42 protein-coding genes and 1 pseudogene are annotated in these 48,967 nt (G+C 68.3%); 24 read left to right on the forward strand and 19 right to left on the reverse strand.

The genetic code is table 11. The annotated features are described in order from the left end of the window. Window positions 1-571 precede the first annotated feature (571 nt). The 10 genes and pseudogenes from ACFYPN_RS31850 to ACFYPN_RS31895 all read left to right on the forward strand — a co-directional run bounded on the left by ACFYPN_RS31850 (window position 572) and on the right by ACFYPN_RS31895 (window position 12,320). Window positions 572-2,974: a Helicase associated domain protein gene (locus ACFYPN_RS31850; RefSeq protein ID WP_389303132.1), complete on the forward strand. Its 2,403-nt coding sequence runs from the start codon at window positions 572-574 to the stop codon at window positions 2,972-2,974. Next, complete coding sequence (locus tag ACFYPN_RS31855; RefSeq protein ID WP_389303136.1) at window positions 2,971-3,111, forward strand: hypothetical protein; 141 nt, start codon at window positions 2,971-2,973, stop codon at window positions 3,109-3,111. The genes ACFYPN_RS31850 and ACFYPN_RS31855 overlap by 4 nt, the downstream gene beginning before the upstream one ends. Window positions 3,112-3,373: 262 nt before the next feature. Continuing rightward, window positions 3,374-4,147 carry a TnsA-like heteromeric transposase endonuclease subunit gene (locus ACFYPN_RS31860; protein WP_389303139.1) on the forward strand — a complete coding sequence of 258 codons (774 nt, stop codon included), beginning with the start codon at window positions 3,374-3,376 and terminating at the stop codon, window positions 4,145-4,147. After that, on the forward strand, window positions 4,144-6,396 hold the full coding sequence (locus ACFYPN_RS31865) for a transposase (protein ID WP_389303142.1): 2,253 nt from the start codon (window positions 4,144-4,146) through the stop codon (window positions 6,394-6,396). The genes ACFYPN_RS31860 and ACFYPN_RS31865 overlap by 4 nt, the downstream gene beginning before the upstream one ends. After that, the gene (locus tag ACFYPN_RS31870; RefSeq protein ID WP_358766220.1) at window positions 6,390-7,418 is read left to right on the forward strand and encodes a TniB family NTP-binding protein; all 1,029 of its coding nucleotides are present in this window, start codon (window positions 6,390-6,392) and stop codon (window positions 7,416-7,418) included. The genes ACFYPN_RS31865 and ACFYPN_RS31870 overlap by 7 nt, the downstream gene beginning before the upstream one ends. Window positions 7,419-7,592: 174 nt before the next feature. Next, window positions 7,593-10,745, forward strand: coding sequence for a helicase associated domain-containing protein (locus tag ACFYPN_RS31875; RefSeq protein WP_358766222.1), 3,153 nt, complete (start codon window positions 7,593-7,595; stop codon window positions 10,743-10,745). 174 nt (window positions 10,746-10,919) lie between these two features. Next, window positions 10,920-11,168 (forward strand): hypothetical protein, encoded by a 249-nt coding sequence (locus ACFYPN_RS31880; protein ID WP_389303145.1) that lies wholly within the window; start codon window positions 10,920-10,922, stop codon window positions 11,166-11,168. Beyond that, window positions 11,149-11,442, forward strand: a pseudogene (locus tag ACFYPN_RS31885) (WhiB family transcriptional regulator); the annotation flags it as partial. The gene ACFYPN_RS31880 and the pseudogene ACFYPN_RS31885, both read left to right, overlap by 20 nt. Beyond that, window positions 11,437-11,976 carry an RNA polymerase sigma factor gene (locus tag ACFYPN_RS31890; RefSeq protein ID WP_389303185.1) on the forward strand — a complete coding sequence of 180 codons (540 nt, stop codon included), beginning with the start codon at window positions 11,437-11,439 and terminating at the stop codon, window positions 11,974-11,976. The pseudogene ACFYPN_RS31885 and the gene ACFYPN_RS31890, both read left to right, overlap by 6 nt. Next, complete coding sequence (locus ACFYPN_RS31895; protein WP_389303148.1) at window positions 11,973-12,320, forward strand: hypothetical protein; 348 nt, start codon at window positions 11,973-11,975, stop codon at window positions 12,318-12,320. The genes ACFYPN_RS31890 and ACFYPN_RS31895 overlap by 4 nt, the downstream gene beginning before the upstream one ends. A 132-nt stretch (window positions 12,321-12,452) precedes the next feature. Here the strand turns inward: ACFYPN_RS31895 and ACFYPN_RS31900 are convergent, their stop codons facing one another. Both ACFYPN_RS31900 and ACFYPN_RS31905 read right to left on the reverse strand, forming a co-directional pair. Beyond that, on the reverse strand, window positions 12,453-12,893 hold the full coding sequence (locus ACFYPN_RS31900; protein WP_358766249.1) for a hypothetical protein: 441 nt from the start codon (window positions 12,891-12,893) through the stop codon (window positions 12,453-12,455). A 4-nt stretch (window positions 12,894-12,897) separates the two neighbouring features. Beyond that, window positions 12,898-13,548, reverse strand: coding sequence for an HAD family hydrolase (locus ACFYPN_RS31905; RefSeq protein WP_358766251.1), 651 nt, complete (start codon window positions 13,546-13,548; stop codon window positions 12,898-12,900). Between the two features lie 102 nt (window positions 13,549-13,650). On the opposite strand from ACFYPN_RS31905, the gene ACFYPN_RS31910 reads away from it, so the two are divergent. From ACFYPN_RS31910 to ACFYPN_RS31925, 4 genes are all read left to right on the forward strand, one after another. Next, entirely contained in the window at window positions 13,651-13,950 is a 300-nt protein-coding gene (locus ACFYPN_RS31910) for a helix-turn-helix transcriptional regulator (RefSeq protein ID WP_358766253.1), read from the forward strand. Window positions 13,951-14,945: 995 nt separating this feature from the next. After that, the gene (locus ACFYPN_RS31915) at window positions 14,946-17,411 is read left to right on the forward strand and encodes a hypothetical protein (RefSeq protein ID WP_389303152.1); all 2,466 of its coding nucleotides are present in this window, start codon (window positions 14,946-14,948) and stop codon (window positions 17,409-17,411) included. Further along, on the forward strand, window positions 17,408-18,247 hold the full coding sequence (locus ACFYPN_RS31920; RefSeq protein ID WP_389303154.1) for a DUF721 domain-containing protein: 840 nt from the start codon (window positions 17,408-17,410) through the stop codon (window positions 18,245-18,247). The genes ACFYPN_RS31915 and ACFYPN_RS31920 overlap by 4 nt, the downstream gene beginning before the upstream one ends. A 34-nt stretch (window positions 18,248-18,281) precedes the next feature. Beyond that, window positions 18,282-18,539: a hypothetical protein gene (locus tag ACFYPN_RS31925; protein ID WP_389303157.1), complete on the forward strand. Its 258-nt coding sequence runs from the start codon at window positions 18,282-18,284 to the stop codon at window positions 18,537-18,539. A 48-nt stretch (window positions 18,540-18,587) separates the two neighbouring features. Here the strand turns inward: ACFYPN_RS31925 and ACFYPN_RS31930 are convergent, their stop codons facing one another. The 7 genes from ACFYPN_RS31930 to ACFYPN_RS31960 all read right to left on the reverse strand — a co-directional run bounded on the left by ACFYPN_RS31930 (window position 18,588) and on the right by ACFYPN_RS31960 (window position 24,040). After that, window positions 18,588-19,064, reverse strand: a complete 477-nt coding sequence (locus ACFYPN_RS31930; protein ID WP_389303160.1) for a hypothetical protein — start codon at window positions 19,062-19,064, stop codon at window positions 18,588-18,590. A 284-nt stretch (window positions 19,065-19,348) separates the two neighbouring features. After that, window positions 19,349-19,765 (reverse strand): hypothetical protein, encoded by a 417-nt coding sequence (locus ACFYPN_RS31935; protein ID WP_358766064.1) that lies wholly within the window; start codon window positions 19,763-19,765, stop codon window positions 19,349-19,351. Then, window positions 19,762-20,529 (reverse strand): hypothetical protein, encoded by a 768-nt coding sequence (locus tag ACFYPN_RS31940; protein WP_358766062.1) that lies wholly within the window; start codon window positions 20,527-20,529, stop codon window positions 19,762-19,764. The genes ACFYPN_RS31935 and ACFYPN_RS31940 overlap by 4 nt, the downstream gene beginning before the upstream one ends. A gap of 276 nt (window positions 20,530-20,805) precedes the next feature. Further along, window positions 20,806-21,990 (reverse strand): hypothetical protein, encoded by a 1,185-nt coding sequence (locus ACFYPN_RS31945; RefSeq protein ID WP_358766060.1) that lies wholly within the window; start codon window positions 21,988-21,990, stop codon window positions 20,806-20,808. After that, window positions 21,915-22,229: a hypothetical protein gene (locus ACFYPN_RS31950; protein ID WP_358766058.1), complete on the reverse strand. Its 315-nt coding sequence runs from the start codon at window positions 22,227-22,229 to the stop codon at window positions 21,915-21,917. Before ACFYPN_RS31950 ends, ACFYPN_RS31945 begins: the two co-directional genes overlap by 76 nt. Window positions 22,230-22,402: 173 nt before the next feature. Continuing rightward, entirely contained in the window at window positions 22,403-23,455 is a 1,053-nt protein-coding gene (locus ACFYPN_RS31955; protein ID WP_358766056.1) for a hypothetical protein, read from the reverse strand. Between the two features lie 345 nt (window positions 23,456-23,800). Next, window positions 23,801-24,040, reverse strand: coding sequence for a hypothetical protein (locus tag ACFYPN_RS31960; protein WP_358766054.1), 240 nt, complete (start codon window positions 24,038-24,040; stop codon window positions 23,801-23,803). Window positions 24,041-24,204: 164 nt separating this feature from the next. Here ACFYPN_RS31960 and ACFYPN_RS31965 point away from each other — a divergent pair, with 164 nt between their 5' ends. The 3 genes from ACFYPN_RS31965 (at window position 24,205) to ACFYPN_RS31975 (ending at window position 26,036) form a co-directional block, all read left to right on the forward strand. Continuing rightward, on the forward strand, window positions 24,205-24,414 hold the full coding sequence (locus tag ACFYPN_RS31965) for a hypothetical protein (RefSeq protein WP_358766052.1): 210 nt from the start codon (window positions 24,205-24,207) through the stop codon (window positions 24,412-24,414). Between the two features lie 16 nt (window positions 24,415-24,430). Further along, a complete protein-coding gene (locus tag ACFYPN_RS31970; protein ID WP_358766050.1) occupies window positions 24,431-25,162 on the forward strand; it encodes a restriction endonuclease in 732 nt (243 codons plus the stop codon). A gap of 361 nt (window positions 25,163-25,523) precedes the next feature. After that, on the forward strand, window positions 25,524-26,036 hold the full coding sequence (locus tag ACFYPN_RS31975) for a hypothetical protein (RefSeq protein WP_358766048.1): 513 nt from the start codon (window positions 25,524-25,526) through the stop codon (window positions 26,034-26,036). Window positions 26,037-26,205: 169 nt separating this feature from the next. On the opposite strand, the gene ACFYPN_RS31980 is transcribed toward ACFYPN_RS31975, so the two are convergent. From ACFYPN_RS31980 to ACFYPN_RS31990, 3 genes are all read right to left on the reverse strand, one after another. Beyond that, window positions 26,206-26,556 carry a hypothetical protein gene (locus ACFYPN_RS31980; RefSeq protein WP_358766046.1) on the reverse strand — a complete coding sequence of 117 codons (351 nt, stop codon included), beginning with the start codon at window positions 26,554-26,556 and terminating at the stop codon, window positions 26,206-26,208. Window positions 26,557-26,603: 47 nt separating this feature from the next. After that, a complete protein-coding gene (locus ACFYPN_RS31985) occupies window positions 26,604-27,419 on the reverse strand; it encodes a hypothetical protein (protein ID WP_358766044.1) in 816 nt (271 codons plus the stop codon). 253 nt (window positions 27,420-27,672) lie between these two features. Then, window positions 27,673-27,921, reverse strand: coding sequence for a DUF6300 family protein (locus tag ACFYPN_RS31990; protein WP_389303167.1), 249 nt, complete (start codon window positions 27,919-27,921; stop codon window positions 27,673-27,675). 233 nt (window positions 27,922-28,154) lie between these two features. On the opposite strand from ACFYPN_RS31990, the gene ACFYPN_RS31995 reads away from it, so the two are divergent. Further along, entirely contained in the window at window positions 28,155-28,721 is a 567-nt protein-coding gene (locus ACFYPN_RS31995; RefSeq protein WP_389303170.1) for a hypothetical protein, read from the forward strand. A 62-nt stretch (window positions 28,722-28,783) separates the two neighbouring features. Here the strand turns inward: ACFYPN_RS31995 and ACFYPN_RS32000 are convergent, their stop codons facing one another. Together ACFYPN_RS32000 and ACFYPN_RS32005 are read right to left on the reverse strand one after the other, a co-directional pair. Further along, window positions 28,784-28,948 (reverse strand): hypothetical protein, encoded by a 165-nt coding sequence (locus ACFYPN_RS32000; protein ID WP_358766038.1) that lies wholly within the window; start codon window positions 28,946-28,948, stop codon window positions 28,784-28,786. A 58-nt stretch (window positions 28,949-29,006) separates the two neighbouring features. Continuing rightward, window positions 29,007-29,459: a hypothetical protein gene (locus tag ACFYPN_RS32005; RefSeq protein ID WP_358766037.1), complete on the reverse strand. Its 453-nt coding sequence runs from the start codon at window positions 29,457-29,459 to the stop codon at window positions 29,007-29,009. 292 nt (window positions 29,460-29,751) lie between these two features. Between ACFYPN_RS32005 and ACFYPN_RS32010 the strand changes: the two genes are divergently transcribed. Then, window positions 29,752-30,542 (forward strand): IS5 family transposase gene (locus tag ACFYPN_RS32010; protein WP_389303188.1). Its coding sequence is split into 2 segments (ribosomal slippage): window positions 29,752-30,066 and window positions 30,069-30,542, totalling 789 coding nucleotides; the frame shifts between segments, so codons are not numbered across the junction. Window positions 30,543-30,651: 109 nt separating this feature from the next. Here the strand turns inward: ACFYPN_RS32010 and ACFYPN_RS32015 are convergent. From ACFYPN_RS32015 to ACFYPN_RS32030, 4 genes are all read right to left on the reverse strand, one after another. Then, window positions 30,652-31,170: an SUKH-3 domain-containing protein gene (locus ACFYPN_RS32015; RefSeq protein WP_358765974.1), complete on the reverse strand. Its 519-nt coding sequence runs from the start codon at window positions 31,168-31,170 to the stop codon at window positions 30,652-30,654. Further along, a complete protein-coding gene (locus ACFYPN_RS32020) occupies window positions 31,170-38,129 on the reverse strand; it encodes an RHS repeat-associated core domain-containing protein (protein ID WP_389303174.1) in 6,960 nt (2,319 codons plus the stop codon). The genes ACFYPN_RS32015 and ACFYPN_RS32020 overlap by 1 nt, the downstream gene beginning before the upstream one ends. Before the next feature lie 362 nt (window positions 38,130-38,491). Beyond that, on the reverse strand, window positions 38,492-42,175 hold the full coding sequence (locus ACFYPN_RS32025; RefSeq protein WP_358765970.1) for a LamG domain-containing protein: 3,684 nt from the start codon (window positions 42,173-42,175) through the stop codon (window positions 38,492-38,494). 914 nt (window positions 42,176-43,089) lie between these two features. Further along, on the reverse strand, window positions 43,090-43,398 hold the full coding sequence (locus tag ACFYPN_RS32030) for a hypothetical protein (protein ID WP_358765968.1): 309 nt from the start codon (window positions 43,396-43,398) through the stop codon (window positions 43,090-43,092). 200 nt (window positions 43,399-43,598) lie between these two features. Here ACFYPN_RS32030 and ACFYPN_RS32035 point away from each other — a divergent pair, with 200 nt between their 5' ends. From ACFYPN_RS32035 to ACFYPN_RS32050, 4 genes are all read left to right on the forward strand, one after another. Beyond that, window positions 43,599-44,258 carry a hypothetical protein gene (locus tag ACFYPN_RS32035; RefSeq protein ID WP_389303176.1) on the forward strand — a complete coding sequence of 220 codons (660 nt, stop codon included), beginning with the start codon at window positions 43,599-43,601 and terminating at the stop codon, window positions 44,256-44,258. Then, a complete protein-coding gene (locus tag ACFYPN_RS32040) occupies window positions 44,255-45,100 on the forward strand; it encodes a DUF721 domain-containing protein (protein WP_389303179.1) in 846 nt (281 codons plus the stop codon). The genes ACFYPN_RS32035 and ACFYPN_RS32040 overlap by 4 nt, the downstream gene beginning before the upstream one ends. An 86-nt stretch (window positions 45,101-45,186) precedes the next feature. Continuing rightward, window positions 45,187-45,429 (forward strand): helix-turn-helix domain-containing protein, encoded by a 243-nt coding sequence (locus tag ACFYPN_RS32045; protein ID WP_358766269.1) that lies wholly within the window; start codon window positions 45,187-45,189, stop codon window positions 45,427-45,429. Between the two features lie 151 nt (window positions 45,430-45,580). Beyond that, window positions 45,581-46,681, forward strand: coding sequence for a hypothetical protein (locus ACFYPN_RS32050; protein ID WP_358766271.1), 1,101 nt, complete (start codon window positions 45,581-45,583; stop codon window positions 46,679-46,681). 141 nt (window positions 46,682-46,822) lie between these two features. On the opposite strand, the gene ACFYPN_RS32055 is transcribed toward ACFYPN_RS32050, so the two are convergent. Next, window positions 46,823-47,809: a hypothetical protein gene (locus ACFYPN_RS32055; RefSeq protein ID WP_389303182.1), complete on the reverse strand. Its 987-nt coding sequence runs from the start codon at window positions 47,807-47,809 to the stop codon at window positions 46,823-46,825. Window positions 47,810-48,052: 243 nt separating this feature from the next. Between ACFYPN_RS32055 and ACFYPN_RS32060 the strand changes: the two genes are divergently transcribed. Further along, entirely contained in the window at window positions 48,053-48,553 is a 501-nt protein-coding gene (locus ACFYPN_RS32060; RefSeq protein WP_358766274.1) for a hypothetical protein, read from the forward strand. Window positions 48,554-48,967: the final 414 nt, after the last annotated feature.

Consider the following 48,967-nt stretch of genomic DNA (forward strand, 5'->3'; position numbering starts at 1 on the left):
CCCGCGGAGCGGGATATGCAGCGCTGGCGCGCTGCATAGTGATGGAATTGCGCAAGCGCAATTCGAATTCCGGCGCAAGCGCCGGAATAGAATTCCGTAAACGGAATTCTTGGGGGGGGTGCAATTCGCGCAAGCGCTCATTGCGGGGCACCCGCGCAAGCGCGGTCGCCTTGGCTGGCTGCGAGGGGAGGTGCATCATGTGCGGCCCTGTGTGGGGCTTGGATTTCCTGGCCACTACCCCCGAACGGATGTGACTGGCCGTCGGTCCGGTCGGGTGCCGGCCTCACCGCAGTGACGGGTTCCGCTGCGCTCCACCCTGACCACTCCCTCACCTTCGAAACCGCTCCGCCGCTACTCGGCACCACACCATCAGCATACACTGTTAATTGCTGCCATGGGGGAGAATCGGCCAAGTATCAGCCCTAAGGACGAACCGGCCGCATGGTTGATGCATCACGGATCAGCACTGTGTAGTGTCTGGGTATAGACATGAGCACCCCCGGCCCCTCGCGCCGCGCCGGAATTTCTTTTCTGATTGCGCGCCGAATTCCGCGAAAAGGAGAACACGGGAATGGCCAGGAAACTGTTTCCTCACCAGATTGAGGCCGTGGCCGCCATCGTGCGCGGTCTCGATATCCCGCCGGGCGGTATCCCCGCCAATGGCCTGCGCGGGCAGGTGCACGCCGCGTGCGGAACGGGAAAGACCATTATTGCGGCGGCGTCGGCAAAGCGCCTTGTTCCCACGGGTCGCATTCTCGTCCTGGTGCCGACGCTGGACCTTCTGACCCAGACGGTGCGGGAGTGGCGCGCGGCCGGGCACACGGGGCCGGCCGTCGCGGTGTGCAGCCTCACCGACGACGTGGAGCTGTGGAGCCTCAAGGTCCGCTCCACCACCAACCCGGTGCAGCTGGCCCTGCGGCACGGCGAGGGCCCCATCACCATCTTCGGGACGTACGCATCGCTGGGCGTGCTGGCGGAGGCGTTCGAGGGCCTCTACGGGCAGCAGCTCGCGCCGATGGACCTCGCGGTGGTCGATGAGGCCCACCGGACGTCCGGTTCGATGGGTAAGGCGTGGGCGGACATCCACGACCAGCGGATCATCCCGGCGCACCGCCGGCTGTATCTGACGGCTACGCCGCGGATCTGGCAGGAGCGGCCGAACTGGGAGGTGGCGGAGGGAGTGCGGGAGGCGCTGCCGAAGGAGATGGCGGCCTCGATGGATGATGAGCGGGTTTTTGGGCCGGTTCTGTACAAGCTCTCGTTGGCGTCGGCGGTGTCCCGCGGTTTGCTGGCGCGGTATCAGATCATCGTGTTGGAGCTCCAGGACCCGGTGGTCACTCCGGAGCGGCTGATGGGCGAGGAGCGGCGGGGCGAGGAGGTGCGGGGGCAGCGGCTCGGGGCGCTCCAGGCGGCGCTGTTGCACACGATGGAGGAGCACCGGCTCCAGACGTGCATCACGTTCCATCACCGGACGATAGAGGCGCAGGCGTACGCGGAGGGTCTGGAGCGGGTGGCGAAGCGGCTGCACGCGGACCAGCCCAAGCGGTACCCGTCCGAGGTGTGGGCGGACTGGCTGTGCGGCGAGCACGTTCCCGAGCGCCGGCGGGAGGTCCTGGGCGAGTTTGGATCCACCGCGCGGCGCGCGGTCCTCTCGAACTGTCGTGTCCTGGGTGAGGGTGTCGACATCCGGGCGGTGGACTCGGTGGCCCTCCTGGACCCCAAGGGCGCCCCGCACGACATCGTCCAGGCCATCGGCCGGGCGCTCCGTCAGAAGCCGGGACAAGGGAAACTGGCCTCTCTGATCGTGCCGGTATTTCTCCGGCCCGGAGAGCAGCCGGAAGATATGTTCACGTCGGGTTCGTACCGGCCATTGGTGAAGGTATTGGAAGGTCTGCGGGCTCACGATGAAGAGGCCGTCGAATTGCTGGCAATTCCGCAGGAGCCTCAGAAAAACGTTGTGCAGCCGTCCGAGCACATCGGCTCTGCGCCCGACGATGATGAGGATGAATCACGTCTTCTGCTCCGTTTCGCGGCTCCGCGTGATCCGGTGATGGTCGCGGAGTGGATTTCCTTCAACGTGATCGACACCGAGCGTCAAGACTGGGCCAGAGGCTACGCAGCGCTACGTCGCTATACGGAGCGTGAGAAGAACGCTCGAGTGCCCTATGGACACCGCGAGGGTGCGGCTCCCTTGGGCCAATGGGTCGCAGAACAGCGACGGGCGTACGGCGCGGGGCAGATGACTGGGCAGCGCGCGGCGCGGCTGGAGAAGCTCGGCATGGTCTGGTCCCTGGTGGACGAGCGGTTCCAGGAGAACCTGGAGGCGGCCAAGGCGTACTACGAGCAGCACTGGACCCTCTGCGCTCCGCGGTCCGCCGTGGCCCTGGACAGGCCGGTAGGACAGTGGTTGAGCAACCTCCGCCGCCCCGGAGCGCTGGAGGACCACCCCGAGTGGAAGGCCGCGCTGGAGACCGTGGATGAGCACTGGAACCCCGCGTGGCCGGCGGAGTGGCAGCGGCACTACGCCGCGCTCCGCGAACTCGTGCGCGACGAAGAGGGCCAGGACGTCCTGCCTGGGTTCACCGTGCACGGCATGGACATCGGGAAGTGGCTGTCCAAGCAGCGGCGGCCCGAGGTCTGGCAGGCCCTGACCGAAGGTCAGCGCGAGCGCCTGGAGCAGCTCGGCATCACACCGCAGGCCCCGGCGCGGACTCTGGAGCGGGGGGCGTCTGCGAAGCCGTCCACAACGCCCCTGAGCGCCTTCGACAGGGGTGTGGCGGCCCTGGCGCAGTACAAGGCCCGCACGGGCTCCCTGACTGTACCCAGAGCCCACGAAGAGCGGATCGTGGTCGACGGCCAGGAATACCTCGTGAAACTCGGGGTGTTCCTGTCCAATAGCAAGAGCCGCCGGGCCAAGCTCACCGCCGACAAGCTCGCTGCGCTCGCCGGCCTCGGTCTGGAGTGGGCGGCATGAGCGTCGAGCGGTACGACGGGGACGCGTACGGCCAGGGGTCGGCCCGTGTCAGCCACCACCAGCACGAGGCCACGGTGGCGCAGTCCACCGTGTGCCAAGCCTTGGCCGCCGTCGGAATCATGGACGACATCATGTAGGGGATGGAGCCCGGGGCCTACACCTGGATCTCCGAGAGCAGCGCTCTGCACGAGGCCGGGGAGCGGTTCGAGGACGGCTGGTTCGTCGGTGTCTGCGACGTCGCCACCAACCTGCTGCGCATCGCCGACACGTGTTCAGAGCCCTACGTGGCGGGAGAGCTGGCCCTGCGGTTGGCTCGCGGCAACACGACCGCCTTCCAGACCATGAGGTCATCTGTCAACTCGGCTGCTGCTGGGACCGCGGGTTGGGTTGACTGCCTGCATGCATGCGAGGACAGGTGTTCGCGACGGTTGCGATTCAGCCGTCGATGCCAGATGGATCGATGTGCGTTTCCGGGATCCGCTGGGACGGGAGCACCGAGCCCCATGGCTTGAGGCTGCACAGGACGTGGTCTTTGAGGGCAGTCCGGTGGTACGGCCTTTCCCCGTTCGGCACGGGCGGCGTGTGGCTCCGGGCTGGTGGTGGTCGTCGACGACCGGGCGGCTGGTGGCGTATGGGTCCGGTGTCATGCGGACCGAGCTCATGTTGCTGGACCAGGATCCGGCGGTGGTGGCGCTGGCCTGTCGGCCGGTTGAGCTGGTGTGGCGTGAGAACGGCAAGGTCGTCGGTCATGCGCCGCAGTTAATGGCCAGGCTGAAGGACGGCAGCGGCTTGTTGCTCGACTGCGCCGGACGCAGCGGGCCCTCTGCCCGGCTGGCGGCGCGGGCAGGGGTTGTGGCGGCTGCCGCCAAGGCAGCGGGCTGGTCCTACCGGCTCGCGGGGCCGCCGGATCCGGTGGTAGTGGCCAACGTGCGGTGGCTGGCGGGTTACCGGCATCCCCGGTACGCCTCAGGGCCGTGGATGCCGGCTCTGGTGGATGTGTTCGGCAGTCCGCGGCCGGCGGTGGAGGCGGTGTGTGAGCTGGGGGATCCGATCGCTGTGTGGCCTGCGGTCTTTCACGCGCTGTGGAGCGGTGTGCTGTGGGCGCGGCTGAATGAGCCGCTGCACGAGCGTGCCGTTGTCTCGGTCGCACGGCAGGAAGCTGAAGCCGCGTGACGCAGGCGGTTGTCGAGGTCGGGGCGCGCCTTCGCTACGACGGGCGGGTATGGACGCTCGCCGTGTTGGAAGGCTCCCGGGCCACGCTGGTGACCGATGAGGGTGCCTCTGCGGTGGTTCTGCTGTCCTACCTGCTGGCCGATCCGTCCTTCGAGGTGGAGGGGGGGTGTGCGCCGGGGAGGGTGCCGCCGTTCGGGCTGTTGGAGGCGCTGTCGGTGGAGGTGCGGGAGCGGGCTCTGGCGTGGCAGCGGCATGTGCGGGAGGTGGAGACCGGCTTTCCTGACGCGGTGGGGCGGGGCGCCCCGCGTGAGCAGTTCGACCCGGCGACGCGGAGCCTGGCGCAGCGGGAGCGGGCGAAGGCGGAGGAGTTGGCGGCGGCGGGCTGGGCGGCGAGTGCGGCGACGGTGCGCCGGATGCGGGCGCGTTACCGCAGCGAGGGTTTGTGGGGGCTGGTGGACGGCCGGGTGGTGCGGGAGCGGTCGGCGGTGGGGCGGGCCGATGAGCGGGTGGTCGCGGCGGTCAGGAAGGTGCTGGAGGGCCAGCGGGAGCGGTCGACGGGCACGCTGGTGCGGCTGCGCCGCCGGGTGGGGTGGCTGCTGGAGGAGGAGTACGGGGCTGGGGTGGTGGCGTTGCCGCCGGTATCGACGTTCAACCGGCTGGTGCACGCGGTGGCCGACGGGCAGGGGCTGCTGGGGACGGCGGCGCAGCGGCGGTGGCATGTGTCGCGGCCGGCGCCTCCGTTCACGCCGACGGTGGCACTGCGGCCGGGTGAGTTGGTGATGCTGGACAGCACGCCCCTGGATGTCCTGGCGGTGCTGGATGACGGTGTGACGGGCCGTCTTGAGCTGAGCATCGCGCTGGACGTGGCGACGCGCAGCATCTGCGCCGCGGTGCTGCGGCCGGTGGGCACGACGTCGGTGGACGCGGCGATGCTGTTGGCGCAGATGGTGGTGCCAGCAGCGATGCGGCCGGGCTGGGACGCGGCACTGTCGATGCAGCGGTCGGTCATCCCGTATGAGCGCCTGGTGGCGTTGGACGCGCGGCTTGAGGGGGCGGCTGCCCGGCCGGTGATCATGCCGGAGACGGTGGTGGTGGACCAGGGTCGAGTGTATGTGTCGGCTTCGTTCGTGTCGGCGTGCGAGAGCTTGGGGGTGTCGGTGCAGCCGGTGCCGCCGGCGAACGGGCCGGCGAAGGGGAACGTGGAGCGGACCTTCCGTGCGATTGCCGACGGGTTCAGCCAGTACCTGCCGGGCCATACCGGCTCGGACGTCTCCCAGCGGGGTGCGGCCGCGGAGCAGGATGCTTGTTGGAGTCTGGCGCAGCTTCAGGAACTGCTGGACGAGTGGGTCATCTGTGGGTGGCAGGAGCGCCGGCATGAGGCGTTGCGGCATCCGATGATGCCGCGGGTCTCTGTCTGTCCGAACGAGATGTGGGCGGCTTTGGTGGCGGTGACGGGGCATGTACCGGTGCCGTTGTCGGCCGATGACCATGTCGAGCTGCTGCCGGTACGGTGGCAGGCGGTCAACGACTACGGCATCCGTTTCGGCTATCGCACCTACGACCATCCCGGGCTGAACCCCTACCGGCGCCGTCGGTCACCGCGGGCGGACCAGCACGGGCGGTGGGAGGTCCACCACAATCCCTATGACCCGAACCGGGTATGGGTGCGCCTGCCCGAGGGGTGGCTGGAAGTCCCGTGGGTCCACGCGGCGGCGGTCAGGCGCCCGTTCACCGCGTTCACCTTCGACCACGTTCGCCGCACCGTGGAACGCCGGCACGGCAGGGAAGAGCACGAGGCGGCGATCGCCCAGGCGCTGGATGTGCTGCTGCGCCGTGCCAGCCAGGGGCTGGGCAGCAGGCGAGAGCGGACGGTGGCGGCCCGGGCCCAGGCGGCCGCGCAGATGACCGATCCCTCCCCTGCCACCGCCCCGCAAGGGTGGCCTGCGCCTCTGGCGCCGGGGGCCTCCTTCGGGCTGCCCGGCTCCTTCACCGTGCCGCTCCAGGATGCCGACGGCTGGGACTCCGACGACAGCCTGGATGACGTCGAGGACAACCAGGACGACGAGGACTACCTTCTCGCCGCCCTCGCCGACGGCCAGGACGCCGCGGCAGACCACGCGGATGAGGCCGAAGTATCCGGGCCGACGGCCGAAGCGGCCCGGGACCAGGCTTCTGAGCAGACGCTGGACGCCGCCGGGGCGGGCGGCATGCGCATTTACGACCCGTACCAGGAGGCCCAGGCATGGTGACAGCAGCCCAGTTCGCCATCACGAGCACGTTCAGTCCGCTGACCACGTGGGACGGGTGGCGGCAGTTCGTCGACACGCCCCGCGCCCCGGCACGGGACGCCGACGACGAGGAGTGGACGCTGGAGCAGCGGGAGGATTACCACGCGCGGTTCGTGGTGCTGAAGACCCCCGCCATGGACACCATCTCCACTGCGGTACGCCGCCTGCTGCTGCTCAACCGCGGCCAGCAGGGCGGAGCCAGGCGCGGCCTGATCATCTCCGGGCCCGCGACCACCGGGAAGACCACCGCCATGCAGCAGCTCGGGCGCACCGTCGAACTCGCCGACCGGCGCCGCCACCCGAACCAGGACGGGCGTCTGCCGGTCCTGTTCATCACTGTGCCGCCGTCCTCCACCCCGAAGATGCTCATCAGCGAGTTCGCCCGCTTCCTCGGCCTGCCGGCGCTGGAGCGGATGAACCAGATCCAGATCACCAACGCCGTGTGCGAGCTGCTGTGCGAGATGGGCACCCAGCTCGTCCTGGTCGATGACGTGCATCTGATGGACACCCGCAGCCGTGCCGGCGCCGAGACCTCCGACCAGCTGAAGTACCTCGGCGAGCGGATCCCGGCGACCTTCGTCTACTCCGGCATCGACGTCGAATCCTCGCCCCTGCTGACGGGGGTACGCGGTTCCCAGCTCGCCGGCCGCTTCAAGATCGTGCGCAACCAGGCCTTGCGCTACGGCAGCCCGGCCGACCAACAGATCTGGCACGACCTGATGCGGGGCATGGACAGCGCCCTGCGGCTGCGCCGCCACCGGCCCGGCACCCTGGTCACGCACGCCGCCTACCTGCACGCCCGCACCGGCGGCCGCATGGGCAGCCTCTCCCACCTCATCCGCGAAGCCGCCCTGGTCTCCCTGCTTGACGGCCCCGAGAAGATCACCAAGAAGCTGCTCGAACAGATCGAACTCGACACCGCCGCCGAGCAACGGGCCCGGGCACCGCACCGTCGCCGGATGCCCTCGCATCGTCAGCCCTGACTGTCGGTGTCTGCCTCAACTGTCCGTCCCGCTCCCCCATTCGGCCACTGTTCGGATGCTGGTACATCCGAACCTTCCAGGAACGGCCTCGGCCCCCTCATGCACGACTTTCCTCCACCACAGCCGCAGCCGCCGCGTACGGCACCGCGCCCGGGGCCGGTGCGGCTTGCGCCGTTGCGGGGCGAGACGAACCTGTCGTACCTGGACCGGCTGGCCGACCGCTACCGGTTGGGTGTCAGAGACCTCATTCCCTCGTTGCTCCAGGTGGGCGGAGGCCTGTTCAAGGGCTTCCGCACGGACGGCGAGGTGTACCTCAACGCAGAGGCCCGTGCCCGTATATCGGTGTTCTGTCGCGTGCCCGAGGATGTCTTGGGACGGGCCCTGCCCGCCTGGGCCGCTCAGGAGCCCCTCGCGCCGGACGGGGTGGGTGCGGCCGGCCGGTTCCGCTTCGGGGTCGTGGTGTCAGCCGCAGGGGAAGGCTGTCGGCTGTGTACAGCGGCACGCACCGGACGGGCCAAGCCCGCCCGGCTGTACCTGCAGCCGCACACCCGTATCTGCTCGCGTCACCGGCGCTGGATGCTCGGCACCCACTGGGTCGACGGCGCGCCGGTCGACACCCAGCAGATCGACGTGACGGGGCTGCCAGAGATGCTCGCGGCACACCGGCGGCACCTGCAGCTGCTGCGCCATCGCCCGGACGCCGCCGGCGCGTTCGAGGTCGCTCATGCCGTGGTTGTCTCCTGGTGGGCGCAGCAGTGGCCCGAGGAGGAGCAGTGGCCGCAGCGGGTACGCCAGATGGCGCCGCCTGGGGCCGATCCCGGCTGGTGGCGGCTGCTGGCCAGGGACGCGGTCATCTACCCCGAGACCGTCGCCTTGGCCTCGGTCCTCACCGACAACCGCATCAGAGAGCGGCTGCTCGCCGACGCCGGCGGGCATCTGCCTCACACACTCGCACACGTGCCTGGTCTGGTCGGTGAACTTGCGCGGGTCATGGGACGGTCGTGGCTTGCCGAGCGGATCACCTCGACCTCGGCTGGTCCCTTGCTGGTGTGGGTGCAGCACCGCGTACGGGCCGGAGCGGACGCAGCCGCCGCCGACCGGCTGTGGACGCTGCACATGGCGCACCGGCCCCGCCCCATCGCCCGAGAACTCACCGCCTACCGCGACGCCGCCGGCAAGGGTGAGAACGCTGCGGGCGGTACGCGGCTGCACCTGGGGCTCCGACACACCTCGGACCATGCCTTCACCACCGGCCTGGCCCACGCCCGCGCCTACGCAGCCGTCCACGGCCACCTCGCCGCACCGATCCACAGCCGGTTCGACGGCTTTGCCCTGGGCCGGTGGCTGTCGAATCATCGGAAGTTCCCGGCGATGCCACCCGAACACGTCGCCGCCCTGGAGGCGCTGGATCCGTGGTGGCGGCCGCCGTGGACGGTGATGTGGCAGCGTTCCTACTACGAAGCCTGTGACCACACCCGCGCCCGGGGCGGCCTGCGGCCCGAACACGGCTTCCCCGCCACCAGCTTCGGCATGGGCGAATGGCTGTATAGCCAGTGCGTCGGCTACGACAGCCTGCACCCCGCACAGCAGCGCCTCCTGGCCGACATCGGCCTCACCCCCGAGGCTGTAGGGGTGGCCAGGCCCCGCCGCAAGAACATGGCCACCCACTTCCAGCGCGCTCTTGCTTGCGCCAGCACTTACGCCGGCACTCACGGCACGCTGGTGACCGCGACCACCGACACCGTCCAGGACGGGCTGAGGCTGGGACAGTGGCTGGCCAACCAGCGCAGTAAAGACCGCGCCCACCAGCACCGCCACGGCACCCCCTCCTCCCGCGCGCTCGCGTTGTCGGCGATCGACCCCTGGTGGAACCCGCCCTGGACGCTGGAATGGCAGCGCTCGTGGCACCAGGCACGCATCCACGTCGACGGCGGTCACGTCCTGGACGCCGCGGCCGGATTCGCCGGCACCACCCGCGCACTCGCCACGTGGCTGACCACTCAGTGCGCGCAGTTCGACACCCTCCAGCCCGGCCAGCAGGATCTGCTCGCGCGCATCGGAATCACCGCGGACCGGGCCCATGGTGCCGCCGCCCGGCCCGCCGAGAGCGAGGCCGACTTCGCGACCGCCCTGGGCTACGCCCGCTCCTACCACGCCATCCACGGCACCCTCGCTGCCGCGATCAGCACCGTCCACGACGGCTTCCACCTCGGACGGTGGCTGCGACGACAACGCCAACACGCCCGTACCGACGCCGGCCGGAGCGCGCTTCCGTCCGCCCAGACGAAGGCCCTGTCCGCAGTCGATCCGTGGTGGTGCCCGCCCTGGAACCTGGCGTGGCAGCGGACTTGGCAGCACATCCACAACCAGGTCGGGGCCGGCCACCGGCTCGACGCCGACCACCACTTCCGCAGCTTCGCCCCCACCCAGCGCGCCTGGCTACGCCTCCAGCGCACCCACTACGACGACCTCCACCCCGACCAGCAGCGCCTCCTGGCCGACATCGGCCTCACCCGCGAGAGGGCCCGTACCCGGCCCATCACCCCGCACGCTGAAACGGCCCTCGCCCACGCCCGGGCTTACGCAGATGCCCACCACACCCTGGCCGTGGCCTACTCCACCGTCCACGACGGCTTTCCCCTCGGCCACTGGCTCAACGACCAACGCCAACAAGCCCGACGCGACACCACCCCCAACGCCCGCCACCAGGCACTGACGGTGATCGACCCGTGGTGGAACCCGCCCTGGGACCTGGCCTGGCAACGCGCCTACACCCACGCCCGCACCACGCAAGGCCGCCCCGGTGGCCCGCCGGCCGGCGTACGTGCGTGGGCCACCGCACAACGCACCACGTGGGATCGGCTACGCCCCGAGCAGCACCAGCTCCTGACCGAACTCGGAATCACACCGCGCGCCGAGGGCCTCATCGGCCAGCCCCGCAGGACCAGGCGCGTCTACCCATCCAGCCCTGGACTCGACCACGCACGCACATACGCCGTGGCCCACGGCCACCTCTCCCCCAGCGCCGACACCCACCACGACGGCTTCCCCCTGGGCCGCTGGCTGGTAGAAACACGCCGCAAAGCCCGACAAGGACACCTCGCCCCCACCACGAGTCGAGCCCTTGAGGATCTCGATGCCTGGTGGAACCCGCCCTGGCCGAGCATCTGGCAACGCACCTACCAACAAGCCAAGTTGCACCAGCTCAAGGGTCAGGACACCTCCCCCACCCTCCAACGATGGACCGAACGCCAACGCACCCGCTGGAACACCCTCCACCCCACCCAGCAACACCTCCTCACCACCATCAACATCCACCCCACGTAGACCGACACGGCCACCGATGTCAGACCCGTGCAGGCCTGCTGCCCCGCGCCTGCCCGGTCGGAAGGATGGAAGGGAACCTAAATAAGTTCTGGCGCCCAGGTCACGCAACAGGCCCCTCACAGGCACTCACCCTTCGGAAGTCAAAACCACGTTGACCGATCAGGAGCCCCAGCGATGTCGGAGTACGAAATTGCAGCCCTCGCCGCCGGGGCCGGATACCTCACCAGCGTGCTGAGGATGTGGATTCGGGTGCATGGACGCACCAGCATGGCCCGCATCCGCAGCAGACATCGCAGCGAGATGATCCGGGGACTACCCAGCGGCAGCCGGGTCATGGACGAACACGACAGGATCACCATCGAGGTCGGCGGACCGCGGACGATGGAGAAGCAGGGGGACAGCAGTGTCATCGTGGGTGATTGAGTGGTCGGCGCAGGCAGCCTGCAGTACCACTGATCCGGACGAGTTGTTCACGCAGTCCCAGGCACAGAACCGGTCCAAGGCGGTGTGTACTGGCTGCAGCGTGAGAACTGAATGCCTCGCTGATGCACTCGACAATCGAGTGGAGTTCGGTGTGTGGGGCGGCATGACCGAACGGGAACGGCATGCCCTGCTTCTCAGGCGTCCCACCGTCGCGTCCTGGCGTGCGCTGCTGGAGACCGCGCGTAGCGAGTACGAGCGGAGCGCCGGACTGCTTGTCGAGGAACGACCCAGGCAGCCCAAGAAGCAGCAGGGTCTGTCACCGGAACAGGAACAGCAGTACGGGGCTCTCTTCCGAGTCCGCTTCGTTCCGACCGTCGGGTTTCTGATCGCCGCCGGTGCGGGCCGGCAGGACGCTGAGGACGCCGTCCAGAGCGCCTTCGTGCAACTGGCCCGGGCATTCGAATCGGTGATACACCCCGAGGCCTGGCTGCGGACCACCGCCTGGCGCATGTGGCTCAAGGCCAAAGGCAAGGAGAGAACCTGGTCCTGGGATCCCGCAGACCTGCCCGAAACGGGTGTGCCTGACCCGTGCGGCGACATCGCCGAGCAGATCGATCTCGTGCAGTTGCTGCGGCGGCTTCCTGTTCTGCAGCGCACGGTAATGGCATTCGAGATCGACGGAGCAACACCGGCACAGACCGCTGAAGCCCTGGGCGTCCTCAGTGCCAACGTGCGCCAGAACCTGCGCCGGGCGCGCCACAGCCTTGAGCGCATGCTCCAGGAACAGGACGAAGGAGGTTCGCTGTGAGCAACCCGCCCAGGCGCAGTGCCGCCCAGCCCGTAGATGACGTGCTGGCCTCGGCCATGCAGCGCCTTACCCACGCGTTGGATGCAACCACGGATGTCGACGGCAGGCTGGCCGCCGCCTTGTACGCCTCCGCTCTTCCTCCCGCCCCTCCTGTGAAAGCCACGCTCGGCGCTTTCCTCGACCATGGCCGGCAGGAACTGCAGGCGACACTCGAAGCAACCACGGACGTTGAAAGCCACCTCATCCTGGCCCTGCACGAAATCGACCTTGAGCCGCAGACCGACAACACCACCGATGAACACACGACCACAGCCCCGGCACCAGCCAACGACCTAAGCAAGTAGCCACTCAGCGCAACTGAATAACGCTCGATCAAGCTGAACAGACCACAAACGCCCAGGTCAGACGGATACCCAGCCCATCCGCTCCAGCACCCCCCACCATCAAGACCACCCACCAAACTGAGAAACCCCAGTTCACAGGCACACCAACAACTCAGAAGTTCCGAGCGACGACAGGTACAGCACGGGGGACTTGCCGTGTACGGGCGGGGAGCCGACCACACCGCCGTCCACGACCGTTGCGACCGGCTTGAGTAGGCCCCCGATCCGCTTTGCGCGCTCGGGGCTGATCGCGTTCGCCTCCACGTACACGCCGGTGAAGCCGTACTCCGCGACGTCGCACGCTAGGTCCTCGGCTACCGCCGGCGGACAGAGACTGATGACGATGTCGCTGTGGTCCAGGAGGTCGGACAGCGTGGCCACTGGCGTCAGGCAAGCTTCTTCTGCGCGCGCTGCAGATGCAGTGCTGCGCCCGGCCTCGCACCACAGGACCGCGGCTGCGTTTGTCGCGGCGCAGGCCGCGACGGCAGCTCCCATGCTGCCCGGGTGGAGGATGCCGACGGTGGGCTGGTCCACGGTGCTACTCCGAGGTCTCGTTGAGCAGGATGTCGATGGCTTCGGTGACGTTGTCAACGTCGTGGTGCGCGGCGGTGAGGTTGCCGGGCCAGGGTCGGCCGCGAATCCAGATCGTGCGCAGGCCGGCCTGGTGGCCGCCGCCGACGTCCCCAGCTGGGTTGTCGCCGACCATCCAGCCGCCGTCCGTGAGGCTCACGCCGCAGCGGGAGGCCGCGAGTTCGAAGATGCGGCGGTCCGGCTTACGGATCTCCAGGTCACCCGAGACCGCGACGCCGTCGACCAAGTCAGTGAGACCGGTGGCGGCGAGCTTGGCACGTTGGATGTCGCTGGCGCCGTTGGTGACGATTCCGATCATCCACGCAGCCGTGCGCAGGCGCGCCAGGCCCTCGATGATTTCCGGTTGGCAAGTGACGACAGCCGCCATCAGATCTATGTACTCCTGCCACAACTGGGTGCCGGACACCGCCAGGTCGAAGGTGCCACGCAGCCGGGTGAAGTCGGCGGCGCTCGCACGGTCGGCGAGTTCGTTGAGCAGCCAGTGCTCGATGTCCGGCGTGAAGGAGTGCATGCGGCACAGCCGCAACACGGCATCGCTGAATGCCGACTGTCTGTCGACCAGCGTGCCGTCCAGATCGAAGAGCGCGAGGCAGGGCACGACCACGGACCCTATCCGCTCGGAAATCTAGCGAGGGACCGCACACAAGATCGCTCGTATCGTGTATCTTTCAGGCAACTGTCGATCATGAGAGGCTGCCCGATGCCAGATCCGGACCCATTGGAGCGAGTCGACGCTCTGCTGGATGACGTCCTGCCGCCGCCGCGTGTGCGGCAGCAGCTGCGTCTCGCTGCGGGGCTCACCCAACTGGAGGTCGCGGAAGCCGTGGGCGTGAAGCGCCTCGCAGTGGCTCGATGGGAGCTGGGGGAGACGTTCCCGCGTCGACCCCATCGGGCGATCTACAAGCACTTCCTCAAGAGGCTCGCGGAACGGTATCCAGATGCCGCAGAGCTGGATGAGGGCATGCCGACGCCAACCTCCGAATCAGGGGGGTTGGGATGACCTAGGCCATCGACCGCGCGCGCCTGAGGGGGTTCACCACCCTCTTCGGCCTCGCGCGGCCCGTCTACCGCCTGGGCTTATCACCCCAGTGCGACGGCTCAGTTCTCCCGGCACCACCCGGGTGGATCTGAGCAGAAATAACTGCCTCCCAGCAGCCGGCCCCTAACCAGGGCCCACCGCAAGGCCCCCACCACAGGGGCTTTGCGGTTCAGCAGGACCGGGAGGGGAGGAGAAATCTCCCCCCACCCGGTCGCAATCCGCCCGCTTCTCGCGAAGGGGGCTTACCCGACACATCCGCACATCTGGCCAGCCAGCCCCGAGGGGCTTGGGTCGGTCCAGCTATATGGAAGGTGGGTCGTTCTCATAGTGCCTGAAGCAGCGTCCCCTTGTCAGCTTGACCCTGTCCGTTTCACCCCGGTTCAGGACCGGCGATCTTCCCGCGTGACGGGATCGATGCCTGGTTCGTCTGCCTTTATGCGCTTCGTACCGGAAGTGGGTTTTCCGGTACGAAGCTACAAAGGGAGTGCCTTCACGGGTGCCGCTCCGGGGGCGGCCACAACCCGGAACTCGTTCGGGCGGACTGTCACACCGACGGCCTCGGCGACACCTGTAGTAGATGTGACCACCCCTTTCACTTCCATCGCCGCGGGCAGCCTTACCGACCCCCTTCCGTCTGACGGGACGCAGATCGAGTTTTCTGCACACGCGGCGGGCCTGCTCACCCTTCTTCGCTCTCCTCGGGCTCTGTCCACAGGGCAGCCGGTACAGGCTGCCGGGATGATCTCTTCCCCCGCCCCCGCCCTCGTCGCCTGTGCTGTTCTGTCCGCCCCGGGTGCCCGTGGGGTGTTCCTGTGATGGCGAGTGCGACGGCTGCCGTTCCCCGTCAGTTCCCGGACCGCCGGGCGCAGGGTTCGCGTCGGTTGCGGTCGGTTCCGGAGCAGGCTGGTCCGGCGCCCGTGCGGAAAGCGGGGCCTCCGCTGGCATTGGGCAGTGACATGCGGGCCCGTCTGGGCGGTGCGGTACGTGCGCTGCTGAACGCGGACGGCCTCAAGGGCGCGCCTGATTCGGTGCGGCTGGGGGTGCTGGTGCTGGCCTCGAGGACGCCGTGGGAGACGGGTGTGGTCGAGATCTCCACGCGTGAGCTGGGCCGGTGGATCGGGCTGTCCAAGTCCCATACGGCGAACGCGGTCGTCCCGGCCTTGAAAGCGCCCGGTCTGGTCATGGTGGAGACGGCGGAGGGCGAGTTCACCCAGGACGACGGGCTGCTGTGCCGGGTGCAGCCCATGTGGGCGGCCCGGGGTGTGGTGGGGCACCCGCTGAACCTGGCAAAGAAGGAGCTCGCCACTTTCTGGGCGCTGATGGAGGCCGTGATGGCGCCGGGCTGGGCGCACCGGGACGGCTCGGTCACGTCGGCCGGGCTGCTCGGTTGCCGGACGGGTCGGGGTGCGGCGACGGAGCGTCTGGCGCTGTTGTTGCTGGTGCTGGAGGCGCGGGAGAACGGGTGGGTGCGGCTGCGCGGCGGGCGCGTGGATACCCGGCGCGGTCGTCCGGTGGCGACTCTGGCCCGGCTCCTGGGCTGCTCCTTGTCGGTGGCTGAGGCGGTGCTGGAGCGGCTGGAGGACATGGATCTGGTCGTGCGGCCCCGGATGAAAACAGGGTCCGAGATGAACCACCGGACGCGGCTGGTGGTGCCGGCGGTCGCCGCCGCGCACGGCCGCAGGGCCGCTCTTCGCGTCGTGGAGGAGCGCGCGGAGGCTCCGGATGCCGATTTTTCAGGCCCCGGAGTTACGGTAGGGCCTAGTGAGCCCCTGGATGCCGAGGAAGAAGCGCAGGTCAGCGGTCCGGAGGAAGCCAGAAACCCGGAGTTTTCAGAGCCCGGAGTTACAGGAGCCCTTCACACTGGTCACACTCCCCTGGTTCCTCCCGTCGGTCCTCTGCAGGTCTCTGGTGGCCTTTCCGGCGAAGGCCGTGGAGCGGAAGGTCCGCTGCCGGAGGGCGCGTGCGTGCGCGAGGACCAGGCCGCCGACGGCGAGGACGACGTTGCCGTCCCCGGGCAGCGGGCGGCTGAGGTCGGCCCGCTGCGCGGGGAACAGCCGAAGAAGTCCCCGGCAGATGAGCACGAAGACCAGCTGGCTGCCCGTCCTGGTGCCGGTGTCCGGCCGCAGGCCGGTAGTGGTGGAAAAGCGCAGCAGCAGCCGAGGGTGGACCTTCCGGAGGATCTCGGTCTGCGGGTGGCGTTGGGGCCGGTCTCGTGGCTGTGGCAGCGCCTGTCTGGGTTCCAGCAGGCCCGGGTCGAGCAGGCCACGGAGGCGGAGCTCGGGCAGCTGGAGGGCTGGGTGGGCCAGCGGGATATGGCGGCGCGTCGGCTGGCGGCCCGTCTCGCCACCCGGCTGGACGAGACCGGCGGCGAGGCCCGGGTCGAGCGCCCGTACGGGTGGCTGATCGGGCGGGGCCTGGTGCAACGTCAGGCCTGCGCGGACCGAAGGTGCGACGACGGCACCCGCCTGGACACCGGGGCCGCCTGCGAGAACTGCGCCAACGTCATCCACATCCGCCGGGCCGCCCGGATCCAGGTCACGGCCGCAGTCGGCCAGGAGCTGCCCGGCCTCGAGGACGCCGCCCGCCGCCAGGTCGTCGAAGAGCGGCTGCGCGCCCAGACCGAGATCGACGCGGAACGGTTCGTGCGGCGCCGCGAGGAAGCCCGCGTCCGGGAAGCCGAGCGTGAGGCAGCCCGTGCCGTTGCCCGGGAGCGGGCGGAACTGGAGCGCCAGGCCGCGGCCGCCGCCACTACGGTGCGCCAGGTGCTGGCGTGCGAGGACTGCGGGCAGGACGGGTCCGGCGGGCTGTGCGAGGCATGCGGTTTCCGCCGCGAGGCCACGGCGCTGACCACCCAGATCGAGGCGCTGACCGCCCGCACCGAGATGCTGGTAGCTGCCTGGTCGGCGGACGTCAGCAGCCCTGATGCCGTCGCGGCCATCTGCGCGCGAGTCCGTACGGCGATCGACCGCAAGGTCGCCGCCGACTGGTCCGAGTTCCTGGAGATCACCGACCCGGCCGAGCTGGCGGCCGATCCGGCACGCGCCGAGCTCGCGGCCGCGCACACCGCGTACGGCACCGTTCAGCAGATCGCCGTCGAGGCCGAGCGCACCGCGCTGGCGGCGTTCGGCCGGACCGGAGAAGCCGAAGCCGAAGCGGACCGGGCCTACCGGACCGAGCAGGGCCGCCGGTGGTTCCGGCACAACCCGACCGGTGAGGCCGCCGTCGCCGCCGCGGCGAAGGCCTCCGCCACCGCCCGGGACCGTACCGCCCAGCATCTGCTGGCGGTCCGCCTGGAGCAGTTGCGCGAGCAGGTCGGCGTCCAGGCCGGGACGGCCGCGGCCGCGGTGCGGTGGATGGACCGGCTGCCCGGACTCGCCGGCCGCGCCCTCGATGGCGAGACCACCGTGGCGGTGACCGCGTGAGTGCCGGAGCCGAGCTGAGCGGCGTCGACCTCGCGCGCCAGGCCCTGACCGCCGCCCGGGAAGCGGCGAAGAAGAACGGCGCCGGCCGACCGAAACCGAAGCGCCGCACCGGTGCCGTCGTGCGGCGGGACGGGCGGGACCCCATGGGTCTGGGGACCGCGATCAGCCGGATGCTCACCGAGCGCGGGATGAACGCCCCGGCAGCCGGCGGAACCGTCCTCGCGCAGTTCGACGCCATCCTCCGATCGGTCGCGCCCGACCTCATTGGCCGGGCCCGAGCCGTGGGATTCGACGTGGACACCGGGCGCCTGGACATCGTCCCCGACGGCTCGGCAGCCGGCACGAAGCTGCGCTGGAGCGCGCCGAAGCTGACCGCGGCGGCCAACGCGCAGGTGCGCGGTGCGAACGTCCGCACCGTGCACGTCCTGGCGCCCGCACTCATCGAGAGCGACCCCGCCACGGTGACCGTCGAACCAGCCCCGCCCACGCCACCCGCAGCACCAGCCGTACGCGAGCACCCCTCGGAGGGCTACCACGCAGCCCTCGCCGCGCACCGGGCCGCCCGGAGCGCGGAGAAGGAGACCGACGCGAGGATCCGGGCCGCCGCCGAGCGGCAGATCCGCGACCGGGCCCGCGAGCCCGAGGCGCTCTTCGGCGACGGCCGCAAGGCCTTGGAGGAGCTCCGCGCCAAGGTCGCCGCCCAGCAGCGGTCGACCTCCAGCGACGCCGCCCGCGCCCGGGCACTGCAACGCCTCGCCGCCGAACGCGCCGGACTCACCACCCTCACACCACCGAGGCCGGCCGCCGCGCCCCGGCCGCTGAACCAGACCGCCTGACCCCGTCCCCGCATACCTGATGCGGAGTACGCATATGCCCAGTATAGAAGCCGTCTTACGGCTCGCGATCGCCGCCCTTATGCGCTTGACCGGCGACCATCAGGCCGACCTCGCCGACGGGATTGGGCCGAGCCAGACGCAGATCAGCCGCAAGCAGGCAGCGCGCCAGGCCGGATCGGTGGGGGCCGTTGACGACGGGCAGCCGCAAGGAGCGGCGGGAGCGCGAAGAGGGCAGGTCGTGCTCAACAGACCGGAGGCGGGGTTGGTCACCACCGCCGCCCGGCCGTTTTGACTACTCGTGGACCGCCGCAATGCTCGATGCGGCGCCACCAGCTGCGGTTCATGGGTGCGCTGCGTGTAGGCGCTCGAAGCTGACGTATCCGCCCTTCTCGTCCTGACCGAGGACGCCTTCCTGGAAGAAGCGGCGGAAGGATTCGGTCAGCGCGGTGGTGGTCCGAGGTGGTTCCTCGTCCGGACTGATAGAGGCGAGCAGTCCTTGGTGGTCCTCTGTGTAGGCCAGGGCCATAGCGGTCAGGATGTCCGCACACGGGCCGGTCACCTCACCATGAACCACGGCGTACATGTTCGCGATGAGATCGAACTTCATCTGCTCCCCATCGACGATCATCCGAGAGGTGGCGGGGTACGCCCGACCACCGGCCAGCTCAGCCTTGTCCCGGTACACCGGAACGGCGACGGCTTTCGACTGGTGAGGCAGACAGGCGTGCCCATGTAGGTCATCTCCCTGCCTGCCCATGGGCCGCGGGGTGCGGTTGACGCTTCGGTGCCTGCGGCTCTTCTTCTGCTTGCTCACCATGGACTCCTCTGCCGACGTGTCTTCTCGGCTAACGATCACGAAGCGGTTACCGGAATCCGCCGAATGGCGTTCGATGCAAGTGCTCTCCCAGTCGGTACTGCGGTCATCAGAGCGGTGAGGTTCTTGCGGAGCCGCAGTCGGAAGACTGCCCTACCGGGCACGGAGTACGGCGCCCCTCTAAGGGGCGCTATTTCGGAAGACCTGCTGCATCGTTATGCCTGTAAGAGGGCTTATTTCGATGCTAAGGGGCAGAAAACTGCCCCTTAGCGGGAGATCTCATAGGTCTACCGGCAATCGTTCAAATCCCGCGTTGAGCCTGCTGCGCTGTTTGCTCCGGAGTCGTCGTAGGCGGCGTCCGTGCGGTACGGCTTGATGAAGCAGGTGTCGTGGCGCAGGTCGAACCGGCGGAGCTCAGGGACGACGACGTCGGTGGTGTCCGGGCTATGGTGCGTTGTGCAGTGCTGGGCGAGCCAGCGGTCGACATCCACCCCTGAGTCGTATCTTCCGGGTGAACCGTAGGCTTCGACATAGCCGGAAGAGCCGAGTTGGAACTCGTGAAATCCGAGAATCTGACCGTACTCGACGTAATTCTGGCACTGGCCGCCCTTCTTGGTGGCGGCGACGCACTGTAGGGCGTGTGCGTCGCCGCCGGGATTGACCCACAGGCGACCCCGGAGCACGACGAGCGGATTGCCGATCACACCGTCATCCCGTCGGCCTCGGAAGCCCGGGTGCAGAGGTGCGCGGACGGGCAGGCCGGACAGCCCTTCACCTGTGCCAGGTCGGCGACGACCGCGAACAGTTCGCGGGCCCGCTCAAGGGATCCGACGCCGTCGTGTTCGGCGAACTCGTGGGCTTGCGGCTCGATTCCCTCGGACATACAGGTCCGGATGTAGGCCAGCGCGGCGAACTCGTCCGATCCGAGATCACCGGGCCTGGCTGGGACGCAGGTCTTCGGAACGGTCTCGGCTTCGGGGCTGCCGTGAAGAATCCACGGCTCGCCGGGGCGGCTTGGCGGCTGGCTCACCAAGCGAATGATGGGGACGTCGTCGTCCGCCTCTTCGACCAGGAGGGCGCCGATGGAGTGCAGTCGGTGGATGCTTTCGCGTACGTCGTCTCCGGTGGAAGCCGCCCCCATCAAGACCGCGGCCTTTTCGAGCGGGATGAGCGTTCCGTGTTCGTCATCTCCGTCGCTGATTGGAATGGACCCGGTGTCGAGGACCATGTCGAGACGCACAGCCTGCATAGGGATGAGGCCGCGGTACAGCGGCCGCAGGCGCTCGAAACGCTGCGTGAGGTCGATAGCTTCGTCGTTGAGCCGGGGATCGGCGAGCGCCGCATCGGCGGTAAAACCCACCTTGATATTGATCCACTCGTCGTAGCCAGGAGGCTGCAACTGCTGAAGGGTGTAGGACCCTGCCTGGGGCCGCTGACGGCCTGGCTTCTTCAACTTCTTCCTACCCATGAATGTCTCCAACTCCGCAACGGCGGATCCGTGTCTTCGCGGGGCCAGTCTTGGCCGGATACGCGGCTGATTCATCTTCATGAAGTCCGGTGATTTACTGAACGACGTCGCGTCGCAGACGTCGTTTGCGCGGCTGACCATCCGGCCATCAGCTGAGCCGGGATGCGTACTCGTGGTCTCAGGGGGACCGAGGCTGGCGGCCCGTTTCAGGGCGCCGCGATTGGTCCGGCTCCGCGTGCCTGCGAAGCGCGCAGTCGGAGACGGTTGTCTCCACGGTCAGGGTTGGTGGGAGCCCACGGCCGTCGCCGAGCGGCGTGATCCAGGCAGAGTGATGCCCTGCACCTGAGCGGCTTGTCCCGGGCGCAGGGTCCACGGCACCTGCCCGGTACTGGTCAGCCAGTTGTTGCACAGCAGGCGTTGCACGATGAAGCCGAGCACCGGGCGTCCCAGTGTCCAGCCCAAGCCATCGCCCAGCTGCCGGAACGAGGGGCCGTGCCCGTGTTTGGCCCGGAAAGCCACGGTGAAGACCGCGGCCTGCGGGCCGCGGTCCGGATGCGCGTCTTTCCACTGGCCATAGGCGACCTTGGTGTTCCGGGAGAAGAACTTGTTTCGCGCAGGAAGCATGAAAGGCTCAGCAACCCGCTCCGGGGGCAGTGCACACAGGGCGCAGTATTCGACGCTTTCCGCGTGCTGTCGCAGCGCGGGTGTGGCCGCGTCCTTCCACTGTGCCCAGGCGTCGGCGCGGAACTCGAATCCTGAACCCGCTGCCGTCCGGACCGAAGGGTGTGCCCTGCTCTCTTCGGCGGTAGGCCGGCGCATGCCTGCGAGGTGACGTACGGAGGAGGCCAGCTGGAACTTCTCATCGGAGAGTTCGGTGAGGAAGCCCTTGCTCAGAAGGTCCGGCAGAGCGGCCCGGGCGGCTTCGGGGAGATCGGACGGAATCTGTCCGAGGAGCCCGGCTGTGCTGTGCGCGGCGGCGAACAGCCCAGCCAGCCTTGCGGCGGGTGGCAGTTTCCTGACCGGCTTGGCCGAGAGCGCCCGGGTAGTCCATCCAGAGACCCGAGAGCGCGTGCTCTTCCCGAAGGGCAGCGGGTGACCCGTCTCGCGGGCCAAATCGGGGACGGTGACGGAGACCGGCGGCGCGGCAGGATCACTTTCGAAGATCCCGTCTCCGATCTGCCACCCCAGGCTTCGGAGGGCTTCGACAGCCCCGCAGGGGTCATGCAACCGCAAGGCGGAGAGGTCCGGCCCGGTGACGTTGCCGGCACCTCCGCGCGCCGCCCTGACGGCCACGACGACCGCCAGGAGCTGCGGGTCCGGTCCGGGCAGCGGCAGCGATGCCACATAACTGAGCAGCGTGCGGGCCGCTTCGCCCTGCGGAGCCGTCAGGAGGAACGGCAGCGGCTGAGGCTTGCCAACTGCGACATCGGTCTTGCTGGAACTGGCTGCGGACTCAGGCACGACACTCTCAACGCTTGGCCTACGCCGGAGTTACTCGCGAACCCCCGCATGGAGCAGCCCTCGCGGCGCGCGAGCGGGGTGGGCCGGTGACGGGTGATGTACGGGTGGCCGCTGAAGTCGACGGTGACCGTGTGCCGGAGCACGTCGGCGTCGGCGTCGGCGTCGTAGAAGATGTGCTCAATCTCCAGGCAGACCCGGATGGTGGAGATCCGGTAGTCGCGGTCCTCTTGGTCATCCACCTGCCGGGCCTGGCTGTCGGTGACGGGCGGGTAAACAGCACGATCGGCTGCGAAGCGAAGGGGAGCGGCTTTCACGCTGTGTTGCGAAGAAGGGCGGCCCGTTGGACGAGCGGGCGCAGGGTTTGTTGCGCCGGCTGGCCTGTGCCCGCCGGACTGAGTCGCCCGACGTTCCGTTACCGCATCCGCTCCGCCTGACGGTGCCGGTCGTGGTGCTGGACCGCTTGCTCGGGAAAGGCGCGGGCCATCCAGTCTGCGGGGGCGCCGACCTGGTGCAGTGTTGCGATCTGCCGGTCGTAGTCGTGCCCTTCGGGGCTGGCGTGGACGCGGAGGTAGATGGGGTCGTCATTGCTGGCGGTGTCGCCCTCGAAGTAGAAGGCGCAGGTGTGGTCCCACTGGTAAGGGTGGTCCGGTTCGGCGCAGCGGCAGAACCGGTGGGCCACGCGGACCGGCAGGCCCCAGCGTGGGTGGCACAGCCGCTGTAGGAGTTGGTCGTGCCAGGGGGCCCGGGGGTGGGCGGTGCGGGCGTCGATCTTCCAGCTGTCGCCGTCGTCCCAGCACTGGACCCGGTAGAAGGCGGCGACGGTGTGGAAGAGCGCGATGCGTCGCAGCAGCCCGCTGCCCACCGCGGCCCGCCTGGCCCGTGAGCCTTCGAGACTGGGATAGGCGCGGAGGTGCCTGGATTCCACGCCGTCAAGTTGCGGGGCCGTCCATAGAGGCCGCAGACCGTTGTCGTCGCACCAGTGCCGGTGCCGACACTCGATGTCCGCCCAGCCCTCCGTCAGCCCCTTGGGCAGGGCGAGGACGAGGGTGGCTGTCTGCCCGTCTTTCACCGTGTGCAGGTGGAGTTGCCGACCGTCGGCCTCGATGCCGTTCATCCGCAGTCCGGGGATGCCGTGCGGATCGTCACCGCATCCAGGTGCGGGAGCCGCGGGGAGCAGCCGGCTCAGACAGTACTCGGGGAAGGAGTCCCGCTCGTGGCCCATGTAGGCATCGAGGTGGAGCGTGAGCGAGGTGACGGTGGCGCTCAGGGAAGCGATGCCGAAGGGGTGCGCGCATAGGCCCGGAGTGGTTCCCAGTTGCTCGAGGACGCGGCTCTCTAGCCGTGCTTGCGCCGGTGATGCGGCGTGCACTGGGTGGCCGGTGTGAAGGCCGGTACGGCGGTACTGGCCACTGCACTCGCACCAGTAGCGGAGCTTGCGGGATTCCCACGAGGAGCGGTCGCTCACGGCAGTGCCTTCCTGGCGCGCCTCTGCCCGATCCCGGCACGTCAACGAACACTGACGAGCTGCTGGGTGTGTGACCTCGCGGTGCAGGCCGGTGCAGTACCACGCTCCTTGCGCTCCGGTACGCCGGATCGGGCGGCGGTCGGAACGTGGCCCGCCTCGGGCCACCACCCATCATGCAGCCAGTAACCAGGTCAGGTCGATGACGCCGTCACGGGTTCACTCGGACGGGCGGCGCGCCCCGGCCGCAGAACCAGACCGCCTGACGCGCGACGGCGGCATGAATGGGTCTGCCGGCGGATGCCTTGACGGTGGCGGGGACACTGCACCCGGTTTGGAACCCCGTGGTCAGTTGTACCGAGGGTCGGCGTACTTGATCGCACCCTGGACGATCGAGCAGGGCCACGGACCGCCGTCACATCCCTGACAGGTCGGGGACGTTCGATCGCTGGGGGCGTGCAGAGCCAACTGGCGCCCCGCCAGCTCGCGGACCCCGCGCTCATCACGGGAAATCCCCGGGTAGGTGGACCCGGCAATGCCCACCGCCCGGTCATACGCAGCCAGTTGCTGGTGAAGGTCGTCGCTCATGGCGGCGAGCCTATCGGGCCTCACCAAGGGCAACTCCCTCATGACAGATCCGGCCAATCGGTTACTTTGCGTCATCATTCGGCAACCGTCAGGCGCGACTGGCCGGGTTGCAGATACATAGAGGGGTCGGATCGGAACCAAGGGTGATTCAGGGGCGGGGCGGGATGCTGACCATCAACGTAGGAGTGCTGCTCGCCGTGATCGTCTTGCTGCGGTTGCGTCGACGCACTGAGGCCCGGAGCAAGAACGACGAGAAACTGACCGTGGTCATCGTGCTCGCGCTCGGCGTCGTCCTCGCCCCGACCCCGCTGGGCGAGGGCATCGGCGACTTCCTGGGCCAGCTCGCCTCCGGCATCACCGACTCCTCCCGCTGAAACCGGAGCGCACCCCATGGCCAACCGCCGCCCACCGCCGCGCGCCCGGCCCGCGGCACGACGTCCCGCACGCCGCAGCCCGCCCACCCGCCGTCGCCGCTCACGCCGGCAGCAGCACCACGACACCCAGCTGCTCCTGCTCGGCTTCGGCGCCGTTGCAGTCCTATCCCTGGCCTGGGCGGTGATCTCCTGGCTCCTGGTGAACTGGTGGATGCTGGTCGCACTCGGGACCCTCTCCGCCGTCGGCGGGACGCTGTGGGTCCACCGGTACCGCCAGCAGCAGGCGTGGGACCGGATCCGGCAGCAGTCGCTGCGCTACGGGCTCCCGCAGCTGGACGCCCTGCACCACCGCGACTTCGAATACGCGATCCGCGACCTCATGCGCCGTGACGGGTGCACCGACGCCCGGCAGATCGGCGGGGCCGGGGACAACGGTGCCGACGTCCTGGCCACCGACCCGCTGGGCCGGACCTGGGTCATCCAGGCCAAACACCGCAAGGACGGCGACCGCGGCTCAGCCGTCGGCACCCCCGACCTCCAGCGGGTCAACGGCACCGCCCGCCAGCTGTACGGCGCCGACGTCGTCCTGGTCGTCACCAACGGCCGCTTCTCCACCCGCTGCGCACCTCTGGCCCACCAGTTGCACATGCACCTGGCCGACCGGCGCATCCTCGCCACCTGGGCGAGCGGCGGACGTCCGCTATGGGAACTGCTACCGCGAATCCCCGCACCCCGGAACGGTCGGTGATCCGACGAGGCACACTCGAACCTTCACTGCGAGACCGAGCTCGCGAGCCGGAGGAACTCTTCGGCGACGGCCGCCAGGCCCTCGATCGAGGCGCTCCGCGCCAAGGCCGCCGTCCAGCAGCGGTCGACCTCCAGCGACGCCGCCCGCGCCCGGGCCCTGCAACGCCTCGCCGCTGAACGGGCCGGGCTGTCAGCGATTCACCCGCCGGCTGTGCCTGGCCGTCTGGGGCGTACCGCGTGACCAGGAGAGCCCGGGGCATGAAGCAACCCCTATCGCACCGCATCGTTGTCACTATGGGTTAGGTGCACGGACAGGTGGCTGCGTACCTCGGGACACCGCCTGCAGTTGATCGGGAGATGGCATGCCGAAGTCAAAGAAACGCCGCACCGCACGGCACCGAGACCCGCGTAAGGAGCTGCGCCGACGTCTCGCGGCTCCCTTGAGCGAGCCGCGACCGAAGCACTCCAGCTACGGGCACACCTGTCCCGACGACGTCCTGATTGCCGAGTTCGGCGAGGAGGGCGGATCCTGGCTGCAAGAGGAGTACGGCCGGTCTCTGACGCTCGCGGAGTTCGCCCTGGAACGCAGCATCCGCGTGGACGAATTCCTGTTGGACGACCCGATCAGCGGGCCAGAGGTCGTCGCCGCCGAAGAGATCAGCAAGCTGATGGAGATGGCCGCAGATGTCATCCTTGCGATGGCTGAACGCCAGGGTGTACTGACCAAGGAAATGGCCCGCGAGATCGCGGAAACCAACGCCATGCCCTCCATCGACCACGCGTCCGAGGGCGCGGACGTCGTACGCAGCGCCTTCCAAATGGAAGAACTCATCCTTAACGACCGCGATATGTGGGACTTCAGCGAGTACGGCTGACGCAGCCTGCACCAGAAACTCGCCCTCGCCATCAAGGGACACGTCGCGGGCCGGCCAGGTTACGTCCACACGCCTCGTCCCCGGCAGCTGAGCTGCCGGGGACGAGGCGTGTGGACAGCTAGAAGCCAGATCCACAGTCATGGATGAAGGGTTCTGTTGCCTCAGGAGGTCAGCTGTTCTTTTCAGTTTCCACCATGACCTTGGCGATGACCTCCTCCGGAGTCTCCCCCAGATGATTCACCGCCGTGGCCAGCAGCACCGTCCCGACCCGGGCGTTGGCGTGCGCAATGTGCGCGACCGCGTCGACGAGTTCGTTCCAGCCGGCCTTAACCCCTTCGAAGTCCCCAGCCTCAACACCCGCTCGGAACGTGGACTCAGCCGCATCCAGCACGTCGCGGTATGCGGGCTCAACCGCTTCCCCGCTGTGCCCGCCACCGGCCGCAGCCAGGTTGTAGAAGGCGACCAGCGCCTGGCCGGCGCGCCAGTCGTAGTCACGCGACTTGTCATCGTAAGTTCCCATGCAGCAGAGGCTATCGAGTGCCACTGACACACAGTGGTCCAGCTTTCCTACTCCCCGTCGTCGTCCTTCTGCTGTCGGCGTTGCGCCTGCTCCCTGCGCTCCTTGGCCTCGAGCGCGTACGCCAGCGCCCTCCGGTGCTCATTGATGCTGCCGCCTTCACCGCGGCGCTTGGCGATGTCCTCGGCTAGGTAGTCGGCGAGCAGACGCACAGGCTTGTGACTGCTGCCCTCGGCGAACTCCAGCAGGTGCAGCAGTGCCTCCAGCTCCCCCCTGCGTACGGGCACGTTGACCATGTCATCGGCACCGGAGGTCAGCGCCTGGGCGGTGCGGTCGTAGTAGGCCCCGCAGCGGGCGTCGTTGAAGCGCAGCTCGTAGCTCGGGTTGCTGTATTCGACGCGCCTGTGCACCCGCAGCCGTTCACACAGGTCAGGGAGGTCCTCGAGGGGATGACGGTAGAAGGGGCGGTCGGCGCTGCCCGCGGTGTGCGGGTCGAGCTGCAAGGAGGAGAGGAAAGCTGCCACGCGGTCGGGCTCGGGGATCAGGCCGGCGCCCAGCCATCGTGCACCGTCGTAGAAGGAGCCGCTGGCGCCCTTGGGCAGGATCCACAGACACCAGCCGGACGTCCCGGACCAGTGCAGCCCGGCCTCAGCGTCCGGAAGGAACCGACGGACGAAGCTATCGTTGAGGTGGACGCTGCCCTCCACGTCGTTGCGGTACTTTTCCCGGTCCTCGTCATCGTCGTACCGGCCCCAAGCATTGACAGCGCTGACGGGCGTCCCCTCGGCCAGCATTTTCTCGGCGACAGCTGTCATGTAGTGGCCAATCGCGTTGTTCAGCGCGTCGGCCAATGCGGTCTCTGCCATGCGGCTTTTCCTCCCTCGCAGGCCGCGGTGAGCCCGCCCCCACCTCAGCAGATGGCGTCGTCCCGGTCGGCCGACACTGTGACAGCCTCCTTTCTAGCGGTGCCGGGCACCTGACCGGGCAGTTTCCGGCCGCGCAGCCGCACCACAGCCGACCAGGCCCGCAGCGGGCCGTCTGGTGGCACTCAGGGCTGTGCGGGCGGGACGTCCTTCAAGTACCAGCCGTGGGCGGCCATGCACTCCTTCGTCCACTGCATCAGCAGGTGGGCGGCGCCCTGCACGCGGCTCTTGTCACGGCCGCCACCGTCAGCGAAAACTGCACGGACAGCCCCGCCGCAGGCCAGTCCACGTCGCCGACGTCACACGCCGGGCACAGCTCCAAGTGGATCGGCCGCCCGTGCTCGTCGTCCTGCGGTACCACCCCGCTCATGATGAGATCGCCCCCGCAGCGCGAACACTGAGCGTTTCTTCCTCGCCACCACCTCGATGGCAGGGGGCCCGGCATGAGCGATCAGCCTCCGGTGAGCGGCGTCGACCTGGCCCGTCCGGTACGACGAAGACACCCGCACCCTGCACCTGCTGCCCGCGACCGCCGCCTACCGCACCCAGCTCACCCTGCACCAGCGCGCCATCATCACCCAGGTCAACACCGCCGCCGGGCCAGACGCCGTACGACAGCTGGAGATCCTGCGCCCTGCCGACCTCAACGCCGGCGGCTCCTCTATCGCCCCGCAGAGCGTGCCGCGCGTCGCGCCCACGGTGATCCGCGCTTCCACGCCGGCCCCGGCGAAGACGCGGGACGACGCCTCGGACGGATACCACCAGGCGCTCGCCGCTCACCGCGCTGCCCGGGAGACGCAACCGATCTGCGACCCGTTGGTCCGGGCCGCCGCCGAGCGGCAGATCCGCGACCGTGCGCGCGAACCCGAGGCGCTCTTCGGTGACGGCCGCAAGGCCCTGGAGGAGCTCCGTACCAAGGCCGCCGCCCAGCAGCGGTCGACCTCCAGCGACGCCGCCCGCGCCCGGGCACTGCAACGCCTCGCCGCCGAACGCGCCGAACTCACCACGCTCACTCCAGCGAGGCCGGCCGCCGCGCCACTGACGTCGGGGATCGCCCTGAGCCAGACGCAGATCAGCCGCAAGCAGTCCGGCGCGGCGTCGTGGTCGCTGGCCGACATCGACCGGCTGTCCGCCCACTACGGCATCCCCGTCCCCGACCTCCTCGCCGGAGTCGATCGCGCCGTCCACTGCCTGCCCGCACGACGCCGCGCACCCGCACCCGGCGCCGCCCAGCTCACGATGTAACCGCACGGTGCGTCCCGGGCCCGTACGGTTGGTCCGGGCTCGGGAGGCGGAGGGTCGACGGGTCAGTCGGCCGGGGTCCACGGGGGATCCGGTGTGATGTTGATGGCGCCGCAGTTCCAGCAGTTCCACTCGTCGGGCAGCTTGTACAGCTCGGTCCAGAACCCGGCCGGCTTTCCCCACACGACGCAGTCCGCGTCGCAGTCCCAGCACTCGAACTCAAAGTTCACATGACCCTCCATCCCCCGGGGGTGCGGACCGGAAGCGCCGCACCCCCGGGATGTGCCGTCAGGCGGATCCGGTGCCGCTACCGTCGGCGTCCGGGTCCGATTCGGGGTCCGGCCCGGGTTCCGGACTGGGTGAGGCCTCGCTGTCCGCGGCCCCGGCGGGGGAGCGGTCGTCCAGGGTGATGGTGACCTGCTGGCCGTGCGGGGTGAGTCCGGCCAGGCTCGCCTCGATCCGTTCGTACACGGTGTCGGCGAGCTCCTGGTCCCCGTCGCCCTCTCTCGCGGTGTGCCGGAGTTCGTGGAGGCTGATGAGCAGGGCGATGAGCGAGCGCCCGGACAGGGCGACCCGGATCCGCTCGTCTCCTTCGGAGGCGACCTGCGGCGGCACCCGGAAGTGACGGTGCCCTCCGGCCTGGGCCGTGATGAACTCCCAGATGTCCCGGCTGCACAGCAGGTCCACGGAGGAGACCCGGGCGGCTTCCTTGAGCAGCACGGTGTGCTCTTTGCTCACCACGGCCGTCTCGGCCTCCTCGCCCGCCCGGGTCCGCTGCCGACCTGCGCTGCTACCTGCAGAACGACTACCGCCGCGCCCGGGAACTTCTCTTGGGGCGCGGCGGCATGAGCGGGTCAAGGGTCTATCTCATCGCACACCTACCAGGAATTGCGGGAGAGACCTCAGAGCTAGTGGGCGATTGTCAGGGAGATATCTCTAAGAGCTCGTAACACGATCTTGTTGATGTTGGCTGGTGAGGCGTAACCGGTGTGATGATTCGGCCGTTCGTGAGGGTGTGGGTACTCGACCGTGGATCGTGGACGATGAGTTGTGGGCGTTGATCGAGCCGTTGCTGCCGCAGTGGCCGGAGCGGTCGCCGGGGCCGAGGCCGGTGCCGGACCGGCTCTGCCTCCAGGGCATCCTGTTCGTCCTCTACAACGACATAGCCTGGCAACTTCTGCCCTTGGAGCAGGGGTTCGGCTCGGGTCAGACGTGTTGGCGCCGACTGGACCGTTGGCAGAAGGCAGGGGTCTTCGACCGGTTGCACCGGGTCCTGCTCGCGGAGCTGAACGCGGCCGGCGAACTCGACTGGTCACGCGCGTGCGTGGATGGATCCCACATCCGCGCGAAAAAGGGGGCGCCGACACCGGCCCGTCGCCGGTCGACCGGCGGAAAACGGGCAGCAAACACCACCTGATCTGCGACGGTCGCGGCACCCCGCTCAAGGTCATCACCACCGCGGCCAACGTCAACGACGTCACCCAGACCCTCGCCCTGGTCGACGGCATCCCACCCGTCGCGGGCCGACCCGGACGACCCCGCCGCAGGCCCGAAGCCCTCCTCGGCGACAAGGGGTACGACTCCAACCCGAACCGCGACGCACTGCGCAAGCGCCGGATCCTGCCCGTCATCTCCCACAAGGGCCGCCCGAACATCAAGCGCCTGAGCAAACTCCGCTACGTCGTCGAGCAGACCTTCGCCCTGCTCCACCACTTCAAACGCCTCGCCGTCCGCTGGGAACGCCGCACCGAACTCCATGACGCCTTCGTCTCCCTCGCCTGCAGCCTCATCCGCTACCGCCGCCTCAAGAAGACCCGACCATGATCGTGTTACGAGCTCTAATGGCGGCGGACATTTGAGTGTCCGCCGCCATTACAGTTAACTAATTCCGTCGGCCCGACCAGGTGCCCTATCAGTCATTTCCCAACGGAGTCTAGAGTCGGTAGGGATCATCAGGTCTCGGCCAGGGATCGAGCCCGGGATCGGAGTACAGACAGATCAGCGGGCGATTCGCGCCGACTGCCATCTCAAGGGAGCTTTCAAAGGTGGAACCGAGCTCCCAAATCCAACCCATTCCAGCAGCGACCACCCTCCCCTCGACCTCAACGAATACACTCGAATAACTGAGCCATTCGCCGATCGGAAAATACTCCCCACCGAGATTCCTCTCCACCTCGTCCGCTAGATCACGCTGCCCAGACCCGGCGGCGAAAGGATCGAAATTATAGGGCTCGTCGTTACTGAAGTTCGGGCCGATTTTATTGATCGGATCAATAGAAAGCCCTCCCATCACCGAGATGATTTCCCTGGCCAATGGATGAGCCCGATACCCCTCACCCTCCAGCGGCGTCACCCACCGATCAGCGTCAACTTTCCTGTCTGCATTCCATCCGGACGCAGCAAGGGCGCCGAGCAAGTCTTTGCTGAGCGAGTCGAATTTAATAACGGACATCAGTTGTTGATCCCTAGATCTTCCAGGAGTCTGCTACAGCGACCACAGGGGCGAGCCGGCTCACCATGCCCGCCATCCTTATTCGAATTGGGCATGGTGTTATTCCGCGTTCTCACAGTTTGCATAGTTCCACCCCTGATGCCGTCGGCACCTTCCATATCCTGCGCCTTAATCAGGCAGTGCACCTCCGCGCAACCCCCGTGGTGCCCGGTCCGGTCGACCGATTTCGCCAAAGGCCCTTCTACCATCTCACCGTGCTTATTGTGGCCGTAGTACTTCTGACCCGATGGAGATGTATATTCGGAGGTAAATTTCACCCCAGGCCTATTGCGAACAGAGTCGGCATAGCTACTTAGGCCGCAGTTGTGGACGAGTACGGGTGTAGCCCCCGCCAGCACATAGTACGCGTGAATGTCGGTGATGGTGAGGTCGTGCGTCAGCTGAGACTTGGTGTAACGACGGATTCCCGAGACCTGAACACGAGTGCCAGCACTGGTGCGGAGCCACTGACCCACCTGGATCTCTCCAGCGTCAACCCACTTGTGGAGCTCCGGGAGCCAGAACGGATGAGTATCAGTCGCGACGATGGATGAGTAGTCGTCGCCAACGCGAATACTGATTTCGGTGAAATCTTTGTCGCCAACTGTGGTGATGGTGTTAGCGACAGGCTTCTTGGCAGTTTCACCTGTCTCCACATCGGTAGTGACAACAACGTCACCGACCTCTACATCCTGAATGGACTTTTCCGTGCCGTCTGCCATAAGGACGCCTGTTCCGGGTAGGAAACTGTGACACCCTGTGATCTTGTTACCTATGGCACCGAAAGCGAGCCCGTACGCCGCACCCCATACGGCACCCTCGGCCATGTCGGTGAGCTCACCAGTGACGCTATGGTCCGCGTCGGGTGTCATGAGGTTTCCGACAGCGGCCCCTGCTGCACCGGCTAGTGCTCCGCATCCAGTCGCTAGGACGAGACTGGCTCCGCCGGTTTGGGCGGCGGTGGCTCCAGCAGCTGCGTAGCAGCCGACGTTGACAGTGGTTTCTACGACGGTCTGGACGATGAAGACCTTGTTGTCGGCTACCCATTCAGTTGTGTTGTCCCAGGCCTTTCCTAGTCCACATGTGGAGAGCCAGCTGCAACTCTTTGTCTTTTTACCTCCCCCGTTTCCTCCGCTGTTTCCTCCGCTGTTTCCTCCGCTGTTGTTCCCGCTACTGCCCGACGATGCTGTGCCTGTGTCTCTGGCTACTTCGTCGAGGAGGTCCTGTACGTAGTCCCAGTCAGCCTTGCTCATGGTGCCGCTGGAGTTTTCGGCCGCTCTCTGGAGGCCGGTGGGGTCGCTGGTGGTGACGGGGCTGTTGCCGGCGTAGCTGTAGCCGTTGAGTTGCTGGGTGTCGGCAAGGTCGAGTACGGGGTCGACGCTGATGAACTGGCCGATTGAGGGGTCGTATTCGCGGGCGCCGATGTGGGTGAGGCCGGTGGTGGTGTCGGCGGGCTTTCCTAGGAAGGCTTTGTCGTCGGGCCAGGGTGCGGTGGTGGTGCCGCGGGGTTTGCCGAATGGGCTGGTGTAGCGCTTGGTGATGGCTTGGGTGGAGGAGTCGAGGGAGATGTTGTTGGTGCCGTGGTTGTCTCCGGCGAGGAAGCTGAGCTTGGTTCCTGCGGTTCCGACGGTCGCGGTGCGCAGGGCAATCGTGTGGCCGACGGCGCTGTAGTAGCGGGTGCCGGTGATGGTCTTGGCGGTGCCCTTGGTGGTCAGGCGGACTTCGGTGGTGCCGAGGTAGAGGACGGTGTCGCCGTCTCCGGTGGCGCGGCGGATGAGGAGTTCGCCGTCGGCGTCGTAGAGGTAGTTGGTGCCGAGGGCGGGCTTGGTGCCTGCGGCGGGTTCGGTCGTGGTGGCCGGTTTGCCTTCGGCGTTCCAGGTCAGGGTTTGGGTGGCCTGGGTGCCGGGACGGGTGAGGGTGTTGCCGTTCAGGTCGTAGGTGTAGGTGGCGGTAGTAGCCCCGGTGGTTTTGGTCAGCGGGTGAGGCTGTCCGGCGGTGGTGCCGTAGGTGTAGTTGGTGGTGGCGTTCCCGGCCGCGCTGTGGGTGGTTTCGGCGGACCGCTGGCCGGAGCTGTTGTAGGTGTAGCTGCTCCAGTACGGTGCGGGGCCGCCGATGTTGGCCTGGATGCGGTTGGCGGCGGTGCAGTTGTTGGTGGTGGGGGTCCAGGCTTCGGTGAGGCGGCGCTGTGTGTCGTAGGCGAAGCACTGGAAGTCGGCGCCGGTGGTGCCGCCCTGGGTGGTGGCGTCGGCAATGGAGGTGACGTTGCCGGCCTGGTCGTAGGTGTAGGTGAGGTCTTGGAGCTTGTAGCTGTGGGTCTGGTCCGTGACGTCAGAGGTGAGCAGCCGTCCGGTGCCGGTTTCGTAGGTGGAGGCGATGTACGCCTTTTTCGAGGCGGAGTTGGCGCCGAGGCTCAGCAGGGTGGGCTGGCCGAGTGCGCTGTAGGTGGTGTCGAGGAGGTAGTCGGAGGTGCCGGTGAGGCCGGTGGTGAGGCCGAGGTTGTTTTTGTAGGTGGGCTGCAGTACCTCTTCGGGCAGACCGGCGACGGCGGGTTCGGTTGTGTTGTTGAGGGTGCCGTCGGTCTTGTAGGAGGTGTGGAAGGTGGTGGTGGCGGTTATGGCGCCGGAGGTGACGAGCGAGGCAACGAGCGGGTCGGTGGTGGGAAGGGTCAGGGTTGTGTCCTGGGCCCTGCCGATCGTGTCGTACGCGGTGACCGTCTTGGTGTAGGCCTTGCCGGTGAGGCCGCCTTCGTAGCGCGTGGCTGCGGCGGGGAGCCCCTTGCCGAGAGTGGCGGTGTCGAAGGTCCAGTGGGCGAGCAGGTTGGCGTCGGCCCGGGAGGTCTTCCACATGTCGGTCTTGCGCCCGAGTTCGTCGTACCCGTAGAGCAGGACGTTTTTCTCGGCGTCCGTGGTGGTGTCGACCTGGTCCAGGGCGGTGTAGCCGGTTGTGGTTGTGCCCTTGTCGGGGTCGGTGGTGGACACCTGGCGGCCGTAGAGGTCGTAGGTGTATGTCCACTTCGATCCGTCGGATTCCGAGACTGCGGTCTGGGGGAGTCCGTCGAGTGTGGAGGTGGTGGTGACCTGGGTGTAGGTCGCGGCCTGTGCGGCGGTGGCACCGTACTGGGTGTCGGCGGGGGTGGTGCCGGCGTAGGTGCGGGTCGCGGTGGTGCGGCCGAGGGCGTCGGTGATGGTGCGGGTGGCGTTTCCGCCGTCGGGGGCGGTGGTGGCCGTCGAGTCACCTGTGTAGGTGGCGGTGGTCTGCCACTTTTGGGTGGCCTTGCCGAAGAAAGTGGTGGTGGTGACCCGGCCGGCGGCGTCGTAATCCGTGTTCGTCTGGGCACCGGCCGTGCCGTACTCGACCTTGGCGTAGACGCCGTCCGGGGACTTCGAGTCGTCGTAGGCCTGGTCGTACGTCTGGTAGGCGAGCCCACGGCTGTCGTAGCGCGTGTCGGTGAGGATCCGGCCGGTCAGCGGCCCGGGGACCGGGGACTGGGTCTGCAGCGGGCGCAGCAGGGAGTCGTAGAGGCTGTAGTTGGTGGTGTAGGTCTTGAGGTCGGCATTGAGGTTCGAGACCGAGGCGGCCGAAGGTGTGTCGGTTCGGATTGCGTAGGTGTAGGTGGCGTTGGCGCTTTCACCACCGGACTGGGAGCGGTTGGGCAGCCAGGTCGCGGTGATGCGGCCGAGGGCGTCGTAGGTGGAGTCGGTGATCTTTCCGTTGCTGTTGACGGAACGCCTTTGCATCCCGCGGCTTGGCTCGAAGTAGGCCCATGACTTCTGTGCCTGGCCACTGGCCGTGGCGGTGGGCGTGGTGCTCACCGTCATGGTGACGGGGCCCTTGTCGGCCGGGGTGTAGGCGGTGGTGGTGGTGTTCTTCCCGGCGTCGGTGACGGTCAGCGGTCGACCGAGCTTGGTAGTGGCGGTGTCGTAGGTGGTGGTGGAGACCGTCTGCCAGCTCGTGGGGTTGCGGTCGGCGGTACCGGAGACGACCGGGTATCCGTTGGGCCGGCCGACCCAGGTCGCCAGGCCGAGGGCCGGGGTCTGCGTTGCCGACCACGCGGTGGCGGCGGCGTTGTCGTAGACGGTGGCCGTGTCGGAGAGGACGTCCCCGCGGGTTGCGCTGCTGGTGGGCAGGGTCAGCTGTCCGTCGTCGACGCAGGTCTTTGCGACCTTGCGGACCCGGCTGATGAGGCTGGTGAGGCCCTTGTCGGTGTTGCGGGCGTACCAGGTGCGGGTGCAGGTCTCGTCGCCCGTTTTGGCCTGATCGCCGGTGGTCTCGACAGTGGCTGCCATGCCGTAGCTGTCGTAGGTGTAGGAGGTGGTGGCCGAGCGCCAGGTGCTGGTGGCGGTCAGCCAGGTGTACGCGATTGCCGAGGACGGCCGGAGGTAGAAGGCTTCGGTGTCGGCGTAGGAGTGGTGCTGGGTCGCGGTGACCTTGGTGAAGGAGTTACTGAGGGCAAAGCCGATGGGGGTGGCCCCGTTGTAGGTGACCTTCTGGCGGACCGACCCGGCGAGCCTCTCGCTGTCCGATGCGGCCGCGATGGTCGTCCCGGGCATGGTGATGGCCGGGATCGTAGCGGTGCGAGTGGTGCCGTCCAGGCGCTTGTCGCCGTTCATGCCCTGCATGTAGACCGTGGTGGTCTTCGACTGGGGGCCGTCGGTCCGGCCGCTGGTGACGGTGACGTTGCGGTAGCCGCGCCAGTCGGACCAGGTTCGGTCCTTTTCCGGGGTGATCGGGTTGTCGTCGAAGTGCCAGGCAGCACCCGAGTACGTGTACTGGCTCTCCAGACTGCTGGAGCCGGCCGGGTCGGAGGTGACGACGGCGGTGACGCGGTACTTGTGGAACCAGTCGACGTCGGTGTCCTCGTCGCCCTGATAGTTCCACTTCTGCGGGTAGCAGGAGGTGGTGGAGTTGTCCTCGGCCGGGAGGCTGCTGCGGACGCACTCGGGATCGTTGTAGGTGACGGCGGTGACCGCGCCCGTTTCGGAGGTCACCGTTCGCATGCGCGGGCGGGACAGGGCGGTGACGCCGTCGATGACGGTGTCGACGCGGTTGGGCCGCAGCGTGTAGCCGAACTGGATCGCGGGCAGCGCGATTTCACCGTTGGACTTGCCGGTCCGCTGCACGGAGGTCATGGCCAGGACCTGGTCGGAGGTGTCTCCGGCGTCCTGTCCGTCCTCGAAGTGCTGCTTGAGGGTGTACGAGTCCACGGGCACGAAAGCGGCGGTCGTGGCGTCCCAGGAGAACGTGTTGACGCCGGTCAGGCGCTTGCGGGTGAAGAACGACGGGCTGGTGGCGAGGCAGTCGGTGGCCGAGGCCGCGCAGATCGCGTCGAAGGGGACGTCGGGCCAGTTGTCGGCCGTGTCCTTGGTCAGGGACGAGCAGTCGGACGCGGTGCAGCGCTCGGCGTAGTCGAACGTCACCCGGTTCGAGGCGTAGCCCTTGGCCGTGCCGGTGGTGCCGGAGAAGAGGGCGTCGGCGCGCTGTCCGTAGAGGATTTCGGTGGGGCGGGAGGCGCGGGTGTAGGACGCGAGAGCGGTCTTGTCGCCGTTCTTGGCGTAGTAGTTGGTGTCGTTGGTGTACCAGGAGGTGCTGGCGTTGCCGTGGACGTCCTGGACGAGGTCGAGGTTCCACCGCCAGGCCTGCTGGTAGAAGCGCTTGTCGAAGCTGGAGCCCTTGGCGTAACCGGGCTCGCTGGTGTCGTCTCCGAAGACGGGGGCGGTCAGGACGCTGTTCGTCCGGGCGTCGTTGGCGCCCGGCAGCTTGTTCAGCCCGAACGTGTAGGTGGTGCCGTCACCGGTGACGACCTTCCAGTACTCGCCGGCGCCGTCGCCCTTCTGGGCCGCACCGACACCGCTGACCGCGTCGCCCTGGTCGCCGTTTTCGGCTCCGGTGAGGTGGAAGACCTGGGAGGCGTCGTCGTCCTTCAGGTGCCAGACACCGGTGGTGTCGTCCTTGACGAGCCCGGTGGACTTGCCGTTCAGGACGAGCGAGGCGTTGTCGTACTTCCAGCACAGATCGTTCTTGTCATCCTGGCCGTCGTCGTCGCAGGAGCCGTAGGACCGCTCGACGTACGACTGGGTGAGCGAGAAGCCCTCACCGAGCAAGGACGCCTGGTTGTTCGTGTTGGAAGTGCGCCCGTCACTGCTGCCGGAGTCGTAGGACAGGCTCAGGCTCGGAGCGGGCCCGGCGGCCGCCTTCGGTACCTCAAGCCCTTCCGACCACGTGAAGGAGCCGGAGGAACTGCCGGCCGACCAGCTGGACGCGGCGCTCAGATCCGTCGCCTTGAGGTCACCGGAACCCTTGACCGACGTTGCCTCCGTGGCGGCCAGCGCGAACACCGCGGGCGTCGCCGCGCTGCCGGACATAGCGCTCAGGGTGACTGCGGCGCTCACCGTCTGCGTACCCGGGTCGTTGACCGAGTCGACCGGCGTGGCCGTGCGGCACGCCTCCTTGGAGGGGTCGGTCAGCACACAGGCCGGATAGCGCAAGAGGCCGAGCCGGCCGGCCCAGTCGCCGCCGATGACGGAGGCGAACGAGCCGTAGTTGAGGCTGACTTCCGTCGCACCGGGCGTCTCGGCTGCCGCTGTGAACAGCACACCGGTCACTCCGGCCGCGCGCGCGGACTTCTGGGGCAGGATCTCGACGGTACCCGTACCGGCAGCCGCTGCGGGGGTTTCGGCGGGCTGCTTGTTGGAGGCGGACCGCTTCGGGGCCGGTGCCGCGCTCAGCGAGGCGATCTTCTTGCGGTCGCCCTTGGCGAGGGACCCGGTCAGCCGCTGCGCTGTGGGCCAGGACGCCTTCTGCTCCTCGGCGGCCCGGCGCGCGGACGCCTGGTTCGCGGCCTTGGTGTCGGCGACCAGCTTGCGCGCTTTCACGGCTCCGGGACCGGGGGTGGTCACCGAGGCGACATGATCGGTGGGCACGTCGGGGCGGCCGAGGCCGCCTGCGGCGGCCGCCGACGTGAGGGGTATCAGGGTCGTGGGCGCCGACAGTACGACGGCCAGGCCGACTATGAGTGAGGCTCGGCGGCCTCGATGTGAAGGTCTTGGCCGGTTGCGCCATCGAGGGCGGGCACGAAGAAACACAGAAACTCCCATATCGGGGCGAATAGATAAAAGATTGCGTATTGCGTGTGTGCAACTGGCCGGTCCAGGCAGGAGCGCCTGGACCGGGGGCTTGGGGATGCGGACCGTGGCCAGTACGGGCGGTCTACTGCCGCCCCTGGTGGCTGGTGATTCGCTGCGCGGGTCACCAGCCACCAGGGGTCGGGTGGGTTCGGGGTCGGTCAGATCCCGGAGCGCAGGGCACCGGCCCAGACGTTGACCGTGCCGATGCTGCCGGGCAGCTGGTGCTGCCAGATGCTGCTCGTGAAGCCCTTGCCAGCAGAGAAGCTGCCGGTGCCGACCTCAGCGGTGAAGACGGTGTCCGCGTCCTGCTGGTCGGATCCGCGGTACAGCCGGATCACCCCGGGGCTCGGGGCGTTGGGCGCAACAGCCTGGGCGTCGAACACGCCGGTCAGCGTGACGTCTCCGTCGATGACCTCGATGCTGGAGACGACGGAGGTTCCGGTTCCGTCGGCTGTCAGGCGTCCGAAGTGCCAGCGGCCGGCCGGGAGCATGTCGAATTCTCCCGTGTCATCGTTCGGGTACGCGCTCTCAATGTCGGCCGTGCGCTCGAACCAGATGCTCCACGAGCTGCCGGTCGCCGTCTGCTGCCCGGCAACCTGCGCCAGGTAGCCGACCGGCTTGGCCTTGAGGAGAGCGGGATCGATCTGCGCGGTCGCGGAAACGGAGAACGATCCGGAGTCGTCGACGAGCGGGCCCTGCACCGTGGCACCGTCGCCGGCGGCTCCGGTGAAGTTCATGTGCTCGCCGTCCAGCATCGACGCGGACGGGACGGTCATCGGCCTGCCGTACGCGGAGAGGTCCTGGACGCTCTGGCCGGTGGCCACAGCAGGGTCCCAGCTCCCCACGAGCTCGACCGCGGGGAGTTTGGACTCCCCGTCGTCCGTGCTCTCGTCGTCGTCCAGGAGCGTTGCTTCCTCGACGGCCTCGGACTGCGGGATGGCGTAGTTCCACACCGCCACCTCGTCGACGGAGCCGCCCACGTAGTCGGTGTAGGTGTCGGACCACTGGGTCCGGCCGATCTGCAGCGGGCCGGAAGCCTGCCACGCGGTCGTGTAGGCAACGGGCTGGCCCTGCGCCACGCCATTGACGTAGAGCAGGATCGTCTTATCGACCGCGTTGTACACAGCGGCCAGATGGGTCCACACCCCGGCCTGCGCGGGCCGGACCGACGCGGAGCGGGCGTAGGACCAGCTCGCGTCTGCCGTGGCGTCGGCGTTCACCGTACGGAACGACCACTTCCCGCTGGTCTCGTAGCCCAGGTAGAACGCGCTGCGGTGCGTACCGTTCTGGCTGAGGACCGTCTGGTTCTTGGTGAGGTTGCCGAGCTTGACCCAGGCGGCTACGGAGTACGACTTCGTGGTGTCGATGAGGGGGTCGGTGGTGGCCGCGTAGGCGGTGGTGCCGTTCAGGGCCAGAGCGCGGTCCTCGGTCACCGTTTCGACGCCGTCGATGGTCGTGACATCGCCGCGTCGGCCCTGCTCGTTGCGCACCGCTCCGCCCGCAAGGGCGGCCGGGTCGTTACTCGTGCCGCCGGTGTCGTCGGCGGGAGCGGTGTCGGCCGTTTCGGTGAAGCGGTAGCGGCCTACAGCCGCCGGCGGTGAGGCGACCTTGATTTCCACGACGGTGGTCTCCCCGTAACCGACGGTGTCACTGGCCTCCAGCTCCAGGCTGATGGTCCCCTCGTGGGTGGGTATCAGGGTGAGCGTCTTGGTGGTTCCGGGCCTTTCGTCGCTTTTGCCGCCATCGAAGCGGTAGCGGTAGGTGGAAACAGCCTCGCCGGCGGCCGGGGCGATCTCGAAGGTGACGGGCTGACCAGGGCCACCGGCCGGAACGCAGACGTCACCGCAGGCTTTATACGGGAGCTTCGGCACCGCGGTGGGCGCCTTGGGCCGGGCACCGTCGTAACGGAAGTAACACCAGCCCGTCCCGGATGCGTTGGACGGCCCGGCCGAGTAGTCCGTACCGGTGTAATAGGAGCGGGTCCATGCCCGGTACCGGTTCAGGACGCCTTCGCCGAGCGTCGCCGCAAGCGCGGTCTGCCGGGTCCGGGCAACCACGTAACCCGACGACGGACTGAGAATGTCCGCCTTACTCGTCCACACCTTGGTCGTCGGGTCCTGCGACTCCACATCCATGACGGTACGCAGGCTTACCTCTTCGACGATCTTGCTTTTTCCCGTCAGTTTGTCCCAGCCGGCGGCGCTGGCCACCGTCTGCGGAGTCGCCGTCAGCGCAGGATGCGGGTCGGAGGTGATGGTCGGCTTCGTCGGGTCGACGGAGCACACCTGGGTGGTCGAACCCTTGGAGAGACCGATCTTGGTCGGGAGGGCGGGCTTGGCGGCGTAGACGACCCGCAGACGCGCGTCATCGTCGAACCGCTTCCAGGAGTTGGTGTCCGACTCCGACTTCGCCATCAGCATCAGCGTCAGCCGCGTGAACTTGCCATCCGCGAACGACTTCACCGTCGGCGCGAGATTCTCATCCGGCTCATCGGCATTGTCGTGGTAGGTGACGGTCGCACGAGGCTGCGCAGGACTGCAGTTGCTTCCGCGACCGGCCGAGACCTGGCGGTCGCCCATCTGGTCGAGCTTCGCCGGCCCCGGCCACTTCGTCGTGGAGCTGATGTTGTTGGTCCGCTCCAGATCGACCCACGTCGCGTCACAGGAGAACGACCACGTCTCCGTGATGTCGAAGTACGCGTCCCGCACGTCCTTGCCCTTGAGCTGGTACGGGTCGAACTCGAAATACATCCGGTTCGTGTACGGGGTGCCGGTCGTGCAGTAGTACGCCAACCCCCCGATGACCTCGTAGCCGCACTTGCCGACGCTCATCCCGTTGTCTCCGCCGTCGAAGTTCCAGAACACGTCACCGTCGGACGACAGGACCGTGCGCTCGGACTCGTTCAACGCGATGGTCGGGTCGATGAACAACGGGAAGTGCGCGGGATCGGTGCCGGTCAGCATGCCGGAGTCCGGCACGACAGTGATCCCGTCAGAGCCCAACTTGATGGCCATCGCCTCAGTCGTGTCACCGTTACCGGGACCGTCCAGAGGGTCGATGTCCACACCGCCGGATACATCCACCGCCGTGACCGCGGCAGCACTGCGCGCGGCGACGGCGGGGGGCACTGCCGTGTCACCGGCGCTGTCCCACATCCTCGCGGCGGGGGACCGGAACACGGTCTGCCCCTGCCCGTCCGTTGCGGCCAGGCCGCCTGCGGACTCGGTCAGACGAAGACCGTGCGAGGCGACGGGGAAGACGAGCTTCTCCAGCGAGGGATCAGCGGCCGCTTCGGGGGTGTTGACCTGCAGCACCTCGTGGAAACCCTCGACCGTGGCGGTGAGCACCAGGTCGACGTCCGGCAGCACGTCACGGTAGAGAGCCCGTTCTCCGTCGAGCACCGGAGCAGGCAGATCACCGCCCGGCCACGTGAGGCTGACCGAACGTCCCTCACGGGTGATCGACACCAGCGCGCCGTCCCCGCCTCCGGAAAACACCAACTGCGCGGCCGAAGCGGTCGGCACCAGAGTGCCATCCGCCTGCTTGACGAGTGTCGCGTCCGGCGTCTGCCAGCCGCCGCCCTTCTTCGCCACCCGGATCGGCTTGACCGACTGCTCCAGCGTGAACGTCTCGCCGTCCGGATTTGCGTACGTCGACGACCGCTCCGTCCGCAGACCCACCACCTCGACCTGCTGCCCCGACTCAGCAGCCTTGACCAGCGCTTCACTCCCCTCGGAAGGCGCAGCGGCCGCCACAGCGGGCTCCGACGCCTGGACCACGACCGCAGGAAGCCCCGCCCAGATCACCGCGCCGAGCGACGCGGCTGAAACAGCCGCGCGCACGCGCGCCCCACCCCACCTGTTCACACGAACCCCTCACAAGATCAACAGAACTGAAGGTGAGAGTTCCATGAAGGCACAGTGAAGACAACGCCCCGTTTGAGAGCAACTGAGACCATTGCAGTCCCTTAGTGATCATAAAGACAGTGTAAATTCGCGGCAAATTAAGTTCGCGGAAAAGTTTCAACCACTGCAAAGAGTGCATCAACTGCCCACGCTTGTGCGCCACTTGGTAATCACCGGCGGGCATTTCCCGCCCAACGGATAAGGGCGACACATTCAGCCTCTCCACCCGAAAGGGGAATGGGTCACTTTAGGTGCATGTTGCACATGTCGGAAGACAGTTGCACGCCGGACGCCCCCTACCTGCTCCGGCTTCCCCTCCGCGCCCAGGTCGTCAGGGGGTCGCCAGGGCAGTGGATCGCCCACTGATCCTCGCGAATCCGCATCCTCGCCGCTCCGCCCTGGACGCATTGCGCCCATCGGCAATGCCAACGCCCCAGAGGGTAGGAGACCGTGCCGGGTACGGTCGTAGCCCCGAAGGACAGTTCGCAGAAGAGCGTGATCAGCCGGGCATCACTGGCCGCGTGTTCCCGCCCGAAGCCATCGGGTAGCCATCGGCCGAGCACGCTGGGCGCCTTTACCCGCCGACCAGCACGCGCCTTGAGAAGCGATGGATCAGACAGAACGAATACGGCGCCGGCAGACAGAGACGGTCCGCCGCGTGGGGCAGGAATCCAAACAGGGATGAGAACTACCACCACGGCAAGCGGCTGACGGTACGGACATCTCTCAGAAGCGGACCAGCACTCCAGAGGGCATCATCCGTACAGACGTCTCGCCACCCGTCCAGGACAAAGCAGCCTGCACCGGGCCCCTGCGAAATCAGCCCAGGGCGGCCGCGCTCGGCCGTGTGTTCAGTGGGTCGCGATGATCGCGTCGACGAGCAGCAGGATGACGCCTCCCGCGGTGATCACGCTGCCGAGAACCCTGAAGTACCAGCGTCCGAGGCTCTCGGTCTCGATGTCGCCCAAATTGCCGGACCGCTGTGCCTTCAACTGTAGAGCGACCCGACGCCGCTCCAGGGCGACGCCCGCAGCGCCCCGCACGTCGAACGCCAGCCTCCCTCCCAAGACGACGCCGGCGACACCTATCAGGCCGATCAAGACGAGGGCGTTGGTCGGGGTGGGAGCATCTGCGGCAGACGCGGCAATGATCATGAACATGGTCCGCATCATGACACCTGGAGATCACAGATGGTTACCGCAGCCCAGATTGCGACCGGCCGCACGGTAACAGAAGCCACGCCCCGCCCAGAGGCCCTGAACCGGTGAACCCGTCAGCCGGTAAGCATCCTGGACCCCGTGCCCCAACACTGCGAAGCGCCGCTGGCCAGGCCGCAACCGCCTCCGCCACGGTGCGCCAGGTGCTGGCGTGCCAGGACTGCGGGCAGGGCGGGTCCGGCGGGCTGTGCGAGGCATGCGGTTGCCGCCGCGAGGCCACGGCGCTGACCACCCAGATCGAGGCGCTGACCGCCCGCACCGAGATGCTGGTGGCTGCCCGGTCGGCAGACGTCAGCAGCCCTGATGCCGTCGCGGCCATCTGCGCGCGGGTCCGTACGGCGATCGACCGCAAGGTCGCCGCCGACTGGTCCGAGTTCCTCGAGATCACCGACCCGGCCGAGCTGGCGGCTGATCCGGCACGCGCCGAGCTCGCGGCCGCGCACACCGCGTACGGCACCGTTCAGCAGATCGCCGTCCAGGCCGAGCGCACCGCGCTGGCGGCGTTCGGCCGGACCGGAGAAGCCGAAGCGGAGGCGGACCGGGCCTACCGGACCGAGCAGGGCCGCCGGTGGTTCCGGCGCAACCCGACCGGTGAGGCAGCCGTCGTCGCCGCGACGAAGGCCTCCGCCACCGCCCGGGACCGTACCGCCCAGCATCTGCTGGCGGTCCGCCTGGAGCAGTTGCGCGAGCAGGTCGGCGTCCAGGCCGGGACGGCCGCGGCCGCGGTGCGGTGGATGGACCGGCTGCCCGGACTCGCCGGCCGCGCCCTCGATGGCGAGACCACCGTGGCGGTGACCGCGTGAGTGCCGGAGCCGAGCTGAGCGGCGTCGACCTCGCGCGCCAGGCCCTGACCGCCGCCCGGGAAGCGGCGAAGAAGAACGGCGCCGGCCGACCGAAACCGAAGCGCCACTCCACCACCGTCGTGCGGCGGGACGGGCGGGACCCCATGGGTCTGGGGACCGCGATCAACCGGATGCTCACCGAGCGCGGGATGAACGCCCCGGCCGCCGGCGGAACCGTCCTCGCACAGTTCGACGCCATCCTCCGATCGGTCGCGCCCGACCTCATTGGCCGGGCCCGAGCCGTGGGATTCGACGTGGACACCGGGCGCCTGGACATCGTCCCCGACGGCTCGGCAGCCGGCACGAAGCTGCGCTGGAGCGCGCCGAAGCTGACCGCTGCGGCCAACGCGAGGGTGCGTGGTGCGAACGTCCGCACCGTGCACGTCCTGGCGCCCGCACCCCTCGAGAGCGACCCCGCCGCGGTGACCGTCGAACCCGCGCCGCCCACGCCACCCGCAGCACCAGCCGTACGCGAACGCCCCTCGGACGGTTACCACGCAGCCCTCGCCGCGCACCGGGCCGCCGGGAGCGCGGAAAAGGAAACCGACGCGAGGATGAGGATCCGGGCCGCCGCCGAGCGGCAGATCCGGGACCGGGCCCGCGAGCCCGAGGCGCTCTTCGGCGACGGCCGCAAGGCCCTCGAGGAGCTCCGTACCAAGGTCGCCGCCCAGCAGCGGTCGACCTCCAGCGACGCCGCCCGCGCCCGGGCCCTGCAACGCCTCGCCGCCGAACGCGCCGGACTCACCACGCTCACTCCAGCGAGGCCGGCCGCCGCGCCACTGACGTTAAGTCAGACAGGCTGACCCCTTCCGACCGCCCACGCATACCTCATGCGGAGTACGCATATGCCCAGCACAGAAGCCACGTTACGGCTCACATCGGCGCCCTGATGCGCCTGACCGGCGAACGCCAGGCCGACCTCGCCGCGGGGATCGCCCTGAGCCAGACGCAGATCAGCCGTAAGCAGTCCGGCGCGGCGTCGTGGTCGCTGGCCGACATCGACCGGCTGTCCGCCCACTACGGCATCCCCGTCCCCGACCTCCTCGCCGGAGTCGACCGCGCCGTCCACTGCCTGCCCGCACGACGCCGCGCACCGGCCCCCGGCGCTGCCCAGCTCACGATCAGCCCGTAGCCGCAGAATCCGCCCCCCGGGGCTCTGGCCGCCAGCAGGCCCTCGGCCCCGGTATGGCGACTGGATTGAACGGGCCGCGAGAAAGTGACGCACCCGCCTCCCCGGCGTTTACCGGTAGTTACGACGACGACTCGATACGGACGGCGAGACCATGGGGAAGACGCAGAACAAGCGGTCGGCTAAGCAGGGAAAGGCGCGCAAGGCGGCCGTGTCACGAAACGCTGCCTATGTCGCGGCCCTGATGGCTGATGTGCGCATGAGGGCGATGGGCGACTTCGCGGGTATGGCCCCGTCGCCGGATGACTTCACCCGAACCTATGAGACGGTCGGGGCCGCCATCACGGCGGCGGAGAAGGCCGACGGGGCTCTGTCGTTCTTCTCTTTCGACGATGTCGGCGAGTACGAGCGGACACTGCGCCAGGACGCGGGCAGCTGGCGGTATGAGGTGACGCTGTACCCGGGAGGCGAGCTGCGGGACCTGGTGAAGGCGAGCTGGCTGAACGCGGACGACCGGGACCAGGCCGTTGGTCAACTGTGCAAGGCGCTGGCTGAGTACGTGCCTGCCGATCTGCGTCGCCCGGACATCGAGGTCGTGCGACGTCCCTCGACCACGGAGGTGCCGCGCATCGGTTGGATGCAGAGCCTGCCGGTGGCCGGGCTGAAGACGTGGGAGGACGTGTGGCTGGTGGAGAAGGACTTGTCCTTGTTCGACCTCGCCGAGGTCGTCGACAGCACCAGCGGTTGCGCACCCCCGACGAAGACGGTCTTCGCGTCGTTCCGCGAGCACGGCCTGACTGTGCGGGACTGTGCGGGCTGTGGCGCAGCCGTCACGGACCGGCATCCGCACTGGCCGGGCTTGTGGGTCAGCGTGGAGTGCGAGTTCGGGCCAGTCTGCAACCGCCCGCGACTGGACAGGAAGAAGTCGCTGCAGGAAGTCCCGCATGCTGTTCACGCCGACCAGGTGCGTCGCGGTGTGCGGCTGACGGGCAAGGAACAGAAGGTACAGTGCCGCCACTGCGACGCGCGTGTGACCAGTCAGCACCCCGACTGGCCAGGCGTATGGGTGGAAGCCTCCAAATACAGCACGCCCATCTGCGCTGTGCTCGGTCACGGGGCTGGCTCGGCGCAGGAGTACGACCTGGTCGACGGTGTCTACCCGCACGTCCCGGTCGGCGAGACCACTCCTGCGGACGCGGCCATCGCCGCCGCCAGGAAAACTGGCTACTTCTTCCAGCCCCGCTCTCTCCGTTGACCTGAGAACCGCATCGCGACAACCCTCGAAGGCCGGTTCGCCAGCCGGCCCGGCGTGATGACTGCACCCGAAGACAGACGGTGCGAGCTGCCCCGGTCCCCGCCCGGCCGCCCAGGGTCGGCTGGGCGGCCGGCGAGTCGGTCAGTCGTCGGTTCCGGTGCCGGGGGGCAGGCCGTCGTCCAGGATGATGTGGATGGTGTCTCCCTGTCCGTCGACGCCGGCGAGTTCGGCCGCGATGCGGTTGTAGGAGGTCGTGGCCAGTGCCCAGTCGTGCTGAAGGGGAGTGGCGGTGGAGCGGGTGTTCCACAGCTCGATCAGCAGGGCGATGAGGGAGCGTCCGGACAGGACGGTCTGGATGCGTCCGTCCTTGATGTCGTCGACCGAGGGCGGGGTGCGGAAGTGAGGGTGGCCGACGGCCAGCGCGGAGAGCCATTCCCAGGTGTCACGGTGGGCGGTCAGGTCCGCGGAGGCCACCCCGGCCGCCTTCAGCAGGAGCACTCCGTGGGCGATCCGGGGGTCCTGCCCTGCGGCGGGTGTCTGCGGGGCGGGAGCGGAAGGTTCGACCGCGGGGGCGCCAGTGCCCTGGTAGGCGGCCTCGATCGCACGCTTCAGATCGAGGTCCTGGTCCTTGTCCTGGTTGTGTTCGGGCTCCTGCTCCGGGCGCTCGCTGTTCTCCACGGTTCCCCCCTGGGACTTGGTGTCGGTGTCGGTGTCGGTTGAGGTGGGCGGCCGCACTGTCGTGGTGGCCGCGGAATCATCGGTCTGCGTTCCGGGCGCTGCGGGAGCCGTCCTGGCGTCCGTCAGTCGGCCGTCGCCGGACTCCCGGCTCGCCTCTGGGGGACGCACGAGAGGGCCCAGGACATCGACGAGGTCCAGCAGCTGCCGGAGCTCGCCCCGGGTCTCGTTGAGATCGCTGATCATCCGGTCCTGGCGGCGGCGAACTTCCCGGTTCTCCTCGCGCAGACCCATGACGCCTCCCTGGACGGCCTCCAGGACCTTCAGGCGGCTCTGGGTGAGTTCGCCGTGCAGAGCGGTCAGCCCGGCCGTCCGGTCATCAAGGCCCTTCAGCTGGCTGCGTATCGCCTCCAGCTCCTTCATCGCGTCGGCGAACGCGTCTTTCCACTTCACCGGGGCCCCCACCTCACTTTGAGTAAACGTACTGTCACAGCGGTACTCTGCTCCGGGCGTGGCGTCGGTGCAGCCTCTTCCCGCAGCTCGGGACTATTTGGCTTGATCCAGGAGATGACGGCTGGAACGGGCGACGTTCTACGTGGGTTCGGAGGTCGCCGGTCTTCCGCCGGGGTTCACTCGTTGTGCTGAGCCGGAGGCGAATGGCCTCCGGGACGGTCCCGGCGTGCTGATGATCGGCCGGTGATCACAGATCTGTTCCGCGGCCGCCGCCGCACCATCTCCGCTGTCCTGGCCGCCACTGCGGTCTTCGCGCTCGCTGCCGGCTGCGCGGACGCGCCGCCCGCCGGGCATCAGGAGCGCCTCCAGAAAGCCGCCGGCCTCGCCTCCTTCAACATCACGTGTACGAAGGATTTGTGGGAGCGAACCAAGCACGGTGCGGACCTGAGCGACTCTCATGAGGACGCCAAACCCCGCAGCCTCCATGGCCCTGCCGGTGAGCGAGGCCTGGTCGAGATCACGCTCACCGGCCCCCAGCTCGTGGACTACCTGAAAACCCTGGAGGAGGACATCAGTGGCGGCTTCCTCGCGGACAGGTCCATCGAGGAGCTGTCACGGCGGATGTATGAGGCCATCGCCCCGGTGGTCGACCGGATCGAGAGGGGCAAGCCGCCCGCCGAGGTCCCGCAGGCCGTGATCGATGACGCCGTCGCACCGACCGCACCGGCGCCCTCGCCCAGTTGAGACGGCCGGGGAGGGGAAAGTCGGGTGGCGCTCTCGGCAGGTCCCGCAGGGCCGGCGGGTCAGGGCGCCGGTGCCACCAGACGGCCTCCGCCCTGAACGGCCTCTGCACGAGGGATCGCCGTCCGTGGCTGCCGGACGGGGCGGTCACCGCGACCGCAGCACCAGACCGGTGAGTTGATGGCAGCCGGCGCGCGTCCTGGGCTGACCTGTCGCAGCGAAGGTTGAGCGTTCTCACCAGACCTGGAGCGAAGATTCCTGACCGCCGCCGGCGGCCCTGCTGAGCGAGGTATGTCCGCTTGCGTTCTTCGATCTCGGCTGTGGTGAGGATGTGGCAGCCGCAGGCCGCGTCGGGGATGAGATCCGGATCAGGGTTCTCGCACCACGGGTCGAGGCAGTAGTGCATGTCAGGTGGCG

This window comes from Streptomyces sp. NPDC005576, from assembly GCF_042871745.1.
Taxonomy (GTDB): Bacteria; Actinomycetota; Actinomycetes; order Streptomycetales; family Streptomycetaceae; genus Streptomyces.

What these genes read in the sequence shown, in the direction of transcription:
- ACFYPN_RS31940 (WP_358766062.1), bottom strand. Translation starts at nt 20,529, where the DNA reads ATGGGTAGGAAGAAGTTGAAGAAGCCAGGCCGTCAGCGGCCCCAGGCA.
- ACFYPN_RS31850 (WP_389303132.1), top strand. Translation starts at nt 572, where the DNA reads ATGGCCAGGAAACTGTTTCCTCACCAGATTGAGGCCGTGGCCGCCATC.
- ACFYPN_RS31960 (WP_358766054.1), bottom strand. Translation starts at nt 24,040, where the DNA reads ATGAGCGACGACCTTCACCAGCAACTGGCTGCGTATGACCGGGCGGTG.
- ACFYPN_RS31975 (WP_358766048.1), top strand. Translation starts at nt 25,524, where the DNA reads ATGCCGAAGTCAAAGAAACGCCGCACCGCACGGCACCGAGACCCGCGT.
- ACFYPN_RS31915 (WP_389303152.1), top strand. Translation starts at nt 14,946, where the DNA reads ATGCGGGCCCGTCTGGGCGGTGCGGTACGTGCGCTGCTGAACGCGGAC.
- ACFYPN_RS31860 (WP_389303139.1), top strand. Translation starts at nt 3,374, where the DNA reads ATGCATGCGAGGACAGGTGTTCGCGACGGTTGCGATTCAGCCGTCGAT.
- ACFYPN_RS32050 (WP_358766271.1), top strand. Translation starts at nt 45,581, where the DNA reads ATGGGGAAGACGCAGAACAAGCGGTCGGCTAAGCAGGGAAAGGCGCGC.
- ACFYPN_RS31925 (WP_389303157.1), top strand. Translation starts at nt 18,282, where the DNA reads ATGCCCAGTATAGAAGCCGTCTTACGGCTCGCGATCGCCGCCCTTATG.
- ACFYPN_RS31980 (WP_358766046.1), bottom strand. Translation starts at nt 26,556, where the DNA reads ATGGGAACTTACGATGACAAGTCGCGTGACTACGACTGGCGCGCCGGC.
- ACFYPN_RS31910 (WP_358766253.1), top strand. Translation starts at nt 13,651, where the DNA reads ATGCCAGATCCGGACCCATTGGAGCGAGTCGACGCTCTGCTGGATGAC.
- ACFYPN_RS31880 (WP_389303145.1), top strand. Translation starts at nt 10,920, where the DNA reads ATGTCGGAGTACGAAATTGCAGCCCTCGCCGCCGGGGCCGGATACCTC.
- ACFYPN_RS31965 (WP_358766052.1), top strand. Translation starts at nt 24,205, where the DNA reads ATGCTGACCATCAACGTAGGAGTGCTGCTCGCCGTGATCGTCTTGCTG.
- ACFYPN_RS31930 (WP_389303160.1), bottom strand. Translation starts at nt 19,064, where the DNA reads ATGGTGAGCAAGCAGAAGAAGAGCCGCAGGCACCGAAGCGTCAACCGC.
- ACFYPN_RS31855 (WP_389303136.1), top strand. Translation starts at nt 2,971, where the DNA reads ATGAGCGTCGAGCGGTACGACGGGGACGCGTACGGCCAGGGGTCGGCC.
- ACFYPN_RS31985 (WP_358766044.1), bottom strand. Translation starts at nt 27,419, where the DNA reads ATGGCAGAGACCGCATTGGCCGACGCGCTGAACAACGCGATTGGCCAC.
- ACFYPN_RS32015 (WP_358765974.1), bottom strand. Translation starts at nt 31,170, where the DNA reads ATGTCCGTTATTAAATTCGACTCGCTCAGCAAAGACTTGCTCGGCGCC.
- ACFYPN_RS32030 (WP_358765968.1), bottom strand. Translation starts at nt 43,398, where the DNA reads ATGTTCATGATCATTGCCGCGTCTGCCGCAGATGCTCCCACCCCGACC.
- ACFYPN_RS31970 (WP_358766050.1), top strand. Translation starts at nt 24,431, where the DNA reads ATGGCCAACCGCCGCCCACCGCCGCGCGCCCGGCCCGCGGCACGACGT.
- ACFYPN_RS31870 (WP_358766220.1), top strand. Translation starts at nt 6,390, where the DNA reads ATGGTGACAGCAGCCCAGTTCGCCATCACGAGCACGTTCAGTCCGCTG.
- ACFYPN_RS32045 (WP_358766269.1), top strand. Translation starts at nt 45,187, where the DNA reads ATGCGCCTGACCGGCGAACGCCAGGCCGACCTCGCCGCGGGGATCGCC.
- ACFYPN_RS31990 (WP_389303167.1), bottom strand. Translation starts at nt 27,921, where the DNA reads ATGCCGGGCCCCCTGCCATCGAGGTGGTGGCGAGGAAGAAACGCTCAG.